This is a genomic window from Mycolicibacterium neoaurum ATCC 25795 (assembly GCF_000691525.1).
In the GTDB taxonomy this organism is placed as follows: Bacteria; Actinomycetota; Actinomycetes; order Mycobacteriales; family Mycobacteriaceae; genus Mycobacterium; species Mycobacterium neoaurum.
In genome coordinates this window covers 1-57,448 of record NZ_JMDW01000015.1, presented here as the reverse complement: position 1 = coordinate 57,448, position 57,448 = coordinate 1, and the positions used below count along the sequence as shown (strand labels likewise).

General features: G+C 65.9%; 53 protein-coding genes and 1 pseudogene. 8 read left to right on the top strand and 46 right to left on the bottom strand.

Annotation, left to right across the window (positions count from 1 at the left end; translation table 11 throughout):
• Positions 1-36: 36 nt before the first annotated feature.
• From IC40_RS0121065 to IC40_RS0121025, 9 genes are all read right to left on the bottom strand, one after another.
• Entirely contained in the window at positions 37-1,230 is a 1,194-nt protein-coding gene (locus tag IC40_RS0121065) for an acetyl-CoA hydrolase/transferase C-terminal domain-containing protein (protein WP_042509748.1), read from the bottom strand.
• A gap of 13 nt (positions 1,231-1,243) precedes the next feature.
• Positions 1,244-2,839: an FAD-dependent oxidoreductase gene (locus tag IC40_RS0121060; RefSeq protein WP_030136657.1), complete on the bottom strand. Its 1,596-nt coding sequence runs from the start codon at positions 2,837-2,839 to the stop codon at positions 1,244-1,246.
• 46 nt (positions 2,840-2,885) lie between these two features.
• On the bottom strand, positions 2,886-3,071 hold the full coding sequence (locus IC40_RS0121055) for a ferredoxin (protein ID WP_019509870.1): 186 nt from the start codon (positions 3,069-3,071) through the stop codon (positions 2,886-2,888).
• Positions 3,071-4,489 (bottom strand): aldehyde dehydrogenase family protein, encoded by a 1,419-nt coding sequence (locus tag IC40_RS0121050; protein ID WP_234411603.1) that lies wholly within the window; start codon positions 4,487-4,489, stop codon positions 3,071-3,073. The genes IC40_RS0121055 and IC40_RS0121050 overlap by 1 nt, the downstream gene beginning before the upstream one ends.
• 9 nt (positions 4,490-4,498) lie before the next feature.
• Positions 4,499-5,290 (bottom strand): coniferyl-alcohol dehydrogenase, encoded by a 792-nt coding sequence (locus IC40_RS0121045; protein WP_030136655.1) that lies wholly within the window; start codon positions 5,288-5,290, stop codon positions 4,499-4,501.
• A 12-nt stretch (positions 5,291-5,302) separates the two neighbouring features.
• Positions 5,303-6,559: a cytochrome P450 gene (locus tag IC40_RS0121040; RefSeq protein ID WP_030136654.1), complete on the bottom strand. Its 1,257-nt coding sequence runs from the start codon at positions 6,557-6,559 to the stop codon at positions 5,303-5,305.
• Positions 6,556-8,094 (bottom strand): acyl-CoA synthetase, encoded by a 1,539-nt coding sequence (locus IC40_RS0121035; protein ID WP_030136653.1) that lies wholly within the window; start codon positions 8,092-8,094, stop codon positions 6,556-6,558. Before IC40_RS0121035 ends, IC40_RS0121040 begins: the two co-directional genes overlap by 4 nt.
• A 3-nt stretch (positions 8,095-8,097) precedes the next feature.
• Positions 8,098-8,502, bottom strand: a complete 405-nt coding sequence (locus IC40_RS0121030) for an SCP2 sterol-binding domain-containing protein (RefSeq protein WP_019509865.1) — start codon at positions 8,500-8,502, stop codon at positions 8,098-8,100.
• Between the two features lie 249 nt (positions 8,503-8,751).
• Positions 8,752-9,534: a hypothetical protein gene (locus tag IC40_RS0121025; RefSeq protein WP_234411604.1), complete on the bottom strand. Its 783-nt coding sequence runs from the start codon at positions 9,532-9,534 to the stop codon at positions 8,752-8,754.
• A gap of 308 nt (positions 9,535-9,842) precedes the next feature.
• Between IC40_RS0121025 and IC40_RS0121020 the strand changes: the two genes are divergently transcribed.
• From IC40_RS0121020 to IC40_RS0121000, 5 genes and pseudogenes are all read left to right on the top strand, one after another.
• Positions 9,843-11,216 (top strand): flavin-containing monooxygenase, encoded by a 1,374-nt coding sequence (locus IC40_RS0121020; RefSeq protein ID WP_030136651.1) that lies wholly within the window; start codon positions 9,843-9,845, stop codon positions 11,214-11,216.
• A complete protein-coding gene (locus tag IC40_RS0121015) occupies positions 11,206-11,856 on the top strand; it encodes a TetR/AcrR family transcriptional regulator (protein ID WP_036470517.1) in 651 nt (216 codons plus the stop codon). Before IC40_RS0121020 ends, IC40_RS0121015 begins: the two co-directional genes overlap by 11 nt.
• On the top strand, positions 11,853-12,782 hold the full coding sequence (locus tag IC40_RS0121010) for an alpha/beta hydrolase (protein ID WP_030136649.1): 930 nt from the start codon (positions 11,853-11,855) through the stop codon (positions 12,780-12,782). Before IC40_RS0121015 ends, IC40_RS0121010 begins: the two co-directional genes overlap by 4 nt.
• Positions 12,783-12,819: 37 nt before the next feature.
• Positions 12,820-13,905: a phosphotransferase gene (locus tag IC40_RS0121005; protein ID WP_030136648.1), complete on the top strand. Its 1,086-nt coding sequence runs from the start codon at positions 12,820-12,822 to the stop codon at positions 13,903-13,905.
• A 108-nt stretch (positions 13,906-14,013) separates the two neighbouring features.
• Positions 14,014-15,334: pseudogene (locus IC40_RS0121000) on the top strand (FAD-dependent oxidoreductase).
• Between the two features lie 19 nt (positions 15,335-15,353).
• Here IC40_RS0121000 and IC40_RS0120995 read toward each other — a convergent pair.
• Genes IC40_RS0120995 through IC40_RS0120970 form a run of 6 tightly spaced genes read right to left on the bottom strand, consistent with a single transcriptional unit; the run spans position 15,354 to position 21,394 of the window.
• Complete coding sequence (locus IC40_RS0120995; protein ID WP_030136646.1) at positions 15,354-16,169, bottom strand: HpcH/HpaI aldolase/citrate lyase family protein; 816 nt, start codon at positions 16,167-16,169, stop codon at positions 15,354-15,356.
• The gene (locus IC40_RS0120990) at positions 16,166-17,488 is read right to left on the bottom strand and encodes a phytoene desaturase family protein (protein ID WP_030136645.1); all 1,323 of its coding nucleotides are present in this window, start codon (positions 17,486-17,488) and stop codon (positions 16,166-16,168) included. The genes IC40_RS0120995 and IC40_RS0120990 overlap by 4 nt, the downstream gene beginning before the upstream one ends.
• Before the next feature lie 46 nt (positions 17,489-17,534).
• Positions 17,535-18,695: an acyl-CoA dehydrogenase family protein gene (locus tag IC40_RS0120985; RefSeq protein WP_030136644.1), complete on the bottom strand. Its 1,161-nt coding sequence runs from the start codon at positions 18,693-18,695 to the stop codon at positions 17,535-17,537.
• Between the two features lies 1 nt (position 18,696).
• Positions 18,697-19,908: an enoyl-CoA hydratase-related protein gene (locus IC40_RS0120980; RefSeq protein ID WP_030136643.1), complete on the bottom strand. Its 1,212-nt coding sequence runs from the start codon at positions 19,906-19,908 to the stop codon at positions 18,697-18,699.
• A complete protein-coding gene (locus tag IC40_RS0120975) occupies positions 19,898-20,350 on the bottom strand; it encodes a MaoC family dehydratase (RefSeq protein ID WP_030136642.1) in 453 nt (150 codons plus the stop codon). Before IC40_RS0120975 ends, IC40_RS0120980 begins: the two co-directional genes overlap by 11 nt.
• Positions 20,351-20,368: 18 nt before the next feature.
• Positions 20,369-21,394 (bottom strand): DUF7064 domain-containing protein, encoded by a 1,026-nt coding sequence (locus IC40_RS0120970; RefSeq protein WP_234411605.1) that lies wholly within the window; start codon positions 21,392-21,394, stop codon positions 20,369-20,371.
• A gap of 140 nt (positions 21,395-21,534) precedes the next feature.
• Here IC40_RS0120970 and IC40_RS0120965 point away from each other — a divergent pair, with 140 nt between their 5' ends.
• Positions 21,535-22,572: an MBL fold metallo-hydrolase gene (locus IC40_RS0120965; RefSeq protein WP_042509831.1), complete on the top strand. Its 1,038-nt coding sequence runs from the start codon at positions 21,535-21,537 to the stop codon at positions 22,570-22,572.
• Here IC40_RS0120965 and IC40_RS0120960 read toward each other — a convergent pair.
• The 13 genes from IC40_RS0120960 to fabG all read right to left on the bottom strand — a co-directional run bounded on the left by IC40_RS0120960 (position 22,539) and on the right by fabG (position 35,853).
• Positions 22,539-24,293 (bottom strand): class I adenylate-forming enzyme family protein, encoded by a 1,755-nt coding sequence (locus tag IC40_RS0120960; RefSeq protein WP_036470514.1) that lies wholly within the window; start codon positions 24,291-24,293, stop codon positions 22,539-22,541. The genes IC40_RS0120965 and IC40_RS0120960 overlap by 34 nt on opposite strands.
• A complete protein-coding gene (locus IC40_RS0120955; RefSeq protein WP_030136638.1) occupies positions 24,290-25,930 on the bottom strand; it encodes a class I adenylate-forming enzyme family protein in 1,641 nt (546 codons plus the stop codon). The genes IC40_RS0120960 and IC40_RS0120955 overlap by 4 nt, the downstream gene beginning before the upstream one ends.
• Before the next feature lie 7 nt (positions 25,931-25,937).
• Positions 25,938-26,798, bottom strand: a complete 861-nt coding sequence (locus IC40_RS0120950; protein WP_030136637.1) for an SDR family NAD(P)-dependent oxidoreductase — start codon at positions 26,796-26,798, stop codon at positions 25,938-25,940.
• Positions 26,799-26,887: 89 nt separating this feature from the next.
• Positions 26,888-28,093 carry an acetyl-CoA acetyltransferase gene (locus tag IC40_RS0120945; RefSeq protein WP_030136636.1) on the bottom strand — a complete coding sequence of 402 codons (1,206 nt, stop codon included), beginning with the start codon at positions 28,091-28,093 and terminating at the stop codon, positions 26,888-26,890.
• Positions 28,083-29,438, bottom strand: a complete 1,356-nt coding sequence (locus tag IC40_RS0120940) for an OB-fold domain-containing protein (protein WP_030136635.1) — start codon at positions 29,436-29,438, stop codon at positions 28,083-28,085. Before IC40_RS0120940 ends, IC40_RS0120945 begins: the two co-directional genes overlap by 11 nt.
• Positions 29,435-30,643: an acetyl-CoA C-acetyltransferase gene (locus IC40_RS0120935; RefSeq protein WP_030136634.1), complete on the bottom strand. Its 1,209-nt coding sequence runs from the start codon at positions 30,641-30,643 to the stop codon at positions 29,435-29,437. The genes IC40_RS0120940 and IC40_RS0120935 overlap by 4 nt, the downstream gene beginning before the upstream one ends.
• Positions 30,640-30,894 (bottom strand): hypothetical protein, encoded by a 255-nt coding sequence (locus IC40_RS26650; RefSeq protein ID WP_036470512.1) that lies wholly within the window; start codon positions 30,892-30,894, stop codon positions 30,640-30,642. Before IC40_RS26650 ends, IC40_RS0120935 begins: the two co-directional genes overlap by 4 nt.
• Before the next feature lie 8 nt (positions 30,895-30,902).
• On the bottom strand, positions 30,903-31,424 hold the full coding sequence (locus IC40_RS0120925) for an aromatic-ring-hydroxylating dioxygenase subunit beta (RefSeq protein ID WP_030136632.1): 522 nt from the start codon (positions 31,422-31,424) through the stop codon (positions 30,903-30,905).
• A gap of 14 nt (positions 31,425-31,438) precedes the next feature.
• Entirely contained in the window at positions 31,439-32,719 is a 1,281-nt protein-coding gene (locus tag IC40_RS0120920; RefSeq protein ID WP_030136631.1) for an aromatic ring-hydroxylating oxygenase subunit alpha, read from the bottom strand.
• On the bottom strand, positions 32,716-33,501 hold the full coding sequence (locus IC40_RS0120915; RefSeq protein ID WP_030136630.1) for an enoyl-CoA hydratase/isomerase family protein: 786 nt from the start codon (positions 33,499-33,501) through the stop codon (positions 32,716-32,718). The genes IC40_RS0120920 and IC40_RS0120915 overlap by 4 nt, the downstream gene beginning before the upstream one ends.
• Positions 33,498-34,301, bottom strand: coding sequence for an enoyl-CoA hydratase/isomerase family protein (locus tag IC40_RS0120910; protein WP_030136629.1), 804 nt, complete (start codon positions 34,299-34,301; stop codon positions 33,498-33,500). The genes IC40_RS0120915 and IC40_RS0120910 overlap by 4 nt, the downstream gene beginning before the upstream one ends.
• Entirely contained in the window at positions 34,298-35,056 is a 759-nt protein-coding gene (locus IC40_RS0120905; RefSeq protein ID WP_030136628.1) for an enoyl-CoA hydratase/isomerase family protein, read from the bottom strand. Before IC40_RS0120905 ends, IC40_RS0120910 begins: the two co-directional genes overlap by 4 nt.
• Positions 35,057-35,106: 50 nt before the next feature.
• Positions 35,107-35,853 carry a 3-oxoacyl-ACP reductase FabG gene (gene fabG / locus IC40_RS0120900; RefSeq protein WP_030136627.1) on the bottom strand — a complete coding sequence of 249 codons (747 nt, stop codon included), beginning with the start codon at positions 35,851-35,853 and terminating at the stop codon, positions 35,107-35,109.
• Between the two features lie 111 nt (positions 35,854-35,964).
• On the opposite strand from fabG, the gene IC40_RS0120895 reads away from it, so the two are divergent.
• Positions 35,965-36,762, top strand: coding sequence for an SDR family NAD(P)-dependent oxidoreductase (locus IC40_RS0120895; protein WP_030136626.1), 798 nt, complete (start codon positions 35,965-35,967; stop codon positions 36,760-36,762).
• Positions 36,763-36,831: 69 nt separating this feature from the next.
• Here the strand turns inward: IC40_RS0120895 and IC40_RS0120890 are convergent, their stop codons facing one another.
• Genes IC40_RS0120890 through IC40_RS0120855 form a run of 8 tightly spaced genes read right to left on the bottom strand, consistent with a single transcriptional unit; the run spans position 36,832 to position 46,108 of the window.
• On the bottom strand, positions 36,832-38,292 hold the full coding sequence (locus IC40_RS0120890) for an MCE family protein (RefSeq protein ID WP_030136625.1): 1,461 nt from the start codon (positions 38,290-38,292) through the stop codon (positions 36,832-36,834).
• Entirely contained in the window at positions 38,293-39,432 is a 1,140-nt protein-coding gene (locus tag IC40_RS0120885) for an MCE family protein (RefSeq protein ID WP_030136624.1), read from the bottom strand.
• Positions 39,429-40,748, bottom strand: a complete 1,320-nt coding sequence (locus IC40_RS0120880; protein WP_030136623.1) for an MCE family protein — start codon at positions 40,746-40,748, stop codon at positions 39,429-39,431. Before IC40_RS0120880 ends, IC40_RS0120885 begins: the two co-directional genes overlap by 4 nt.
• Entirely contained in the window at positions 40,745-42,112 is a 1,368-nt protein-coding gene (locus tag IC40_RS0120875) for an MCE family protein (RefSeq protein ID WP_030136622.1), read from the bottom strand. The genes IC40_RS0120880 and IC40_RS0120875 overlap by 4 nt, the downstream gene beginning before the upstream one ends.
• The gene (locus tag IC40_RS0120870; RefSeq protein WP_030136621.1) at positions 42,109-43,137 is read right to left on the bottom strand and encodes an MCE family protein; all 1,029 of its coding nucleotides are present in this window, start codon (positions 43,135-43,137) and stop codon (positions 42,109-42,111) included. The genes IC40_RS0120875 and IC40_RS0120870 overlap by 4 nt, the downstream gene beginning before the upstream one ends.
• Before the next feature lie 44 nt (positions 43,138-43,181).
• Positions 43,182-44,546 carry an MCE family protein gene (locus IC40_RS0120865; RefSeq protein WP_030136620.1) on the bottom strand — a complete coding sequence of 455 codons (1,365 nt, stop codon included), beginning with the start codon at positions 44,544-44,546 and terminating at the stop codon, positions 43,182-43,184.
• A 3-nt stretch (positions 44,547-44,549) separates the two neighbouring features.
• Positions 44,550-45,407 (bottom strand): ABC transporter permease, encoded by an 858-nt coding sequence (locus IC40_RS0120860; RefSeq protein ID WP_030136619.1) that lies wholly within the window; start codon positions 45,405-45,407, stop codon positions 44,550-44,552.
• The gene (locus tag IC40_RS0120855) at positions 45,404-46,108 is read right to left on the bottom strand and encodes an MlaE family ABC transporter permease (RefSeq protein WP_019509829.1); all 705 of its coding nucleotides are present in this window, start codon (positions 46,106-46,108) and stop codon (positions 45,404-45,406) included. Before IC40_RS0120855 ends, IC40_RS0120860 begins: the two co-directional genes overlap by 4 nt.
• Before the next feature lie 1,007 nt (positions 46,109-47,115).
• Here IC40_RS0120855 and IC40_RS0120850 point away from each other — a divergent pair.
• Positions 47,116-47,574 (top strand): nuclear transport factor 2 family protein, encoded by a 459-nt coding sequence (locus IC40_RS0120850; RefSeq protein ID WP_030136618.1) that lies wholly within the window; start codon positions 47,116-47,118, stop codon positions 47,572-47,574.
• A 7-nt stretch (positions 47,575-47,581) separates the two neighbouring features.
• On the opposite strand, the gene IC40_RS0120845 is transcribed toward IC40_RS0120850, so the two are convergent.
• The 10 genes from IC40_RS0120845 to IC40_RS0120800 all read right to left on the bottom strand — a co-directional run bounded on the left by IC40_RS0120845 (position 47,582) and on the right by IC40_RS0120800 (position 57,122).
• Positions 47,582-48,577 (bottom strand): MaoC family dehydratase, encoded by a 996-nt coding sequence (locus IC40_RS0120845; RefSeq protein WP_030136617.1) that lies wholly within the window; start codon positions 48,575-48,577, stop codon positions 47,582-47,584.
• Positions 48,578-48,665: 88 nt separating this feature from the next.
• Entirely contained in the window at positions 48,666-49,307 is a 642-nt protein-coding gene (locus IC40_RS0120840; RefSeq protein WP_030136616.1) for a TetR/AcrR family transcriptional regulator, read from the bottom strand.
• A 24-nt stretch (positions 49,308-49,331) separates the two neighbouring features.
• Positions 49,332-49,766 (bottom strand): DUF5078 domain-containing protein, encoded by a 435-nt coding sequence (locus IC40_RS0120835; protein WP_234411626.1) that lies wholly within the window; start codon positions 49,764-49,766, stop codon positions 49,332-49,334.
• A 38-nt stretch (positions 49,767-49,804) separates the two neighbouring features.
• Positions 49,805-50,149 carry a DUF732 domain-containing protein gene (locus IC40_RS0120830; RefSeq protein WP_030136614.1) on the bottom strand — a complete coding sequence of 115 codons (345 nt, stop codon included), beginning with the start codon at positions 50,147-50,149 and terminating at the stop codon, positions 49,805-49,807.
• A gap of 8 nt (positions 50,150-50,157) precedes the next feature.
• A complete protein-coding gene (locus IC40_RS0120825) occupies positions 50,158-53,037 on the bottom strand; it encodes an MMPL/RND family transporter (RefSeq protein WP_042509750.1) in 2,880 nt (959 codons plus the stop codon).
• Complete coding sequence (locus IC40_RS0120820) at positions 53,034-53,465, bottom strand: MmpS family transport accessory protein (protein WP_030136612.1); 432 nt, start codon at positions 53,463-53,465, stop codon at positions 53,034-53,036. The genes IC40_RS0120825 and IC40_RS0120820 overlap by 4 nt, the downstream gene beginning before the upstream one ends.
• A gap of 230 nt (positions 53,466-53,695) precedes the next feature.
• Positions 53,696-54,466, bottom strand: coding sequence for an SDR family NAD(P)-dependent oxidoreductase (locus IC40_RS0120815; protein WP_030136611.1), 771 nt, complete (start codon positions 54,464-54,466; stop codon positions 53,696-53,698).
• Positions 54,467-54,663: 197 nt separating this feature from the next.
• Positions 54,664-55,623, bottom strand: coding sequence for a HigA family addiction module antitoxin (locus tag IC40_RS28510; protein ID WP_081843502.1), 960 nt, complete (start codon positions 55,621-55,623; stop codon positions 54,664-54,666).
• A gap of 65 nt (positions 55,624-55,688) precedes the next feature.
• Positions 55,689-56,657: a DUF6602 domain-containing protein gene (locus IC40_RS0120805; RefSeq protein ID WP_030136609.1), complete on the bottom strand. Its 969-nt coding sequence runs from the start codon at positions 56,655-56,657 to the stop codon at positions 55,689-55,691.
• 132 nt (positions 56,658-56,789) lie between these two features.
• Positions 56,790-57,122 (bottom strand): hypothetical protein, encoded by a 333-nt coding sequence (locus IC40_RS0120800; RefSeq protein ID WP_051644402.1) that lies wholly within the window; start codon positions 57,120-57,122, stop codon positions 56,790-56,792.
• Positions 57,123-57,448 lie beyond the last annotated feature (326 nt).

Sequence of the window (57,448 nt, the reverse complement as noted above, 5' to 3'; positions counted from 1 at the left end):
CGGGGGTGCCGTGGTCTGTGTGGGCGGCACCGACGGTCAGCGCGACCGGTCGAAGAGTTTCTCGATCAAGGCACGTCGCTGCCCCCAGTCCGCGGTACGCAGATCCACATGCCCGGCCTCGGTGACGATCACCTCGATGTCATGGGCCGGTGTCGACGCGGGCCTGCTCAGCGTGTCCACCAAGGTGCAGCGTCCGCCGAACCCGGAGCCGACCGCGATGATCGACAGCCCGTGCGGATGCAACCGCGCGGCTGCGCAGTAGTCGGGGTGTCCCCCGATGCCACCGACGATCTTGTCGCCGACACCCTCGACGTTGACCTGACCGAACGGATCGATCTCGATGGCGGTGTTGACCGCGAAAAAGGGTCGGCCACGGGACAATCTGGTGATGTCGTGGCTGTGCCCGATACCACGCAGGATGGGCCGTCCATCGGCCCAGTCATAGAGGGCTCGGTCACCGAACAGATACGTCGCCGACGGTTCGCCGATGAGCAGCCCACGGCGCTCCAGGTCGATCACCGCATCGGTCAACAGCCCGGTGTCGACCGCCATGGGCGTGCGACCGCGTTGCAGCAGTGCGGTGCCCAACTGTCCGGGACCGTACTGCACCCGGGCTCCCTCGGGGATCAGCGCCAGGACCCGGTCGGCCAGTTCCTCGTGTAACGGCTCGGGCGCCCGCGGGGTCACACATGCCGGCGTGTCACCGGCCCGGCCCACCACCGACACCGCATCCAGTGGCAGCCCGGATTCGGCGCTGGCCGCCGGTGCGGCATCGTCGAGCACCGCCCATACCGGCACACCGGCATCGACCAGCGCCTGCTGCCATGACACCTCGGTGCAGAAGTGCACGGCATCACCGCGGTGGGTCATTCGGGTGATCAGGACATCGGGACGTAGCGGCCCGGTCAACAGTCCCGGAATCGCGGCAAGACTGGTCGGGATGGCACAGGTGGCGGGGTGTGGCAGTAGACCGCGGACGCCCCAGCCCGGCATCAGCGTCACGATCCGCGCGAAGGCGCCTGCCGAAACATCCTGCGGAACAACAGGGCTCCACCCGAGGACGAGGGTCACACCGCCGGTGTTCGCCGCGTAGTCGCTCAGTACCGTACCGATCGTTTCGGTGTTCTCGGCAAGACAGCCGAGGGCGCCCACCCCGTCACCGAGCGCGATGACGGGCCCGCGGCCGGTCGGCAGGAGCGCGAGCAGGCCGGCAAGGTCAGACGTATGCACCGGTGGTGGCCGGCTAACCGGCCACGCCGGCCGCGGTGAGCAGCGCGGCGCGGTCGACGACCTTGACCCGTGGCCGATCGGCGACCGATCCCTGCGCCCGTTCGGCATCGTCGATCAGACGCCAACCCGACCAGTCGACGACCGGAACCCCCTGCTCGCCGAGGCGGGCGCGGATCGCCTCCGGCTGCGCCGTCGGCGTCGGCAGCCGTCCGGCGGCGGCATCGGCCAACAGGCTTTCCACCGTCTCCCGAGCGCACAGTCGATTGGTCCCGATGACACCACGCGGGCCGCGCTTGATCCAGCCGGTGACATACAGCCCCGGCACGGGCGCACCGTCGGAGGTCACCCGTCCCGCGTGGTTGGACACCACCCCGGTGTCCGGGTCGGACGGCAGGCCGGGCACCGGTGCCGATCGATACCCGATGGCACGCAACACCATCGACGTCTCGATCGTGCTGGTCTCATCGCCGTCCTCGATGACCAACGCCTCGACCCGCTCGGTTCCGCTCACCTGCAACGGTCGGGCCCCGAACCGGAGCACGATGCGGCGGCGACGACCGGCGACGGTCGGACGCGTGGCGTACTCGCCGACGATATCGAACTTCAGCGCCCCCTCGTGATCGTCCGGCCGCTCACCGAGGGCGCCCTCGACGACGATGTCGACATCGGGCAGGGAACCGAGCGCCATCAGCTCGCCGACCGAGAACGCGCCCGCCCCGGCACCACGGCGAGCCAGGATCACGACCTCGCGAACCGCGCTGCGGCGCAGCTCGTTCAGCGCATGCTCGGCAATATCGGTCGCGCGCAGCGTTGCCTCGTCCAGGACGAGGATCCGTGCGACGTCCAGCGCGACATTGCCGTTGCCGATGATCACCGCCCGCTCCGAGTCCAGCGGGAACGTCGCCTCGGCGTGATCGGGATGGCCGTTGTACCAGTTGACGAAATCGGCGGCGGCAACGCTGCCGGGTAGCCGCTCGCCGGGAATGCCGAGCTCGCGACTGCGGGTGGCGCCGGTCGCATAGATCACCGCGTCATAGGACGCCGTCAGCTGTTCGTGGGTGACATCGGTACCCACACCGACGTTGAAATAGCACTGCACGCTTGGCCCGGACAGCGCGGTGTCGAACACCGAGGTGATGTCCTTGGTGTGCTGGTGATCGGGGGCCACGCCGAAGCGGACCAGCCCATAGGGGGTGGGCAGACGATCGAAGACGTCGACGCGCACGCCGGGGCTGCGGGTCAGGTCGGCCACCGCGTAGCACGCCGCGGGACCGGCACCGACGACCGCCACCCGTAATGCATCGCGGCCGACCGGTGTCGGTGACCACCGTGCGGGTGTGGCCCGGATGTCCAGCGGCGTGCCGGCGAAGTAGTCGGCATTGATGGTCTTGAATCGCAGTTGGGACTCCGGCAGGTCATCTTCGTGATAGATCGCGCCGACCGGGCAGACCGCCACACACGCACCGCAATCCACGCAACTGGCGGGATCGATGTAGAGCATCGGCGCTGCGGTCCCGGCGGTGTCCGGTGCCGGGCGGATGCAGTCGGCCGGACAGACCGGAACACAGCTGGCATCGGTGCAGCAGTTCTGGGTGATGACGAAGGTCATCGATTCTCCTCGGGTACTCGATCGCTGAAGATGGTGCCGCGCCGGGCTAGTCGTCGAACGACAGCGCGCTGGTGGGGCAATTGGAGATGGCCTCTGCGGTCAGCTCCCGGTTCCCATCCGGATCCCCGATCACATGCGCCTGCCCGTCGTCGCCGATTTCGAAGACGTCCGGCGCGGTCATCTCACACATCCCGATGCCCGAACACCTGGAGCCGTCGACCCGTACTCCCATCAGAACAACCTCCTCATGATCTTGATCGCGCGATCGGTATAGGGCGGGTAGGTGAGCGCCAGGTCGGGTTTGGCGCTCTTGGCCAACACCGCCCTGCGATGACTGAGCGCCTCGAATCCCCAACGCCCGTGGTACTGGCCGATTCCGCTGGCCCCCACGCCGCCGAACGGCAGTTGCGGTACCAGGCAGTGCATGGCCACATGGTTGATCACCGCGCCACCCGAGGGAATCGCGTCGATCAGGTCCTCGCCGAGCCGGTTCGATCCGGTGAATACGTACAAGGCCAGCGGCTTTGGCCGCGCGTTGATGAATTCGATTGCTGCCGCGGTGTTCTCGATTCCCAGAACGGGCAGAATCGGACCGAAGATCTCGTCGGCCATCACCGCATCGTCCGGCGCGGGATCACGGATGACGGTGGGTTCGATACGCAGTTCGGCCTCGACGCACCCGCCACCGGTGACGATCGTGCCGGAGGTGGATTCGACCAGCCCACGCAACCGGTCGAACTGACGACGATTGACGATGCGCTGACCCGTCGAGGTCTCCTGCGCCCGGAACACCGCCATGTTCTCGACGATCTTGGCGGTCAGGGTGTCCACCACCGAACGCTCGGCAAGGACATAGTCCGGCGCGATACAGGTCTGCCCGGAGTTCATCAATTTCACCCACGCGATGCGCCGGGCGGTGACGTCGAGATCTGCATCCGAGGTGACGATCACCGGGCTCTTGCCGCCCAACTCCAGTGTCACCGGGGTCAGCGTCGGGGCGGCCGCGGCCATGATCTTGCGACCTATCTCGGTGCCGCCGGTGAACAGCACGTGGTCATAGCCCTGTGCGATAAGCCGCTGCGTGGTTGCACCGTCGCCCTCGACGACCCGCACCGCCTGGCTGTCGAGATACTTCGGCACCAGGTCGGCGAGCAGGGCAGACGTGGCCGGCGCCAGTTCGGAAGGCTTGAGAAGTGCGCAGTTGCCCGCGGCAACCGCGGCGACGAGCGGACCCATGCTCAGGTAGAACGGATAGTTCCACGGTCCGATCACCAGCACGCTGCCCAGCGGGTCGTACTGCACCCAGCCACGTCCGGGTCGTTGCGCCAACGGCAGCGGTTGGCGTTGCCGGCGCATCCACTTCTTGAGGTGCTTGCGGGCGTACACCGCCTCGCCCTTGGTCGAGGCGATATCGCCCAGCCAGGCTTCCACCGGCGGTCGTCCGAGATCCGCGGCGAGCGCCGCGGCGATCGCCGGCTCCTGCTCGTCACACAGCGTCTCGATCGCGGCCAACTGGTCCAGCCGCCACCCCAGCCCGCGGGTCCGTCCGGTGCGGAAGACCCGGTGCAACTGGGCGCGTTCACCGCCGCCGTTCTCGGATACCGGTTCCCCGATCGTCGTCGAGGGTGTCGTCGGAGACATCGATGTCATGGCGCAGACTCAGATCTCGGGCTTCGGGACGACACCGGTGGCCACCGCGCCGCTGATACCGCCGTCGGCTGCCAGGGCCTGGCCATTGACCCACCGTGCCGCGTCAGAGGCCAGGAAGCACACGACAGCGGCGACGTCGGCAGGCTGAGCGTGGCGCCCCAGCAGGTCCTTCACCCCGTCGAGGGTGTCCTTGCCCATCGACTCTTCGAAGTCGGCGAGGATGGGTGTTTCGACCGGGCCCGGCAACACCGCATTGATGCGCAATCCCATTTGCGCCAGCGCCAAACCCATCGACTGTGCGTAGACCGTGGTGACTTCTTTGGAGAAGTTGTAGGCGTTGCCCTGCTGCGGGTGAGCCTTGAACCACGCGGCTCCTTCTTCGAAGGTCTCGGTGGCCAACAGATCCCGGATGGCATCGAGGCGTTCGGGCCAGCCGAAGCCCGCCGTCGAGGACACCACGGTGACCGCACCACCGGGCACCAGTCGCTCGAAGAACGCCTCGGTCAGGTGGCGTACGGCAAGACTGTTGACCGCAAGCACGGTATCGGCCGGGGCGGTGCCGGGAATACCTGCCACATTCATCAGTCCGTCGTACGGTCCGTCCAGCGATTCGAGCGCCGCGTCGATACTGCGCGGGTTGGCCAGGTCGACCTCGATGTGGCGGGTGACGGCCGCGGTCGGCCGATTGCGGTCCAGGCTGGTCACCGAGGCGCCGGCCGCGAGCAGTTGCTCGGCGACCTCGTGGCCGATCCCCGACGCGGCGCCGGTCACGACGAAATGTTTACCGCTGAATTCGGACATGTGTTCCTCTGATCAATCCAGGCTGTAGGAAAGGGATTTGACGGCGTGTACAAAGTTGCCGGTGAGATACTCCGGTTGACCGACCCGCAGGTTCGGTGCACGGAAGATCAACTCCCGGAACAGCGATTCCAGCTGCATCTTGGCCAAGAACGCGCCCATGCAGAAGTGTGGGCCACCGCCACCGAATCCCACGTGTGCGTTGGGCTCACGGGTGATGTCGAAGCGGTGCGGATCCACGAATGCGCGGGGATCGCGGTTCCCCGACGAGTAGATCAACAGCACCCAGTCGCCCTGCTTGACCTCGTGCCCGCAGAGTTCGGTGTCCTGGGTCGCCGTCCGCCGAAAGGTCATCACCGGGGTCGCCCAGCGGACGAACTCTTCGATTCCACGGGCGATATGGGTGTCGAAATCGTTCTGCAACAAGGCACGTTGCTCGGGGAACTCCTGCAGCGCCATGGTGGCCAGGGTGACCGTGTTGCGGGTGGTGTCGTTCCCGGCGACCGAGAGCAGGACGAAGAAGGCTCCGAGTTCCTCGTCGGTGAGCCTGCGACCATCGACCTCGGCCTGCACCAGTAGCGACATCAGATCCGAGGTCGGCTCGATTCGCCTGCGCTCGGCAAGTTCCAGCCCCATGGACAACAGCCCCACCAGCGACTCGTTGAGCACCTCACCGGGCTCTCGGCCGGCGGCGACATCGGGGTCTGCCCACGACACCATGCCATCGGCGTGGTGGGCGGCCTCGTCGCGGAACTCCTCGGGCAAACCCACCATCTCGTAGATGGTCCACATCGGTAGGCGTTTGGAGACCTGCTCCACGAAGTCACCGCTGTCGGTGGCCAACAGATCGGTGACGATCGTGGCGGCTTGCAGGCGCACCTGATCCCGAATCTTGGCCACTTGCCGCGGCGTGAACACCGAACTGATCAAGCGACGCAACGTGGAGTGCGCAGCACCGTCCATTGCCAGAAAGGACTGAGCTGCGTCCAGGAGGTCTTCGGGGACGGCTTCGATCATCACGCCCTGACCGGAACAGAACAGTGCCGGATTCTTGCTGACATAGGCGATGTCCTCGTTGCGGGTCACCGCCCACAGCCCGTCGATCTCGGCCTCCATCAGGCCGCCCTCGATCGGGCGGTGCCAGCTCAGCGGCCGTTCGTCGCGCAGGATCTGGAACGACTTCTCCCGTTCCTGCGCCGTGGTCGCCCAGAAATCCAGCGACGAGATGCTCACCGGGTCGAAGTCACGCGCGGTCGCAGTGGGCGCACTCATTGCCGGACCTCCAGGTACTGGTCGAGAAGTTTGCGCTTGGCCAGCTTGCCGGTTGCCAGCCGGGGCAGCTCATCGACGAAGTCGACGGTCTTGGGGGCCTTGTAATGTGCGATCCGATCGCGGACATAGTCGATCAGCTCGGCCGCAAGGTCGTCACCCGCTTGGTCCGGATCGCGCAGCTGGACAACGGCCTTGACCTGTTCACCCATCTCGGTATCCGGGACGCCGATCACGGCGACATCGCCCACCTTGGGATGCAGCGCCAACACGTTCTCGATCTCCTGGGGATAGATGTTCACCCCACCGGAGATGATCATGAAAGCCTTGCGGTCGGTCAGGAACAGAAAGCCGTCCTCGTCGACGTAGCCCATATCGCCCACGGTGGACCAGTTGTGGTGCTGCGGGTGTCGCGCTGCAGCCGTCTTCTCCGGGTCGTTGTGGTACTCGAAGGGCGCCAGCTCGCGTTCGAAATACACGGTGCCGATCTGTCCAGGCGCCAACTCGGTGCCTTCGTCGTCACAGATGTGCAGGGTGCCCAGCGCTGCGCGACCCACCGTGCCGTGCTTGTCGACCCATTGCTGGGACGTCGCCACCGTCACCCCATGCCCCTCGGTGGCGCCGTAGTACTCCACTAGTTTCGGCCCCCACCATTCGATCATGGCCTGCTTGACGTCCGGCGGGCATGGCGCGGCGGCGTGGACCGCCACCCGCAGCGACGACACATCGAAACGGTCGCGCTCCTCGGATGGCAGTTGGAGCATCCGGATGAACATCGTCGGCACCATCTGGGTGGCGGTGATGCGGTACTGCTCGACGGCCGCCAGCGCCTTGACGGCGTCGAACCTCTCCATGAGCACCACCGTGCCGCCGAGCGCATGGATCCCGCCACACCATTTCAACGGTGCGGCATGGTAAATGGGCGCGGGAGACAGATAGCGGTCGTCGGCAGTCAAGCCGAAGCCGTGGGCGAGCATACCCACGAGCGGTTCTCCCGGCTGGTCGACCTGCAGATCCAGCAGCACCGGCTTCACACCTTTCGGGCGGCCGGTCGTGCCGGAGGAGTACAGCATCTCCGCCCCGCGAGGCTGATCGGCCAGCCCGTTCCGGCCGGGCTCGATCAGTTCGATGTAGTTGCGGTGTCCGTCGATATCGCCGCCGAAGCCGAATCGGTGATCGACCCCGGGGGTGGCCGAGACGATCTCGCGAGCCAGCTCACCGACACCGGCCGAGGCGAACAACACCCGCGCACCGCAGTCGTTGACTATGTAGGCGGCCTCGTCGGCGGCCAGATGCCAGTTGACCGCGGTGATGTACAGACCTGATCGTATTGCCGCCCAGTAGATCTCAAATGCCTCCAGGACATTGTCGGACAGCAGCGCGATCACATCTCCGCGCCGCAGTCCGAGGTCGCGAAGGGCTGCGGCGATCGCTGCGGAGCGCTGATCCAGCTCGTGATAGGTGAGCGTCTGGCCGGTCTCGGCCATGATCACCGCTGGCTTGTCGGGATCGGTCCTGGCGTGAACTCCGGGGAACATCGGTCAGGCCAGCAGGTCTTCGCGGCCGTCGGCCTTGAGCCGTTCGACATACGGGCCGTAGAGCTTCTTACCCAACGGCGCCAGTTTGAGGAGGCTGGCGACATTGCCCTCGACCTTGATCTTCTTCTTCGCCATGGCCAACGGCAGGTTCACCTTCCCCTGCCAGTAGGCATTGCCGGTTTCGGCTGTCATCGACATGGTCGCCATGGGCTCGGCTCCCCCGTCGACACCCGAACGCACCGCCTTGTTGGCCATGTCGATCACGACGACCGCGTCGGGATCGGTGAAGTCGAAAGCCACGACGAGCCCGGTGTCGACCAGTTTCGGACCGATCTCCGGGTCGGCGAAGGCCTCGTCGAAGATCCCGCCGATGTACTTGACAACTTCGTCAGAGCTGGCGAACCCCATCGTTCTCCTTAATTTATGTTTGATTCAAAACGTTGTCCGGACCGGACCTGAAGGTGAGGCCATCGTCACACTTGGGTCACCATAAGTCAACCTATGGTTTCGCCAAACCGCAGCCGCAGTGCGGCATTTACCCTGTACAGACCGGTAGACGTGCCGGGCCGTCGATAGCGGGCGCTCGAGTGTCGGCCGCAGATAGACCAGTTCGATTTTTCGATGAAAACTTCAATTCTTCTTCGACCATGTCCGATATCAGCTCGGGATCGCCTCCCCCGGAGCGGACTCGACCGGAGCTTCTCCGGCGGCGTCCTCGCGCAACGCCGCGGCGCGCAAGACGACGCCCATCACGATCAAGAAGATGCTGTACGACGTCAACGCAAGCCAGAAGATGAAGATGCCGCGCCAGGAGAACGGCCCGCCGTGGAAGAAAAATGCCAGGGGGTCCGGCAGGAATGATGCGGCGATCCAGAAGTTCGTGTATCCGACCCAACGCGGCAGGGTGCGGTTCCGATCCCGGAGAATCGCGGTGCCGATGGCGATGTTCTGGATGATGAACGGAGCAATCGGGGTGATGAACAACAACCAGCAGATGTCGTTGAGCGTCACGGTGATCTCCGGATTACGGTCGGGCCGGAAGGCGATGACCGCCATCAACAGCATCGGCAGCAAGAGTAGAACCCCGGTGGCCGCCCCGGTCACCAATTGGATCAGCGCCAGGATCGGATGGCGCCCCTCCATGCGCAACATCCGATAGCCGATCAGCGCGATCAGCGGAAAGACCAGACATACGCCCAGCTGCGCGATCACCAGACCGAACAACACCCGGGTGTCATTGGCATAGAAGCTCACCACTTCCTCGGTGGTGCTCGACGATCCCAACGGAATCGGTAGTACGCCGGCGATCAGCCAGCCGATGAAGGCGACGATCACCGTGGCCGGACCGCACCATGCACAGATCACTTGAATTCGACGCGACAAAGCACACCACCTTGCAGAAGTTTTAATGTGGATTAAAAGATAGTCCGCCGCGGTCATCCACGACAAGGTTATGCCCGAAGTGCCGGTCGAGCGGATCGGATCACCGCTGCCGCGTGCGCCAAACCTACTCAAGGAAAAAACTATTCGGCGCCATCGTCGACCCGGGCCCGGCTGCTGCGCACCCGACCGATCGGCCGGGTGCGCAGCGGATGGCCTCGACACGGGGTCGAACGCGCCGGCTCCGCACCCTCCCGCAATTTTCGACTTTTCGCTAGATTTCGCGCACCAAATGTTGACTCTTGTCAGTTTTTGAAGCTAGCGTCGGTGACCGAGCGTGAGCCAAGCCACATCGGATCAGGAGTGCAATGCAGAACACACCCCGTACGGCCATCATCGGCGCCGGCATCAGCGGTCTGACCACCGCGAAGAACCTCGCTGACGCCGGTGTCGGCTACGACTGCTTCGAATCCTCTGACCGAGTGGGGGGAAACTGGGCGTTTCGCAACCCCAACGGGCACTCCAGCGCGTACCGCTCCCTGCACATCGACACCTCTCGGGATCTACTGTGCTTCAAGGATTTTCCGATGGACCCGAGCCTGCCCGACTATCCGCACCACTCCCAGATCAAGGACTATCTCGACGACTACACCGATGCATTCGGTCTGCGCGAGCACATCCAGTTCAACACCTCGGTCACCCGGGCCCACCGCTTTCCCGGCGGCGGGTGGCGCATCGACACCAGCGACGGGAGAAGCGGCACCTACGACGCGCTCGTGGTCGCCAACGGTCATCACTGGGACCCGCGTTTCCCGGATTTCCCCGGGGAGTTCACCGGCGAGATCATCCACTCCCACGCCTATATCGACCCCACCGAGCCGCTCGACCTGAAGGGCAAGCGCATCGTGGTCGTGGGGATCGGCAACTCGGCGGCCGATCTGGTCTCCGAGCTTTCCCAGAAGTCGTGGCAGAACACGGTGTACCTGTCGACGCGATCGGGCGCCTGGGTGGTACCGAAGTACATCTTCGGCATGACCGCCGACAAGATCGCACGCACGCTGCCGGTGATTCCGCTGTCCTGGCAACGTCGCGCCATGCGTCCGGTGGCCCGCTGGTTGTTCGGCAATCCCGAAAACTACGGCTTGCCCACGCCGAATCATCACTTCCTGGAGGCCCACCCGACGCAGTCCGCCGAGTTGCTCATGCGGCTGGGCGCCGGTGACGCGACCGCCAAGGTCAACATCGAACGACTCGACGGTGACACGGTGCACTTCGTCGATGGGACGTCGGTGCAGGCCGACGTGCTGATCTACGCCACCGGGTACAACATCACCTTCCCGTTCTTCGACCCGGACTTCCTCAGCGCTCCGAACAACCATCTGCCCCTGTACAAGCGCATGCTCAAGCCGGGCCTCGATGATCTGATCTTCGTCGGCTTCGCCCAGGCACTGCCCACGTTGTTCCCCTTCGTCGAATGCCAGGCCCGGCTCGCGTCGGCCTATCTGGCCGGGACGTATCGGCCGCCGTCCATCGCCGAGATGCACAAGACCATCGCCGCCGACGAGCGCAAGTACATCGGCCACTTCTCCGACAAGCCCCGGCACACCCAGCAGGTGGACTACTTCGACTACGAACGCAATATGCGCACCCGGGAGCTGCCCGCCGGGGCGCGGCGGGCAGCCAAATACGGACCGGTGATACTCACCGGTCGGGCACCCGCGGCCTCCCCCCGTGCCAGCTGACGCGGCCAAGGCCACCCGCCGGCGCAATCCCGGCAGGCCTCAACCACGTGGCGAGCATCGGCGCCATCGACTGTTGGCGGTGCTGGCCGAGCACTTGGAACACCAATCGTTGGCCGATATCTCGGTCGCCGCGGTGGCCGAGGAGGCCGGTTTGGCGCGTTCTGCGTTCTACTTCTATTTCAGCAGTAAGAACGAAGCGGTGACCCATCTACTGGGCGAGATCTTCGATACCCAGATCGACGAGGCCAGCAGGGTCATCAGCAGGCCTGGAGACCCACGGGTCAATCTGTCGGAATCACTGCACCTGGCTGTGCAATCGTGGGTGACCCAGCGCCGGCAATTCCTCGCGATGCTCGACGCCCGCGATGCCGATCCGGAGACGCGCGAGATCTGGGAAGCATGGCTACGGCGCTACGAAGATTTCGTCGCCGGCTATATCGACGAGCACCGATCCACGGCACCGATCCCGTCGCGCGAACTGGCCCACTCACTGATATCGCTGAATGCGCTGACGCTGGAACGCCATCTGCGCGGCACCGGGCTGGCGAGCGCCGAGTCGGTCCACGCGGCCCTGGAGCACATCTGGGTCAACGCGATATACGGCGAACCGACCTCGACGATCGATCGGAGTTCCCGATGAGCACCGCACGGCAGATCCGCATCGACACACCCGACGGCGGACACCTGGCGGCCGAGCACCACCGCGCCGACAGCGATGACCTGACCGATACCCACGGGCGTCCGTGCGTCGTGATGGCGCACGGCGTCGGCGCCACCCGGGACTGCGGTCTCGACGGCTTCGCGGCGGCCCTGGTGGCCGCGGGCGCCGACGTGATCGCCTTCGACTATCGCCACTTCGCCGGATCCTCCGGTGAGCCAAGGCAACTCGTGCACCTGCAACGGCAGATCCAGGACTACCATCTTGCCGTCGGCCACGCCAGGTCACTGTCCGGGGTGGACCCGGACCGGATCGTGGTGTGGGGTGTCTCGCTGTCCGGCGGACACGTGTTGCGGGTCGCGGCCGAGGATCACCGGATCGCCGGCGTCATCAGCCTGACACCCGCAGTGGACGGTGCTGCGGCGGTGCGGACGATGCTCGGGGCGCACGGACCCGGCCACGTCATGCGGCTGTTACGGATCGGGCTCGCCGACCAACTGGCCGCACTACGCCACCGACCAGCAGTACTCGCGCCGATCGTCGGACACCCCGGTGAGCCCGCCGCACTGTGCGCCCCCGGCGCGGTGGACGGTATGCAGGCGATCGCCGGGCCCACCTGGCGCAATGCCATCTCGGCGCGGGTGCTCCTGCGGATCGGGATGTATCGGCCGGGTGCCGGCGCCGTCCGCATCGCGTGTCCGGTATTGATGCAGATCGCCGATGGTGACCGTAGCGCGCCCCCGGGAGCCGCGACGTCGGCCGCCACCCGGGCCCGCGCCACCGTGCATCACTACCCGTGTGACCACTTCGACGTCTACCCCGGTGCGGCACACCATGATCGCGTCACCGAACACCAGAAGGTGTTCCTGCGCCGGGTGCTGGCTCCGCGAGCCGTCATGGTTCCGTGACCCGACCCGCTCACCCACCGTCACAGAAGGAGACGATATGACCGTCATCCCCCACACCGTCGACCATTTCAGCCCAACGGTGGTATCGGCGCTGCTCGCCGATGTGCCCGGATGGGACACCGTCGAGGTCACCACGCTGGACGCCACACCGGTCGGGACCGGCCAGATGGCCAGCAGTTATCGCTTGACACTCGACTACGCGGTGCGCCCGGTAGGCGCACCGGACACCGTGATCGCCAAGGTGTCCAGCACCGACCCCGCCAGCCACCAGATGGCGATCGGTACCGGCGCCTACCAGCGCGAGGTGTTGTTCTACCGACACCTGCTCGATGTGACCACCGTGCGCGCACCACGATGCTTCGCCGCCCACATCGCCGACGACCTCGGTACCTTCGTGCTGCTTCTCGAAGACATGGGCCCGGCACGGACCGTCGAGCAGATCGGTGGTTGCACCGCCGATGAGGCGGATCTCGCGCTGGCTCAGGCTGCCGCACTGCACGCAGGCTCGTGGGGGCACGCCAGGCTGGCCGAGCACCCCTGGCTCGGCGCCGGCGGAGTGTGGAATGCCTTGGCCGGCACGCTCCCTCAGATCATCGACCCATGGCTGGAGCGTTTCGGTTCCCACCTGGGATCCGAACACGTCGAGGCGGCCCGGCAGCTGGCCCGGGACGTGCCGGCATGGTTGGCAACGCTGGCCGAGACCCGGTGCCTCTGGCACGGGGACTTCCGCCTGGACAATCTCCTGTTCGATGCGCAGGGCGGGCACACGCCGATCGCCGTCGTCGATTGGCAGAGCGTGGCGGCCGCACCCGGCGTGATCGACGTGTCGTATCTCCTGGGCACCTCGCTGGCAGAGGCCGCGCGGGCCGAGCACGAGCGCGCGCTGGTCACCGAGTATCACCGGCGGTTGGTTGCCCTTGGCGTCACTGACTACGACTTCGCACGGTGCTGGCTGGAGTATCGCGCACACGCTCTGTACGGCCTGGTGCTGTGCATTCCGGTCTCGCTGGGGGTGCAGAACTCCGAACGCGGGGACCGGATGTTCGCCGCGATGGCGGCCAGGGCAGCCCAACAGATCGTCGACAACGACAGCTTCACGGCGTTGCGCGCGCTGGCCGGCTGACGCAGACCCCTCGTCGGTTCGGCACATTTTCGAATTGCTGTTAAATTCTATGTGCTCGTGGCGATCTGACCGTCGAGCCCGAATCCCCCAGCTGATCGAGGTAGCGCCATGCCGACTCCCCAGCCTTCGACCGATACCGAGGTCATCGTCATCGGCGCGGGACCGGCAGGCGCCGCCGCCGCACGCGTGCTCACCGCCGCCGGCGTACACACCGTGCTGCTGGATGGCGAGCATGCCGTCGGCGGCAGGACGCGCACCGACCGCAAACACGGATTCGCCATCGACTCCGTGGCCATCTTCGTGATGGGTACCTACCGACGCACCCGCAGCGCCATCGCCGGGGCCGGACGGGAACACCACATGCGACGCTGGGTGGCGCGCACCGAATTGCGCGAGGCACGCGGACGCTACCCGGTGCGTTTCGACGCGCCGCACACATTCCTGCGCGTACCCCAGCTTCGGTGGACGGATCGTGTTCGCCTCGTCGCGGGCATCGCCATGCTCATGCTGCGCCGCGGGCCCGAGCCGTTCGATCTGCGATCGCTGGCCGATGACGACAACGGCGAGACCATGGAGGCATGGTCGCGCCGGATGTTCGGCGACCGTGTCCACGAGTATGTGGTCCGCCCCCTGATGGAACCGTTGACCGGTGCCGATCTGTCCACGATCTCGCGCTCGTTCCTGGTCGCGCTGCTGCGCAACGCACACCGCACCCGGCTGACGGTGCCCGAGGACGGATTGGATCGGGTCACCAGCTGGCAACTCGACGATGTCGACGTCCGGTTGAACGTTCATGTCGAGAGCGTGCGCCGTGAGTCTGCCGGCTTGGCGGTGCACGCGGCGGACGGAGTTCTCACTGCCCGCGCGGTGATCGTCGCCACCGACGCGCATACTGCCGCCGAGCTGTGCACCGATGTGCTCGGAGCGGCAGAGCTCGATGCCCTCCGACGGGTGCAGGCAATTCCTTTGCACCACGTGGCATTCGGCTTTCGCACCGATCCCTGGCCGGATGCCGGCCCCGACCTGGTCGTGCCGGTCGGTCCCGGCCCACACTCCGATATCGGGGTGCTGCTGGGCCAGCGACGCCGACCGGGCTCGGCGCCCGAGGGGGGGCCAAGTGGTCAGCGTCTACTTCGACGGCCCGCGCTCAGCAGAGCTCGGCGACCGGGAACTGCTCACCGAGGCACGACGCATCGTGACCGAGGTCCACGGTCCCGCCGAACCCGATATCACCGAGATCTACCGCCGCGCATACGGTTTGTCGACCGCGGCTCCGGGTCACTACCAGCGGATGCTGGCCGTGCTGGCCCGGCTACCGCACGATGTCCAGATCGCCGGGGACTACCTGACGCAGTCCGGGATCGAGGGAGCCTATATTGCCGGTGAACGCGCCGCCCGCGAGATCCTGGGTTCGCTCGGAGCAGGCTGAGCCATACCCCACACCGATGTCAGCGAGCGCGGGCCAGCAGACCGCGCGCGCGGTCCACTACCGGCTTGTCGACCATCTTTCCGTCCACCGCGCACGCGCCACCGCCCGCCGCAGCAGCAACCACCCGTTCGGCCCAGCGCAGCTCGGAATCAGTCGGCGTGAAGCGCCGATTGACGGCGTGGACCTGCGCCGGGTGAATACACATCTTTCCGGTGAAACCCAAGGTGGCCGCGTGTGCCAGATCGGCGGCCAGCCTGTCCCCTTCGGTCAGATCGGTGGTCACCCCGTCCAGCGGCGCCGCGCATCCGGCGACAGCCGACGCGAGCACCACCGCGCTGCGTGCATACTGCAATGCCGTGTGGCTGTCTGGATCGACCCCGAGTTCGGCCCCGAGGTCGACACTGCCGAAGGCGGCACGAACCACCGAATCGGCACCGCACAGGGCCGCCGCTCCGGCCACTCCCCGCGCGGTCTCGATCAACGGGATCAGCGCGGTGCCGGCAGGCAACACGGCGGACACCCTGTTCAGCTGGTCGACGCTGTGCGCCTTGGGAACCATGACCGCGCAGCGCCGCTGTGCGAGCACCGCCAGATCGTCTGCGCACCACTGCGTCTCGGTGCCGTTGACCCGGACCACCACCTCGGCGCCACTGTCCAGGAAGGCCGACACGGCCACCCGCGCCGATACCTTGGCCTCGACGGCGACGGCGTCCTCGAGATCGAGTATCACCAGGTCAGCGCCGCTGTCGAGTGCCTTGGCGAATCTCGCGGGGCGGTCGCCGGGAACGAACAGCGCACTGCGCGCGTGACCGATCCGCGCGGCGAGATCGCTCAGCTCAGCACCGCCGGTCGGTGTGCGGCCACGATCTTGTCCACGACGATCTTTGCCGTCTCGGCACATGCCGTGGTGCCGCCGTTGGCGTACTCCTTGACGCCGTCGCCGACATTCCACAGTCCGGTCAACGGGGTCTCATGGGTCAGGTCGTAACCGGCAACGGCACGCTGCGGCGGCCAGTCGTCGCGGGTGACGGCGATGTTGAGGATGCGGGCCCGGTTGTCGAAATCCTCGATGTTGTCCCGCAAGTCCTGCAGTAGGAGCTCGGTTTCGGCGGCCTCGTCGAAGTCGCCGGTCGGATTCTTGGGCACCGCGGTCCCGGCGTACAGATTCCACCCGGGCGGCGCCATCTCGGGGCAGACATCGGTGAAGTTGGAGACGTAGGCCAACCTGCGCGATTTGGCGAAGCTCAGCATGCCGGGGACATCGACCAGACGTTCCTGACTGGCGAAGTTGACCGTGATCATCGACGTGGGCCGGTCGGCCTTCTTCACCAGATCCTGGTAGTCCGGCGGCACGTTCTCCTCGCCCAACAGGGCGACGGTGCCCGCGGGCCCGATATCGCTGACCACGATCGGCGCATCGATGCGCACCGACTGCCCGTCACGAGTCACCTCGATCCCGGTGACGGTGCCGCCATCGGCGGTGTGGATCTTCGTCACCGGTGTCGACAGCCAGATCTGCCCGCCGTTGGCGACCACGGCATCGGCCAGCGCGCGCCAGATGCCGATGGTGCCCTCGGGATGGAAACCGAAGCGCTTGAAGGCGCTCTTGCGGGTGAAGTAGGTCAGGAACACCCGGGCGGGCAGATCCTCGGAGCCGACGGCGAAGACCGAGGCACACATGTTGCGGAAGATGCCATGCACGCCTTCGTTCTTGGTGTACTTGGCCACCCAGTCCGCGGTCGACAGTTCATCTTCGGGCAGACCGGAATCATTGCGCGCGGCACCGATTCCCTTGACCAGTTTGGCACCTTGGCGGGTGAGCTTGCCCAGCAGGAAACCCCAGCCTCCGCCGGTGACATCGACGTCCTTGCCAGCGATGCGGTACAGGATCGGCGGCGAAGGCTCCCGGATGTCGAACCGGGCCCCTACCTCTCGGCAGGTTTCCTCGGTGATGCCGCCCACCTCGATCACGATGGCCCCGTTGTTCACCTTGAAGCCGTCGATATCGTCGGTGGAGGCCCGGCCACCCACCTTGTCGAGCCGTTCGACGACCAGCGTGCGGTAGCCGAGTTTGGTCAGGCGCGCGGCGGTGAACAGGCCGCCTGCGCCGGCGCCGATCACCACGGCATCGTATGTCTCGCCCGAAGTCGTCATTGTCCTGCTCCTTGAAAGTCGTTGTGTTGCTGCGATGGTGGCCGGGTCAGTACGAACGCGGCAGCCCCAGCGAGGTCTGGGCAACGAAGTTGAGCACCATCTCGCGACTGACCGGTGCGGTGCGCATCAGCCGGGTGACGAACCACAGCTCCGAGAGGCCGTACTCGTGGGACAGCCCGTTACCGCCGTGCGTTTGGATCGCCTGGTCCAGTGCCTTCAGGGCGGCCTCGGATGCCGAGTACTTCGCGATGTTGGATGCCTCGCCGGCCGGCAAGCCGGCATCGAACTGGTGTGCGCTCAGCGCCGTGGCCAGCCGGCTCAGCTCGACGGCGATGTGGCTGTCGGCCAACGGATGGGCCACGCCCTGGTGGGCGCCGATCGGTGTCGACCACACGTTGCGTTCCTTCGCGTAGGCCACCGCCTTGTCGATCGCGTACCGACCGACGCCGCCACAGATCGCGCCGACCAGGATCCGCTCGGGATTGAGGCCGTCGAACACCTGCCGCAGACCGTTGCCGGCCTGACCGATCAGTGCGTCCTCGCCCACCTCCACCTCGTCGAGGAAGACGGTGAACTGCTTGTCCGGGGAGACGATCGAGGTGTCGATCTGCTGGATGCTGAAGCCCTTGGCGTCGGTGGGCACGACGAACAGCGACAGCTTGGACTTCTCCGGTGTCGAGTGATCGGCATCGCGCGCCACCAGCAGAACCGCCTCGCACTGGTCGACCGCGGAGATGTAGTACTTCGCACCGGAGATCACCCAACCGTCGGCCGTCTTGCGGGCCGTGGTCTTGACGTTGTGGCTGTTGGAGCCGGCATCGGGTTCGGTCAAGCCGAAGGCCATCTTCTGGCTGCCGTCGGCGATGCCGGGCAACCAGCGCCGCTTCATCTCATCAGATCCGTGGTGGGCCAGGATGGACCCACAGATCGCGGGCGAGATGACCCAGATCAGCATCGGCATACCGTGCGCGGCCAGTTCCTCGACCACCACCACGGCCTCGGCCATACCACCCCCGCCGCCGCCGTACTCCTCGGGCAGGTGCACGCCGAGCAGACCAGCCGCGCCGAGATCCTTCCACAGTTCGCCGATGTCCTCGCCCTTGCGGCCGCGCTCCAAGAAGTATTGCGAGCCATAGCGTTCGGCGATGCCCGCGACGGTCTCCCGGATGGCGCGGTGCTCTTCGGTGTCGGTGATCAAACCACTCATGTCATCGTCCTTGGAAAGTCGGTGTCGTCTTGGCCGCGAACGCGGCGATGGCCGCCGCCGCGTCATCACTACGACCGGTGTCCTTGGTGCCCTGCAGTTCTGCGGTCAGCTGCGTCCGTAGGTCGTTGTGCCAGCTGTCACGGAGCAACGCACGCATCGTCGCGAAGGCCACGGTCGGTCCCGCTGCCAGTTCCGTGGCGACCTGGGTTGCCCGCGAACGCAGTTCGGCGGCGGGGACGATCTCGTTGACCAGACCCCACTGCAATGCCTCCGCGGCGCTGATGGGTGTGTTGCGCAGATAGGCCTGTGCAGCGCGGCGGGGGCCGATCAGCCGGGGCAGGTGATAGGTGCCGCCGCCGTCACCGGAGAGTCCGATGCCCGCGAAGGCGACCACGAACCTGCTGTCATCGGCGGCCAGCACGATATCGGCGGCGTAGACGAAGCCCAGACCGCCGCCCGCCACCGGACCGTGCGCGGCGGCCACGATCGGCGCCTCGACCCGGCTGAGGATGTCGAAGCCCTCGTGATACGGCCGGATCATCTTCTCGAACAACGTGTCGTACCCGGCACCGTTGCTCTCCAGGAAGTACGAGATGTCGCCACCGACCGTCAGCGCGGGCCCGTTGCCACAGATCAGGACCGCACGCACCGAGCGATCCGACTGGATGCGGCGCGCGACCTCAAGGGTTTCCTGCCCCATCCGCAAGTTGATGGCGTTGCGCTGATCGGGCCGGTTCAGGCACACGGTGGCCAGCCCGTTCTCGACGCGGTAGTCGATGGTCTGCAGCGCGCCGTTGCCCTCGAGCGCGGCACGCCAGGCGGCCGTATCGGTGAGTTGACGCAGCTCGGTGATCCGGCCGTCGTTGTCGAACGAGAGCACGTGGACGAAGGCCGCGTCCAGCTCGGCCCCGGAACGACGACCGCTGCCGCGGTAGGTGCCGATGACCGTCAGCCCACCGTCCTTGTCGAGCCGGTGATCCTCGGCAACGGCCCGAGCCCGGAAGTGCGCACCGATGCGCCACCAGACCTGTCCACGCATGGCCTCGGCACCGTGATGGGTGCCGCCCATCTCCAGCGGCATCCCTTCGGTGACGTGCCCGACGAACTCCGGCGACAGCAGTCGGTCGACGCTCTCGGCGTCGCCCCGGGCGAGCGCATCGTAGAGCGCCTCGGCAGCGGCGATACGGGAATCCTGTGCGGTATCAACCGACATAGCGCACGATCGATTCGATCACTGCGGCCGGCTTGGCCGCTCCGTCCACCTCGACGGTGGTGACCAGGGTGGCCTGCACCGCGCCGTCGAGCTTGTCCACGCCCGTGATCACCGAGGAAGCCCGCACTTTGGCGCCGACCGGCACCGGCGTGATGAACCGCACCTTGTTGAAGCCGTAGTTGATGGCCATCGTGATGTTGTCGACCCGGTAGAGCTCGTGCATGAACTTGGGCAGCAGCGACAGGGTCAGCAACCCGTGCGCGATGGTGCCACCGAACGGACCGGAGGCCGCCCGCTCCGGGTCGACGTGGATCCACTGGTGATCGTCGGTGGCCTGGGCGAAGTTGTTCACCCGATCCTGGTCGACGACCAGCCACTCGGTGGGACCCAACTCGGTGCCCGCCGCGTTTTCGAACTCCCCGAGGTTGTCAAAAGTCTTCATCGTGAACGCATTCCTCCTCTAAACCCGGATTCCCACCGGTTGACCCGCTTTGATCTGATCGAGGTACTCGGCCATCCCATGGATGGGCGAGGCCGGTGCGTCGCCATCGGTGACCGACCATCGGATGGCCGCCTCCACGATGCGGGTACTGACCTCGCCGTCGGCGCTGCGATGCCGCAACGGCACGCAGGACAGTGCGTCGCCCTCGAAACGCCAGCGCCGCCCACCCGCGGCGATGATCAGCTGGATGTGTTCCTGAAAGCCGTTGTCGTCGCGCTGCGTGGTGATCTCCACCTCATCGCAGGAGTGCACCTCGGCACCGTCGAAGACGAAGCCGCCGACACGTGACGAGCCGTCCGGGTCGCCGAAATATGCTGCCATGAAGCCGAATCGGTCCGTACTCCCGTGCAGCCAGCGATAGAACCATGGCGCCTGCCAAGACCGCGGTCCCCAGGAATGATCCCGCAGGCCGTGCCCGCGGACCGGCCAACGCTGGGTCCCGATCACCACCTCTCCGGTGACCACGGCGAGCTGTTCGTAGTGATGGGGTGCAAACGACTGCCCCTGCGCCTCGAACGTCTGCTCGTGGGCCGGCGCCAGAGCCAGGAACTGCAGGGTGATTCGGCAGTCAGCCTGCGGGCTGGAGTTCAATGCCGCCGACGGGTCGCTCATCGTTGCCGGATCCATCACCAGCCGGATGTCACCGTCGAAGCGCACACGCACGTCCTGCAGCGGTGTGACCACCTCGACGGCCAGTCCCCCGGCGTTCATCGCCTCGTTCGAGGTGACCCGCGGGCGCGCGTAACCGAACGCGAGCCGGTCGTCGGGTAGGTACAGGCAGATCGTCCGTTCACCGCGGCCCTCGTTGGGCCGGTTGGCCAGCCGCAGGAAGCCGGCGATGCCGGATTCAGGGTCGTGGAATTCGAAGTACATCGACTCGTTGAAGTTCGAGTCGGAAGTGACTACGTGGGTGTAGTCGTCGTCCAAGGTCAGCATGGCTTCGGCCGCGGCAGCCGAGTTGGCGCCGCTCGCCCCCCTTCGCATGGCGGGTGAAACTTTTTCGAATCGGCATCGCGGGCCTGAAAAGGCCCACGAACACCTCTGTTCACGACGCTAACACATTTTTCTAGTTTCTGTTAGATTTTTTTGTGACGACGGGAGTTCCAGAAATGAGCAGCATGCCGATGTCCGACACCGCACCATCCGCGGTGGCGCCCCCTGCGGTCGGGGTGCCGCTGCACATCACGCCGACTGTCGTATGCATCGCCTTACCGCTGCCCCTGCCCGATCTCCAGGTGGTCAACAGCTACGTCGTGCTCGGTGGTGACGGACTCACCCTCGTCGACCCCGGCTGGGCCTACCCACCGGCCGAGGCCGCGCTCACCGAAGCCATGCACCAGCTCGGATTCGCCGTGACCGATGTCCGCCGGATCGTCGTCACCCATCAGCACTGGGACCACTATTCGCTGGGGGTCCGCTGGCGTAACCGGTATGGCATCGAACTGCTGCTCGGTTCCGGTGAGCGGCACAGCCTGCACGCCTTCGCACAGCAGCCCGACAGCGTGCATCCCGCCCAGGTCGGCATGCTTGCTCGGGCCGGGGCGCCGGACCTGGCCCGCCAGATCGCCGGGCTCACGTGGGAGCCCTACGAGCTCGGTGTCGCCTTCGACGCGCCGGATCGCTGGCTGCACGATGGCGATGTCCTCGCCCGTGGCGACGGCACGCTGGTGGTCCGGGAAACTCCCGGCCACACACGTGGGCATGTGGTGTTCGAGGATGCCGAACAACAGCTGGTGTTCTCCGGCGATCACCTCCTGCCACGAATCACCCCCTCGATCGCTTTCGAGCGCGATCCCGAACCACTTCCGCTGGCGTCCTACCTCGACTCGCTGACCTTGATGCTGAACCTGCCCGACGCGCGCATGCTGCCCGCCCACGGGCACACCGCCGGCCGGACCTGGGCGCGCGCCCAGGAGCTGATCGACCACCATCGGCGACGCCTGGACCAGGTGTCCGAACTCGTCTGTGCTGGCTACTGCACGGGTTTGGAGGTCGCCGAGCAGATGCGCTGGACCCGGCACGAACGGCGGCTGGAAGAGTTGGACATCGTGCACCGGATGACTGCGGTGCTGGAAGTCGCGGCGCACCTCGACCTGCTGGCCTTCCGGGGCGAGTTGAACGTGCGCGATCAGGACGGAGTTCGATATTTCTCGCTGCCGTGATCTTCGGCGCCGTTGCGCGCCATGATCTCTCGCACCAGGCGGAACTTCTGGATCTTGCCCGTCGGCGTCGTCGGTAGCTCGTCGGCCGAATAGAACAGGACGCGCTTGGGCACCTTGAAGCGTGCCAGCGAGGTCCGGCACAACTGGAGGACGTCCTGCTCGGTGAGCTCGTGACCGGGTGCGGTGACGACAACGGCGCAACCGATCTCACCCCACCGATCGTCGTTGAGACCGATGGCGAAGGCCTGGCTGATTCCGGGATGGGCGGCCAGCACATCCTCGATCTCCCTGGGCATCACCAATTCCCCACCGCTCTTGTACAGCTCCTTGCTACGACCGGTGACCCGCAGGTAGCCGTCGGGTCGAATATGGCCCAAATCGCCGGAATGCAGCCAGCCCGAGCGTAGTGTCGCGGCCGTCTCCGCCGGACGATTCCAGTACTCGAGCATCACCGTCGGTCCCGCCGAGAGCAGCTCTCCGTCGACGCCGGCCGGTACATCGCGCCCGGTATCCGGATCGACGACCCGGTACTCGACCAGTTCGGCGGACCCGGAAAGCCCAGCGGCTCCGGCCATCTTCGGCCTGCCGACGGTTTCCGAGGTCAGCACCAGATCGTCCTCGGGCCGGGTGAGCGTCATAGCGCCGCCGCATTCGGTCATCCCGTAACCGGTGACGATCTCGTCGATACCGAACAGTTCGCGGACCTGGTGCCACAGCCAGATCGGCGCCGGGGCGGATCCACACAGCAGCGCGCGCAGCGACGACAGGTCGAAGCGTTGGCGCACAGGGCTTTCCACCATCGCCACCGCCATGGTGGGAACGCACAGCATGTCGGTGGCCCGGTGCCGCTCGATCCCGGCGAAGTAGCCTTCGGCGGTGAACGACGGCAGCAGGATGACCGCCCCGCCCACGAACATGGCCGACAACAGGCCCTCGACGTAACCGAACATGTGATAGCAGGGCAGCGAATAGAGAATCCGACGGCCGTCCTCATAAGCGCGGGTCAGCGCCGACGCGTACGCGGTGCGCAGCACGGCGTCATGGGATACCACCACTCCCTTGGGGGATCCTGTGGTGCCCGACGTATAGAGCATGTCGCCGGGATCGCCAGGTGCCGCCTCCGGCGTCGACGCCGACTGCGCCGCCCGGGCGCATGCGGCCAGATCCGCGACCGTCATTGCCGTGCGACGAACGAGACCACCGGTGTCGAGCACCACCACCTGGCGCAGCGCCGGTACCGTGTCGCGGCGGTCTTCGCGCGCGGCGAAGCCGGGCTCATCCCATCCCGGGACGATGCCGTCGAGCATCTCCTGGTAGTCCAACGCACCGAACTGCGTCATGGTGACCAGCACCCGACAGCCGGAATCGGCAAGGACGAAACCGAGCTCGGATTGCCGGTAGAGATAGTTGAACGGCACCGCGACGGCGCCGGCTCGCGCGATCGCGAATTTCACCGTGACGAATTCCGGGAAGTTGGCCATCACCATCCCGACCCGATCGCCGAGGCCCACACCAAGGGCCATCAGCCCCGCCGCCAGCGCACGGGACTGTTCGGCGACATCGCGATAGGTCAGCGTGACCGAATCGGTGAGGACGAACGGCCGATCCGGATACCGGTCGGCGCAGCGATCCAGCCATTGGGCCAGCGTCACGGGTTGCCACACCGGGAACCGCTCGGCCAGTGCGGTGCGACGCCGGCCTACCGCGACGGTAGCGCTCACAGCTCGGCCAGTTCGTCGGCGAGCATGGCCTCACGCAGCGCGAACCGCTGCACCTTGCCCGTCGGCGTGATGGGAAACTCGCCGGTCACAAACCAGCGGGCGGGAAGCTTGTAGGCGGGCATACGAGCCCGTGCGTGGGCAATCAGCGCCTCGCGCAGACCTTCCGGCTCGGCGGTGCCGATGCGGCAGGCCACCGCCACGATCTCACCGAGCCGTTCGTCGGGAAGCGCCACCGCCACGACATCGAGCACGTCGTCGTGCTCGGCGATGACCGTTTCGACCTCAGCGGGTGAGATGTTCTCGCCGCCGCGGATGATCAGTTCCTTGAGCCGGCCCGTGACGCGCAGGTAGCCACGGTCGTCCATCCAGCCCAGATCACCGGTGCGCACGAACCCCTCCGGGTCCAATGCACGCGCCGTCGCCGCCGGATCGTGTAGGTACTCGATGAACTGCTGGTAACCGCGCGCGCAGATCTCGCCGACCTCGCCGGTGTTCAGCGTGGCACCGGTGTCGGGATCGATCACCTTGCAGTCCACATGCGGTAGTTGCCGGCCTACGGTGGTCAACTTGTCCTCGCGGGTGTCTCCCGGGCGCGTCAACGACAGCACCGGCGCGAGTTCGGTCTGACCGTAGAGGTTGTAGACCTCGGCACCGAACACCGCGGCGGCACCGTCGATCAGCTCGCCGGATACCACCGCCGCTCCCCCCATGATGATCCGAAGCGCCGGTGCCGGTGCGCTGCCCGCGCGCTGCGCGGCCAGCAATGCCAGCAGCACCGCCGGCACGTAGAAGAGCACCGTCACGTTCTCGCGGGCCAACGCTGCCAGCGCGTCGGCCGGGTCGAAGCGTTCGCACAGCACCGCGGTGCCGCCCAGCCAGGCCGGCCCCAGGGTGGCGATCACACACCCGGCCGTATGGAACAGCGGTAACGGGTTGAAACACACCGAACCCGCCTCGACACCGCAGGCCTGCATGGTCAGCCGGGCGACGTTGACCAGTGCCCGGTGGGTCAGCAGCACCCCCTTGGGACGACCGGTGGTGCCCGATGTGTACTGCAGCATCACCGCGGAGTCCGCACGAGCGGTACTGACCGCCAGTTCGCCGACCGGTGCCGACAACCACTGCGCCCATTGCGACAACGAGATACGGCGGATCCCGGGAATGTCGGCGCATACGCGCTGCGCCACCGTGGCCAGGTCGTAGTCCCGGCTGCGATCGGCATGGATCAGCACCCGCGCGCGGCTGTGTCGCAGCACATAGTCCAGATCAGCGTCGCGCAGTACCGGGTTGACCGCCACCAGGATCACGTCGGCGAGCGCGGCGCCGTACTGAACGATGGTCCATTCCACCGTGTTCGGCGCCCAGAGCGCGACGTAGTCCCCCGGGTCGACGAGCGCGCGTAGCGCCGCCGCCACCTGGCGCGCCTCTCGCAGCAGATCGCCATAGCTGAGCCGGACCGTGTCATCGCGGCCGTGCCGGGTGCCCACCAGGGCCTCGGTGTGGGGGTACTCACCGGCGCGCACGGTCAACAACTCGCCCACCGTCAGGTCGACCAACGGAGCGTCACGGTCACCGGCCCGAAAGGCCGGTGACCGACCGCTCAGGGCGCCGGCGGTGACACCTGATGACTCGGCCATATGTCGATCAGACGGGGTTGCTACCGAGCGTGGCCTGGGACATATCGCTGATCTGCGACCACTGTGCGGCGATCTCGGCCAGGCTGGGCGGTGTGGAGAAGGTGACTCCGGGATTCTGGAACTGCGCCACCCGCTGCACCAGGCCGCCGCCGACCACGAACACCGAACCGGTATCGGTGTTCTCCTGCGAAACCAGGTAGCCGACCGCGGGAGCCACCAACTCGGGATTCAGCTTGTCCAGAAGCTCCTGTGGCGCAATGTCCTCGGTCATCCGGGTGGCGGCCAACGGTCCGATCGCGTTGGCCGTGATCGAGTATTTGGCGCCCTCGATGGCCAGCGTGTTGATGAGTCCGACCAGGCCGGCCTTGGCAGCACCGTAGTTGGCCTGACCGAAGTTCCCGTACAGGCCACTGGTCGAGGTCGCCACCACGATGCGGCCGAACTGTTGCTCGCGGAAATGCGGCCAGGCGGCCCGGATGACGTTGAATCCACCGTAGAGATGCACCTTTTGGACCGCATCCCAGCTTTCACCGGACATCTTGTGGAACGCGCCGTCACGCAGGATGCCTGCGTTGCTGATCACGCCGTGCACGGCTCCGAACTCGTTCAACGCCGTCTCGATGATGGCCGCGGCACCCTGCTCGTCGGCGACCGAGTCGTAGTTGGCCACCGCACGACCACCGGCGTCGCGAATCTCGGAGACCACGCTGTCGGCGGCCGCGGTGCCGGCGCCGGAGCCGTCGCGGGCGCCGCCGAGGTCGTTGACCACCACCAGCGCGCCGTTGGCGGCCAGGAATCGGGCATAGGAACGCCCCAATCCGCCACCGGCACCCGTGACGACGACAACCTTGTCTTCAACACCCGACACGTGAACTCCTCCAGTATGTTTGATTTTCTCGAATCTACGTTAAAAATTGACCGAGGGTCAAGGTGCCACAGGCACCGAGGTCGCCGCGATCAGCTCCGGTGGCGCCCGGGCTGGTCCGACACGATGGACACGAACGACACACAACCGCCGGGTCGGCCCCCCAGATTATGGGTCAGGGCGGTGTGCGGATCGTCGAGTTGGCGCCGGCCCGCCTCACCGCGGAACTGCAGCCACGCCTCGTAGAGCATGCGTAGTCCACTGGCGCCCACCGGATGCCCGAACGACTTCAGCCCACCATCGGGGTTGACCGGCAATCGGCCGTCGGCGTCGAAATCACCACCCAGCGCGTCCTTCCACGCGTGACCGGTCTCCGAGAAGCCGAGATCCTCCATCAACACCAGCTCGGTCGGGGTGAAGCAGTCGTGCACCTCGGCCAGCGACAACTGCTGCGCAGGTCGGTCGATACCGGCTTGCGCATAGGCGTCCTTGGCCGCCTTCACCACCTCGGGAAATGTGGTGTAGTCATAGGCCGGATCCACATAGCCCCGCACCGATCCCGCCACCAGGGACAACCCCTCGATGTACATCGGCCGGTCGGTGAATTCGTGCGCGCGATCCGCAGGCACCAACAGCGCACACGCGGCACCATCGGATACGCCCGAGCAATCGAACACGCCGAGCCGGCCCGCCACCTTCGGCGCATTCTCGATGGTCTCGCGCGCAACCGGAGACCGGAACTGTGCCTTGGGATTACGCGTACCGTTGTCGTGGTTCTTCCAGGCTACGTGGGTCATCGCGGCACGCATCTCGTCGGGATGCACACCGTAGCGATCGCAATAGGCGGGATCGAGCAACGAAAAGGCCGCCGGGGCCGTCATCGAGATCTCCGGCGCCGTGCCGTCACCGGGGGGATCTTGGCGCAGGAGCCCGGAATATCCCGAATCCTTGAGCTTTTCGACGCCCACCGCCATCACGATGTCGTAGGCACCCGCGGCGACGGCGTAGGCGGCGTTGCGAAAGGCCTCCGAGCCGGTGGCACAGAAGTTCTCCACCCTGGTCACGGGCTTGTCGTCACTGCCGATCGCCCGACTCAGCGTCAGCCCTCCGAGGCCGGAACTCAACGTGCCGAGCCAGTAGGCGTCCACATCCTCGCGCGCCACGCCGGGCAGACCCGCCAGGCATTCCTGGTAGGCCTCCAGGATCAGATCCTCGGTGGAACAGTCCCAGCGCTCACCGAAGCTGCTGCAGCCCATGGCCACCACCGCAACCTTGCCGGAGATCCCGTTACTGGGCATCGACCTGCACCGCCTTCCAGAAGTAATCGTGTACTCCACCGGCGGTGAACAGCCTGCGGAAGGTGAACCGCACCCGCGTGCCGACGGCCAACTCATCGGGACGCGCATCGGCGACCTCCAGCGTGCAGCGTCCGCCGCCGTCGATGTCGATGACGGCCTGCACCATCGGAGGCGACGGCGAGAACGCCAGCCGGTCCACCGTGTAGGTCACCACGGTCCCGGCCAGATCACGGACGGCCACCTCGGCCATCTCGTCGGTGGCCTGACACTGCCGGCACACCCGCTGCGGCGGAAGGTGAACGAAACCGCATTCTTTGCAGCATGATCCGACGAGTCCGAACTTCCATTGCCGAGCCCGCCCGGCGGGCGGTGCCGCCGGGCGATCCGGTTCCGGCCGACGCGGCGCCTCCCGTTCGACCAGACCGCGCCACGACAGGTAGGTCAGGTACTCGACGGCCGAACCGGCCGCGCGCTGCGCACTCAGCGGTCGCGACTGGCGGTGCCGGCCGAGTGCGGCGGTGGCCGCGAACACCACGACATCACAGCCGTCGGCGGCGGAGACGACCATGATGGTGTCCCCCGCCTCCGCGATGTCGAGTATCCCGGCCAGGGCGATGAACGGGTCGGCGGCACCACTGTGACCGATCGGCGAACTCGACACCGACTTCTGGCCCTTGACCAGCGTGGCTGCCCGCTTGAGGACCGCGGTGTTCGGGCAGGTGAGGACCACGTGGTCGACATCGGCACATCCCGAGGCTGCCAGGGCCGCACCCGCGGTATCGCGGATCAACTCGGCGTAGAACTCGGCGCCGAACCGCTCCTCCCAAAGCTGACCGGTGGCCTCGTCGGGGCTGCGCCACCGATCCAGGAACTCCGCCGTGCTCGAACGGATCGCCAACACCTCGGCAATCGGGTCGTCCGCACCGAACCACAGGGCCGCGGCACCGTCTCCGCCGGACTTCTCGTCGGCCGAGCCCGGCCTGCCCACCCGGACGTCGGCGGCGACCACCAGGCCGCCCTCACGGGCTGCCGCGCGCAGACCGGCCATCGCGCTGCGCGCGGTCCCGCACATGTCGGCGGTGAACACCTCGACGGGAAGGCCCAGTGCCGCATGGACGGCGGTGGCGTTGGTCTTGTCGGCGTAGGCGGGGGTGCTGGTGGCCAGGTACAGCGCGTCCGGCACGACGTCGGAGGGCAACGCCCGAGCGGCCGCGGCGACGGCCATGGTCGTCGAATCCTCGTCGTAGGACGCCACGACGCGGTCACCACGGCGCAGTCCGATGGCCGAACCCGCCAGCCGATGGTGCGGAAGATAGCTCGCGTACCCGCACAGCCCGATCGTCACGAGACACCCTCGAACACCGCTGCCAGGCCCTGGCCGCCACCGATACACATCGTCTCCAACCCGAGCCCTCCCCCGCGCCTGCCCAGTTCATGCAGCATCGTGGTCATGATCCGGACCCCGGTGGCTCCGATCGGATGACCGAGCGATATCCCGGAACCGTTGACGTTCAAGCGATCCTCGACATCGGCCGGGCTCACGCCCCACCCGGCCAGCACCGCGAGCACCTGCACGGCGAAGGCCTCGTTGATCTCGATCAAGGCCAGATCGTCGAATGACAGACCCGTCCTGGCGAACAGCTTCTCGGTGGCGCCTACCGGCCCGATCCCCATCCGGGAGGGCTCACACCCCACGGCGGCCCAGCCACGCAGATATCCCAGCGGCTGCAGCCCGAGTTCGTCGAGCCGGTCCTCGGCGACGACCAGACAGGCCGCGGCGGCATCGTTCTGCTGACTGGAATTGCCTGCGGTGACGGTGCCACCGGGGGTGATGGTGCGCAGCCGGGCGAGGGTTTCGACCGTGGTATCGGATCGGATGCCCTCGTCCGCGGCGAACAGCTGCGGTTCACCGCGGCGGGCAGGCACCTCGATCGCGACCGTCTCCGCGTCGAACAACCCGTCCTTGTGGGCCGCGGCGGCGCGCTGATGGCTGCGGGCGGCAAACGCGTCGGCCTGCTCGCGGGTGATCCGGTAATCCGTGGCGAGGTTCTCCGCGGTCTCGATCATCCCGCTGATGGCGCCGAATCGCCATTCCGGCTGCGAACGTTCACGACCGCGGTCGAGACGGTCGTAGAGCATCTGGTTGCCTGCGCGCGATCCCCAGCGTGCCGACGTGGTGTAGTGCTCGATATTGCTCATCGATTCGACCCCACCGGCGAGCACCACGTCCGCGGCACCGGTCTGCACCGTCATCGCGGCGGTGATGACAGCCTGCAGCCCACCGCCACAGCGCCGGTCGATCTGCAGGCCGGACACCCCGATCGGAAGGCCGGCGTGCAACGCCGCCCACCGGCCGATACACGGCGCCTCGGAGTTGGCATAGGACTGCGCGAACACGACATCCTCGATGCGTTCGGGATCGATCGCACTGCGTTCCACGACGGCCTTGATCACCTGTGCAGCAAGGTCTTCGGCTCGCATCGGGCGCAGACTCCCCCCGAAGGTGCCGACCGGGGTCCGCACCGGGGCGACGATGGCGGCGCGCCTCACTGGTCACCGCGCCAACGGTCGGCGGACGGATCCAGCAGGCTGTTGAGCCGCTCGTCGGGCAACCAGACGATGGTCTCCAGTTCCAGGGCATCCAGGAAACGCACCCGGCCGGTGCGCAGGTCCTGCACCCGCAGCCGCGGCGAGTTGGCGGTGCCGTCGATACTGACCGCGACCTGTGCGAACTCGCTTCCGACCACCGCACCGGCACCCTCGACGTGCACGGGTGCCGTCGGATCGAACTCAATACTCATGCTGTTCCTCAGATCAGAAAGCTCAGGGTGGGGATCGGCTTGTCGGCGTCGACGAGCTGGACCAGCTTGTAGGACAACTTCAGTTCCGCGCCGTCACGGCGCAGCCGATAGGTGGTCCGGCCGCCCCAGATGTGATTACCGCGCGGCCGGGACTCCACGACCAGGAAGTTGGCACCGACCTCGAGATCGACACCGCCGTGCGCATTGGCCCGGCCACCGAGCAGTTCGATGTTGGAGATCAGGCGACGCAGATGCGACGGTGGCGCCTGGGCATAGCGGCGCCCGGTGCGAACCTGCTTGAGCCGGGTCGAGATCCGGCTGCGATTGTCGAAAATGATCGACATCTGCCGGGACGGGTCGCTGGCCACGGTATCGGCGGGCACCCAGTACAGCGCGTCGTCGGTCCACAGGGCTTCCCACGCGTCGTAGTCGTTTTCGTCGGCGTGCCGGGCCTCGCGGTAGATGAACTGCTCGACCTCGACACGGTCGAAGCCGTCGGGCACCGCCAGCAGGTCCTTGCCCGGATTCACGGACGTCGTCACGGCTAGTTCCTCTCCATCAACGTCTTGTAATGCGACCAGAAACCGCGCATACCGGTTTCGTCGGTGTTGGTGCCGATGGTGAAGCCGTTCTCGTCGACCCGCTCCCGGTTCATTCCCCGCCGGACGTCGAGCCACTCCGGACTCAGCGCCGCGATGCCCTCCTGATTGCGTTCGTACATCTCGGTATCGTCGGCCAGCAGCATGCCTGCCGGTCCGACAGATCCGATGCACTGGGACACCATGCGCCGGTTCAGTTCCGGTGCGCCGGCCAACTGGACCGCGGTGGCGTACTGGACACATTCGTCGACGGAGACGGGCTGGATGTTGAACACCTGGATCTCGGCGATGAACAGGTTCGGAAAGATCATCACGTGCGGCGCACCCTCGATCAGGATCCGTTCGGCATCCGCACCGTGGGTGGCCCGCATCGCCGCGACGTAGTCGGGCACCCGTGCCTCGGTGGTGCCGAACCACCGCATGGGCTGGGCATACTTGCGGAACTCCGGACGCAGGTCGTTCTCACTGTGCCCGTTGCCCAGATCGCGGGTCACCGCGGTCGACGAATCGCTGTAGAGCGGACCGATGGTGCTGCCGGTCACCCCGAAGATGGACCCGTGCACGAACTGCGGGTGATAGCCGTCGGTTTCGTTCTCGGCGAGCAACTTCCAATTGGCACGCGCCTTGTGCTGCAGCCAGCCGGCGGTCAGCTCGACGCGGCCCTGTGGAGACAACCGGGTCAGCCGGTCGATCTCACCCGCGGCGGCTCCGAGGTGTTCGGCCAGGGACGGGCCGTCGGGCGCGAAGCTGCCGAAGACGAAGCCACCATAGGAGTCCACCCGGGGGACCCGCCCCATGGCCAGGTCGAGCTTGCGGCCACCGTAGCCCTTGAAGAACGGAAATCCGATCAGATCGCCGTCATTGCGGAAGGTCCAGCCGTGGTACGGGCACCGGAAGGTGCTCGAGTTGCCCTTGGCATCGTCACACACCTGGTTTCCACGGTGCGCACACCGGTTGAGCAGCAGATGGATCTGGCCATCACGGTCTCGGGTCATGATGACATCCTGCGGACCGAGCTTCTTGCGCACATAGTCGTTGGGCTGTGCCACTTCGCTCTCATGACCGATGAAAACCCATGTCCGATACCAGATCTTCTCCAACTCCTCGGCGAAGATCGACGGATCGGTGTAGAGGCTGCCGTGCACCTTCTCCGGCCGGATCAGGCGCTCGTACCGGCTGGCTGTCCCCGCGCCGGCGTCGACGACAGATGTCGTGGGAGGTGTCATTGGTGGGCTCCTTGCCGAGATCCGAACGATGGGCGTCGCTTCTGTGCGAACGCGGCGATACCTTCTGCGAAATCCGCACTGCCGAAAAGCCTTGCCTGGTGTGCGGCCTCATGGTCGAGGACCTCGACAGGCGGCAGCGTGGGCGCGACGGCCAGCAGTTCCTTGATCACGCCGTAGGCCTGCGCGGGACCGGCGGCCAACCGTTGCGCGTCTGCGCGCGCTACGGCCAGCGTCGCGCCGGGATCGGTGAGGGCATCGACCAAACCCCAGAGCTGGGCGGTCTCCGCGGTCACCGGCTCCGGCATCAGCAGCATCTGGCGGGTGCGGGCGACACCGACCCGGCGCGGTAGCGAGGCATAGGCGCCCATGTCACCGGCCAACCCGACATTGGTGAAGGTGGTGGCAAATCGCGCATCGCGGGCGGCGATCACCCGGTCGCAGGCGGCCGCCAGCGCCGCACCGGCACCGAAGGCGGCACCCTCCACCGCGGCGATGACGGGTTTGGGGGTGTTCCAGATCGCCCGGATGACACGCTGGGCCATCTGAGCCCGCTCCATGGCCTCGGTCTCGGACATGAGCTTCATCGTGGAGATATCACCGCCGGAGCAGAACGTGCTGCCCGCACCGGTCAACACGATCACCCGCACCTGCGGGTCGGCATCGGCGGCCTCCAGCGCGTCGGCGAGCTCCAGGCGCAACGGAATGTCGATGGCGTTGCGCACCTCGGGCCTGTTGAGGGTCAGGACGCGCACGGCGCCGTCGTCTTCGACGAGGACGTTCATCGTCCGACGAACTTCGGTGTGCGGCGCTCGATCACGGCGCGTAGCCCCTCGAGAGCGTCCGCGGTCCCTGACAACTCGGACACGGTGCGTGATTCCTCGGGCAGACGCTCCTCGATGGAGGCGCCCACCCCCGACCACACGAGGCGCTTGGTGGCAGAGAGCGCGAGGGTGGGCATCGCGGCCAGCTCGGCGGCGATCGCATCGGTGCGGGCGACCAACTCGTCGTCGGCAACCACCTCGGTGATCAGACCGATATCGGCGGCTTCCTGGGCGCTCAGCGTCGGATTGGTCAACAGGATGCGCAGGGCCTGGCGCAACCCGACCAGTTGGGCCAGCGTCACCGACGAACCGCCGTCGGGGGCCATACCGACCCGCACCGCACCGGAGAAGAACTTCGCCGAGCGAGCGGCGACGACGATATCGGATGCGCACACCAGCCCGAGGCCGCCGCCTCCGGCGGCGAATCCCTGTACCGCGGTGACCACCGGTACCCGGAGTTGGAACAGGGCGGCGGTGGCCAGCTGCAACCAGGCCGTCGCCTCGCGCAGGTAATCCGGCAGCGCCTCCCCCTTGGACTCGAAGGTGTGCACGTCACCACCGGCGCAGAAGTTGCGTCCCGCACCCGAGAGCAGCACCACCTTGACGGCCGGATCGGCATGGCAGGCCAGCACCTCGGCGTGCAGTGCCTTGAGTGTGTCGACGTTCAGGCCATTGGCGATGTGCGGGCTGTTGAGTTGTAGCCGGGCGACACCGTCGGCGCCCACCTCCCGCAACACCGGGGCAGTATTGGTCTCGCTCATGTGGTCTCCCTGTTCTTGAACGCCGACACACCGGCCTGTCCGGCCGATCCGCTCAGTCGTGCGACGACGGCATCGGTTTCGTGGCGATTGGCGGTGGCGAGATCGGTGTCCAACCCCGCCACGACGAGTTCCTTGATGGCGGTCAGGGCCGAGCGGTCCCGGCCCGCGAGCCGGGCGGCGAAGGCCTGCACCGAATCGTGGAACACCTCGGGTGCGAATGCCCGGTAGGCGAGCCCGATCCGCACCGCTTCGATCCCGCTGAACTTGTCACCGGAGAGCAGCAATCCCAGGGCCTGCTGGCGACCGAGGATGCGCGGCAGCCGTGCGGTGCTGCCCCCGCCGGGGATCATGCCGAAGTTGACGTGGTTGTCCGCAATCCGCGCCTGCTCGCAGACCAGCACGATATCGGCGGCCTGCATCAGTTCGAATCCGCCGGCCATCGCGACACCGTCCACCGCGGCCACCACCGGGACCGGCAGTCCGGCGATGACATCGCAGGCCTCCTTGAACGTGGTGAACAGCGTGCGCAACGCTTCGGGCCCGTCTGCCCGAAGCCGCTGCACCTCGTCGAAATCGCCTCCGGCGCAGAAATTTCCACCCGAGCCACGAATGATCACGGCATGCACGTCCGTGCGCTGCCCCAGACCGGTCAATGCGGCGCCCAGCGCCCGCGCCAAGGCCACGTTGACGGCGTTCATCCGGTCGGGGCGGTTCAGCGTGATCCAGCCGATGTGCTCGCGGACCTCGACGAGCACCTCGGCATCGTTGACTCCGGGATCGTCTACTTCGGCAGCACCGTATGCGTTCACATGTATCTCCCGCCGCCGACCTCGATGACCGTGCCGGTGATGTAGCTGGACAGGCCCGAGCCGAGGAAGACCACCGCCCCGGCCACCTCACCGGGTTCACCAGCCCGCTTCATCGGGACGTCGGCCTCGCGCTGGGCGAACACCTCCGGCGGCATGGCCGCGGTCATGGGCGTACGGATGAGCCCGGGTTGGATGGCGTTGACCCGCACGTTGTGGTGGGCAACCTCCTTCGCCGCGGCTTTGGTCAGACCGACGATGCCCGCCTTCGCGGCGCTGTAGTTGGTCTGTCCGGGATTTCCCGATTTCCCGGACAGCGAGGAGATGTTGACGATGCTGCCGGACTTCTGTTCGCGCATCACCGCCGAGGCTTCCCGGATACCGAGCCAGGTTCCGCGCAGGTGCACGGTGATGACGGCGTCGAAGTCGGACACCTGCATCTTCTTCAGCGAGGCATCACGGGTTATCCCGGCGTTGTTGACGAAGATGTCGAGTCGGCCATAGTGGTCGACCGTGCCGGACACCAGGTCGCGCACGGCATCCTCGGAGGTGACATCGCAGGCGAGGCCGCGGCAGTCGCCGGCAGGTCCCGCCACCTCGGCGGCCGCCCGCGCGGCCGCGGTCTCGTCGAGGTCGGCGAACACCACCCGGGCACCGTGCTCGTACAACGTTCGCCCGATCTCCAACCCGATACCCTGCGCGGCACCGGTCACCACGGCGACCTTGTCCTGGAGCAGTCTTTCCACCCGGAATCTCCCATCGCACGAGGCATAGACAAATCTAACCAAAATTTCTAATCTAGGTTAAATCAATTGGTCGGACGGTTTCAACCATGGGGCCACCGAGAAGGGATCGACATGGATCTGGGACTGTCGGGGGCTCGCGTCGTCATCACCGGAGGCGCGTCCAACATCGGGCGCGGCATCGTGCATGAATTCGCCGCCGAAGGTGCACGCATCGTGCTCAACGACATCGACGCCCCGCAGGCCGACAAGGTCCGGGCCGAAGCGCTGGAACGCGGTGCCGCCGAAGTAGAACTCGCCATCGAAGACCTGACAGTCGACGGTGCCGCCGAACGCACCGTCGAAGCGGCGATCTCGCAATGGGGCGGCGTCGACGTCCTGGTCAACAATGCCGGGTGGAGTGTGCCCGGCTTCGTCGCCAGCGATACCGACCGGCAAAAATGGCAGCGCACCATCGAGATCAACTTCTTCAGCGCCGTGGCCGCCACCCAGGCCGCCATCGCGGCCATGAAGGATGCCGGAGGCGGTTCGATCGTCTTCATCTCCAGCGACGCCGCCTTCGGCCAGATCCGCCAAGGCATCTACGGCGCGTCGAAAGCGGCCATGGTCGCCTTCGCGCGCACCACGGCGCGTGAACACGGCCGCCACGGAATCAGGTCGAACATCGTCTGTCCGGGCCTGGTGATGCCGCAGGGCCCCGAGGCGGTCGGGGCCGCCAGCCTCTGGGCGGTCGGCCAGGACGAGGTGTTCAACCCCAAGCAGATCGACTTCATGCTCAAGGACACCCCGATGCGCCAACTCACCACAGCCGAAGACGTCGCGCGCGCGGTGCTGTGGTTCGCCTCCCCGACCGCCGCCCGCCAGGTCACGGGCCAGATGATCTCCGTCAGCGGCGGATACACCATGCCGTGACCACCGGCAGGCGAGCGGCCGGGCGCCGCTGATCTCAGCGGCGCCCGGCATCGCCCTCGCCGGTACGGATCACCGTGTCGGTGGCACCAACATCGACTGCCACGACTCCGGTTTCCCGGCGCCCGCCAGATTCGATTGGGTATAGCGTTTCCCATCGGGCCCGAGATAGCTGCCCGTCGCCGGGTCGTACTCGGCTACCGCGATGGGCGGCGCCACCGTCGGCGCCGCGGCCGCGGGAGCAGCCGGCGGCGCGCTCTCACCGGGCCGAATCTGCGGAATCGGCTGGCCGGACAACGTGGCGTTGGGATCGCCCTTCCAGTTGAACCCGTCGTTGAGAGGAACGTAGTTCTCGTCGCTCTCGCACATCTTGACCGTCGGCGCCCGCTTGCCCGGCCGTGTCGCACACGGCAGGTTGCGCGCACCGCGCACGTTGAACATGGAGTCCTGCGGGATGCGGCAGTACAGGTCGCCCGCGGGGCGGTCCGGGTAGTCGGTCAGGCTTGTCGGCCGTGCCTGATTGGGCGGTAGGTAACCGGTCAGGCATGGTGGTGGGAGGTTGAGGTTGAGGTTGAAGCTCAGAAACGCGCCCTTGTAATCGGGTTTGGTATCGCGATTGGTGACACCCGCGCCCTGCACCACTTCCACCGCCGACGGTGCCAGCACCAGCAGCTGCTCGAGATGCGGCTGATAAGTGACCGCCACATCACCGAGGGTGACCAGGTTTGCCAACACCACCGGCAGGGTCGGCTGGACCCGGTCGAACAGCTGACGGACCTCGTCGGCGGCACGCGGACCCACGTCGAGGATGCCGGTGACCGACTTGTCCTCACGCTTGAGCTGTTCGGTCACCGAGGCCATGTTGGAGGCCCACGCCTCGATCGAATCAGCGGTGGCCGACTGGGAGTCCAGGATCGGTTTGGAGTTGTCGATCAGGTTGGTCAGCGCGTCGAGATTCTTACGGGCGTCGATGGCCAGCGTGGTCGAGCCCTTGACCAAACGGGCCAGATCTGGGCCCAAACCTCCGACTGCCGTAGCCGATTCGTCGACCACCGTCTGAAGGTTGTCACCGGGGATGACCTCCAACCCCTTGTTCGTCGCCGCCAGCAGATCACTGATGTCCGGGGGCACCGAGGTTCGGTCCTGCGGTATCACCGCACCCTCGGCGAGGCGACCGTTGTCGCTGGCGGGAATCAATGAGACGTACTGCTCGCCGATGGACGACGCGCTGTGCACCTCCGCGGTGACGTCGCCGGGAATGTCGACATCGGATTTGAGCGACAGTTCTGCCACCACACCGGACCGGGTGAGGTCCACCCGTGCCACCCGGCCCACGTTGGTTCCGCGGTAGGTGACGTTGGCGTTCTCGTAGAGTCCCGCGGCGACCGGCAACTGAACGGTCACCTTGTAGTGGTTGTACCCGAACAGCAGGTTCGGCAGGCCCATGTAGTTGAAGATCATCACGGCACCACCGACGAGGGTGATCACCGCGAAGAACGCGAGCTGGGTGATGACTCTTCTGCTGAGTACCATCTAGGGCCCCTGATTCAGGTGGTACGGGATGACCAACGGATTGACCGCGGTGTACGGGCTGGGCAGCTGACCGATCGTGCGCCCCCACTGCATCTCCAGCTCGGTGAGCTCACCCTCGAATCGGGTGCCGGTGAAGAACGACGAGTCGATACGACTCAGCGTCAGATCGATGACCGCGGTCAGGTTCGCGTAGTCGCCGCGGAACCATTTGTCCAGCGTCTCCTGGGCGAACGGATACACCGAGAAGAAGCTCAACGACCGGGTGAGCGCGGGTCCGGAATCGGCCAGTGATTTCACCACCGGGGCAAGATCTTTGAGCTCCGCCACCAGCGCCTCTTTGGTCTGGTTGCTGGAATCGGCGGCAAGGGCGCTGAACTTGCCGAGCTGATCGAGTGCCTCGGTGAGGGTCTCCCGCTCATCCCGAAGAACGCTGAGCGCCTCGGGGATGGTGTCCAGCGCCCGGTCGACCACCGGGTCCTGTGCGGCGAAGTCGCCGACAAGGTTGTTGAGACTGTCGGTGGCGCTGATGATCTCGTCTGTTTGGCGGTCGGTGTTGGCGATGAACCTGTCCACCTCGGTGATGAGGCTACGGAGGTCGTTCTCGCGCCCGGCGAAGGCAGTGCTCAACGCCGTGGTGATGTCCTGAATCTGACCGACGCCGCCACCGTTGAGCAACAGCGACACCGCCGCCAGCGTCTGCTCGGTCGACGGATACGCGCCACCGGAGGCCAATTGGATCACCGAGCCATCGTGCAGTCGGCCCTCGGGGGCCTCGTTGACCGGTGGAGCGAGCTCGATGTGCAGTGACCCCAACAGGCTGGTCTGCCCGATGGTTGCCGTCGCATTGGCCGGCAGCACGACATTGCCGTCGAGCGTCATGGTGAGCACCGCGTGCCAGTCCTGGCGCTCGATCTTGGTCACCGTGCCGACGTTGACGTCACCGACGCGCACCCGCGAGTTCTGCTGGACGTTGTTCACATCCGGCAGCTCCGCACGGATGGTGAACGATCCCGGACCGTCACCCGCGGTGCCGGGCATCGGCAATGAGTTCAGACCGCGCCAGTCGCTGCAACCGGTCAGCAATGCCATGGCAGTCACCGCGCAACCGACCAACACCAGCGCACGTCGGCGGCCGGTCATGAACCCGCTCCCGGCGGCAACATCATCCCGGTGAGGCCGGCCGCAGGATCGGTCTGCTGGGCCTCGGCGGGCAGCGGCGGTGTCGCACTCGCGGCCGGGGCGGGCGCACCTGCGGCCGGCGCCGGAGCCGGAGCGGGAGCCGGTGGCACGTAATCGGGTCGCATCCAATCCTCGCTGTAGGTCACCTCGTTCGGGCGCGCGACAGCGCCGACCAAGGGGTTGCCGCCGATCGGGAAGAAGTTCATCTGGCGGTTCTTCACAATCGGTGCCAGGTACTGCACGCACAGCTTCGAGGACTGCTCGGCGCCCAACCGGGAGGCCGCCTGGATGGCTCCGCACAGGAAGCTGATCGGATCGCTGAAGTTGTTGGTCGACAGGGCGCCGCTGAGCGTGCCCTGAGCCGGTTGGTAGATGTTGATGAAGTTCTGCAGCACCGTCGGCGACATGTGCAGCAGTTGCTTGATGTCGTCGACGCTGTCGGTCAGCGCCTGCGATACCGAGGCCAGCTTGTCCGAGGTGGTGCCCAGGGTCTCCTTGTTGGCAGCCACGAATGTCGCCACCGTCTTGGACACCTCGCTGACACTGGCTGCGGCAGAGCTGATCTCATCCGGATCATCGGCCAGCGCCCATGTCACCGAAGCGAGATTGCGGTTGAGCTGCGACATGACATCTGAGCTGTCCTGCAGAGCCGACACCAGCAGCGACAGATTGCGCAGGGTGCTGAACAGGTCGGTGCTGTGATCACCCAATGCCGAAGTCGCCTTGGACAGCTTGATCAACGTGTCACGGATGTTCTTGCCCTGTCCGCGGAGATTGTCGGCGGCCGTGTTGACCAGCGAACCGAGCGTGCTCACTCCCCCGGGTTCGGTGGGCTGCAACATCTCGGTGAACCGCTGCAACTGGACCCGCACCTCGTCCCACTCGACCGGCACGGCGGTGCGCTCCATCGGGATCGCGGCGTCCGCGGGCAGGGTGGGACCGCCGGTGTAGGCAGGCGTCAGCTGGATGGCGCGAGCGGTCACCAGCGACGGCGCCAGGATGACCGCCTTGGCATCGGCGGGCACCGAGTAATGGTCGTCGATCCAGAAGCTCACCTTGGCGCGGTCGGGCTCGGCATCGATGCGCTCGATCTCGCCGACCGGCACGCCGAGGATGCGGATCTCGTCACCGACGAACAAACCGTTGGTGTTGTCGAAATATGCGGTGAATGCGGTCCTGGCGATGTTGGTGGTCGTCCGCACGATCGCGACGACCCCGACCGTCAATACCACGGCCAGCAGCAACGCCAACCAGATTCGTATACGCGGCCGCGTCACTGTCCGTTACCTCCTGGCTCGGCCGGGGAACCGTCGGGTGCGACCTCGCCGGGTGCGCGCTCCAAAACGGGCGATGGGGTCGGTTCGGGAACGGACTGTTGGGCCGCCGGACCCGGCGCCGGCGGGCCGGGCGGCGGCCCACCGGGCGCCGGTTGCGGTCCGGGATCCCGGTAGGGATAGCAGCCCGGCCCGGGTAGTGGGATACCCGGTGGTCCGCACTGGCTGTCGCCGGGATTACCGGTGGTGGCATCGGGAATCGTCAGGCGCGGCTCGCCACCCTGACCGGTGCGCGGGAACGGCACGGGCAGTGCGGGCAGGCCGGGCTGGCCGACCTGTGGATCCGTGCGCTGCGACGGTGCGAGCACGTTCGGATCCAGACCGAGGTCGGAGAAAGCGGCGTTGATGAACGGCTGAAGATACTGACCGGGAAGAAGATTGGACAAGTAGGCCTTGAAGAAGGGCCCCGAGGACACCGACTCACCCAGCGAGAAGACGTAGGTGGTCAGCCCTTTGATGGATTGCTGGACTTCCGACTTCCGGTTCTCCACGATCGCCAGCGCACCATTGAGCTTGTCCAGCGCCGGCTTGAGCGTGTCGGTGTTGTCGGCGACGAAACCGTTTATCTGCGCCGACAAAGCGGTGATGTTGTTCGAGATCTGGTCCAGCGCGGCACTCTGTTCGCCGAGCGCAACCAGCAACTCGTTCGAGTCGCGGACGAGCTGGACGATCTTGTCGCTGCGCTCACCGAGAACGGTGGTGGCCTTGTTCGCGTTGGCCAGCAACCGGCGAAGTTGTTCGTCGCGACGGTTGAGGGTGTCGGAGAACCGCGCGACACCGTCGACGGCTACTCGCAGATCATCCGGGGTGTCCCGGAAGGTCTCGGCCAGGGTCGACAACGAGGTCGACAGCTGATCGGTGTTCAGGCCGCTGATCTGAGCGGTGATGTCCCCGATCGCGTCGGGCAGCTGATAGGCCGATGTGGTGCGCTCCAACGGGATGACACCGTCCTGGTCACCGTCCCCGCGCGGGGTGATGTCGAGGATCTTGGACCCCAGCAGGCTCTTGGTCTTGACCGCGGCTTCGGTGCGATCACCGAGCTGCACGTCGTCGTCCACGCTGAACCGCACGAGCACGCGAGGCCCGTCCAGCGAGATGCTCTGCACCTTGCCGACCTGATAGCCCGAAACCTGCACCGCAGCACCACTTGTCAAGCCGCCGGCCTCGGCGAAGTACGCCCCGTAGGTCTTCTGCGAGGACACCAGCGGCAACTTGTCGTAGTTGAGCACGCCCAGACTGATCGCGCCGACGGTCACGACGCCGATCAACCCGATGACCGCGGGGTTGCGCTCTTGGAAGGGTTTCATTTCGGCGTGCACCTGCCGGTGTCTTGGCCTGCCAGTTTCACATACACCGGTTGACCGCCCTTACCGTTGAGTTTCAGTACGAGATCGCAGATGTAGAAGGAGAAGTAATCGCCGTTGAGCCCCTGCCGACCCAGGATCCGGTAGGACTGCGGCAGCGTGGCGAGCAGATTGTCCACGTAGTCGTGGTCGGCGACCACGATGCCCGCGGCGCGGTCGGTCTGCGCGACCGTCTCCTTCAGCGGCGGCCGGGCCTGTGCCAGCAGATCGGCGATACTCGCCGCGGACTCGTTGGTATAGGCCACCGCAGCACTCAGGTCGCCCTTGCGTTCTTTGAGGGTGTGCACGATCTCCGACAGTGAGTCGACGGCGGTACCGAACTTGTCCTTCTGGTCGCCGAGCGAACCGAGCACGGTGTTGAGATTGGTGATGACCTGGCCGACGAGCTCGTCACGGTCGGCGAGGGTATTGGTCAACGCAGCGGTGTTGGAGAGGAACGAGGCGACGGTCGCGCCCTGGCCCTGCAGCGCCGAGAGCAGCTGACCGCTCAGCGCGTTCACCTGGTCGGGGTCCAAAGCCCGGAACAGCGGCCGGAATCCACCGATGAGGGCGTCCAGGTCCAGAGCCGGGGTGGTGCGCGACACCGGGATGGTGGCACCGGGCGCCAGCCGCTGCACCGCGCCGGCTCCCTCCTCCAGCGCGAGATACCGGCCGCCGATGACATTGTCGTAGCGGATGGCCGCCCGGCTGCCTTCGGTCAGCACCACCGAATCGTCGGCGCTGAACTCCACCGTGACGGTGCTGTCGCCGTTGAGCCGGATGTCACCGACCTTGCCCACTTCGACACCGGCGATCCGGACGAAGTTGCCGGTCTCCAAACCCGTCACGTTGGTGAACACCGCACGGAAGGAACGGGCGTCACCGAACCGAAACTGGGCAAAAACGGTCAGCAGCGCGAACATTCCGAACAGCGCGACCACGATGAACACGGCAAGCCGCCAGGCGGCGCCTGACAAGTTGTCCTTCATCTCGTCTGCCTCTCGATACTAGGTCGTGTCAAGGTCGGGCTGGTTCACGGCACCGGCGGCGGCCCGGCGATCCCAGGCGGGATGGGTGCGGGCGGCACGCCGGGATACAGCGGCGTACCGCCGGGGCCGTATTGCGGTGCCCCGTAGGGCGGAGCCCCGGGATACGGAATCGGTCCCGGCGCCGGGCCACCCGGGTAGCGGATGCTGGGCGGTTCCGGCACGGCGCGGGTCACCGGGAAGTAGTTGGCCCAGCCGGGGAATCCGATGCCCGGGTTGGGCCGGTTGTCCAGACCGGTGCCCCAGCCGGTGTTGGCGATCAGGGTGCGCACGGGCCAGTTCTTGGCCACATCGGGCAGCGAGCCGCAGCCCGGCTTACCGCCAGGCCCACCCTTGGCACCATTGATCGGCAGATTCTGCGGATACCGATAGGGATCGTCACCCAGCAGCAGCGCCGCGTCCACGATCAGCGATTTGCCGTTCGCTCCACCGGTGTAATCGGCCTGGCCGAAATCGATGGCCTTCTTGCCACCGACGAGAAGGCAGGTCAGCGACGGGTTGTACTTGTTGAACAGCGCCGCCGTCGGCCGCAGCGTGTTGATGGCCCGCACCAGATTCTCCTTGTTCGGACCCAACACCGCGGTTCCGCTCTGCGAGAGCCCGATCACGTTGAGCAACAACGAATCCAGCTCGCGAGCGCGGTCGACCACGGTATCGCTCGTCGTGCTGGCGGCATCGAGTACACGCAAGATGTCCGGTGCCGCCGCGGCGTAGGCGTCGTTGAAGTTCTTGAACGCCCGCCAGTCCTCGGCGATGGTGTCGGTGCGTTGGTTGAGCGCAATCAGCACCTCGTTCGCTGCCGTCGTCGCCTCCCCCATCCGGGGCCCTTGGCCGCGCACGCCCTCGGCGATCGCCGAGAAGACCGTGTTCAGCTTGGCGGGATCGATCTTGTGGATGACACCGACGAGGTTCTGGAAGACGGTGTTCACCTCGGTGCTTACGTTCTGTGACTGCAGGACGGCGCCCGCGGCGAGTACCTGTTCGGACGGGTCCTGCGGGTAGATCAGGTCGACGTACTTGGCGCCGAACACCGTCGTCGAGGCGATCCGGGCCTCCACGTTGGACGGCAGGTAGGCGATCTTGTCGGGATCGAGCTCGAGTTTGAGACTGACCGGATCGCTGCCGCCGGTGACCGCACCCACGTGGCCGACCTGCACCCCACGCAGCTTGACCTTGGCGCCGACCTCCATGACCAGACCGGCTCGATCCGAGCTGAGCGTCACCGGCACATAACTCTTGAACGAACCGGTGAACAGGAAGCCGGTGAGGGCCACCGCCGCGATGACGAACACGATGAGAATCGCTGTCCACCAATCCGGATGGATGAGAGGTTCGCCCGCCTTACGCGCCATCGCTCAGCCCGCCAGGTTGAAGTTGCCGGACTGTCCGTAGATGGACAGCGTGACCAAGAGCGTGACGCACACTGCGACGACCAGTGAGGTGCGTGTTGCGCGTCCGACCGCTTCACCCACTCCGGCGGGTCCGCCGCCCGCGGTGAATCCGTAGTACGTGTGCACCAACATGATGACCACCGCGGTCACCACCGCCTGTACGAATGACCAGATGAGGTCGGTGGGGATCAGGAATGTCCGGAAGTAGTGGTCGTACACACCCGTGGACTGCCCATAGATGACCGTCGTTCCGAATCGTGCTGCCAGGAAAGACATGATGACCGCGACACAGTACAGCGGGATGACGACGATGACGCCGGCCAGCACGCGGCTGGATGCCAGGTAGGCCAGCGAGCGGACACCCATCACCTCCAGGGCGTCGATCTCTTCGTTGATACGCATCGCACCGAGCTGGGCGGTGGCGCCGGCACCGATGGTGGCCGCCATGGCGATCGCCGCGGTGAGCGGCGCGATGAGCCGCACGTTGAAGTAGGCGGAGGCGAACCCGGTGAGTGCCTCGACTCCGACCTGGGCGAACTGGTTGTAACCCTGCACGGCGACCAGCGCACCGGTGGAGATGGTCAGGAATCCGACGATGACGACCGTGCCGCCGATCACCGCGAGGGCTCCGGCGCCCAGACTCATCGCGGCAATCAACCGCACCAGCTCGGTCTTGTAATGGACGAGGACATCGACCGCGGAGGCCAGCGTCCGACCGTAGAACTGCGTCTGCTCACCGATGCGGGTCCACCCGGCATGCCAGTTCTTCGTTGACCGAGTGAGTCGCGGAAACTGCTGGCTCACCGATACTTTGATGCTCATAGATTCACCTTGATTCCCACTGCGGTCATGAAGATGTTGATCAGGAAGAGCGCGAGAAACGAGAACACCACGGTCTCGTTGACGGCGTTGCCGACACCGGCTGGGCCGCCGCTGACGGTCGTGCCCATGTAGCAGGCGATCAAGCCCGCCGTCATCCCGAACAGGGTTGCCTTGATCAGCGACACCACCACGTCGCCCACGCCGGTGACCAGAGTCAGGCCCGCGACAAAGGCTCCCGGCGTGACGTTTTGGAAGAACACCGAGAAAACGAAGCCACCCGCCAGGCCGACCAGGATCACCAACGAGGCCAGCAGCAGCGCTACCACCGTCGCAGCCAGAACCCGTGGGACCACGAGTGCCTGAATGGGGTTGATGCCCATGACGCGCTGTGCGTCGAGTTCCTCTCTGATGGTGCGCGCTCCCAGATCTGCGCACATTGCGGTCGCGCCCGCACCCGCGACAACCAGCACGGTGACGATCGGACCGATCTGGGTGACCGCTCCCAACGCGGCACCGGTCCCGGAGAAGTCCGCGGCACCGAACTCGGCTAGCAGCACGTTGAAGGTGAACACCGTCAACACCGTGAAGGGAATCGACAGCATCAGCGTGGGCAACAACGACACCCGCGCCACGAACCAGGTCTGCAGCACGAACTCACGCCAGGCGAACGGTGGACTGAAGACGGCCAGCGCCGTGTCCATCGAGAAGGCGAAGAAACCACCGATTCCGCGCAGGGGTCTAGACGATGCCAGCGTCTTGAGGATCAAGATCGCGCCCCGATTCGCGCAATAGGCAGCAGGTGGGCTGCCGATTGCATACCGGCCACCCACGCACCACCGATGGCGCATGCGCAGTTCGAGTCAAGGTGTCGCCACATAGCTGTCGTCCTCTGTTGTGGCAGGCAATACCGCCGGCACTCCGATATGAGCAGGGTCACAGACGCGCTAGACACTACGTCTATACGTTCCGCCTAGTCAATATGTCGAACGAGGCGATCGCGAATTTGCCAGCAGCCCCAGACTTTGAAGCTGCAACCACGTCGCTGAACGCGCACTCATTCGCCGCGAAGTGACGCGGCCCACAAATTTAATCATGATTAAGCACGCCGATCAACACCTTATGCGGATGCGATGACACGATGCGACCCATACCTGCGCGCCATCGGTGACGTGGCGAATTTTGACGCGGTCGTCAGACCGAGGAGGCCGCGCCCGCTCTCGAATACTCAGTAAAATTTCGGTACGAGCTCGCTTTGACTGGACCGAACCCATCCCCCGGCCATGCGCCATGAGCCCGGGACCGAGCTCCCCGCTCGGAATTGCTAGGCGGACTCCACATGGAGAAGAGCGGCTCCGATGACGCGGCAGGTTCGATCGAGGCCGATGAGCAGGCCCGGACAATGGCGCTGCGAACGCGGGGCCGGTCCGGAGAAGTCAGTTGCCGGCCCGCGACCGCGCCCCTTCTGGATCGACAAGCCGACACGCGGCATACCTGCAGCCAGGATCCACTTTCCCGACCGTCGAACTCTCCCCGGCAACGCTCGCGGCAATCAGATTTTTTGAATGTGTGATAAATTCGGGATGCGTTCAGGTACTGTCGATTCCGCCCATGCGACGGCAGATGACCGGACGAACCTGACCGCCCGGACGATGCCCAGGGGCTCCCGGACCACAGCACACCCCGTCGATTTTCGAATTGGTGATAAGTAATGACAGCAGCACTGCCACACCCCACCGACGCCGACTACGCCGACGCGTATGGCCGCGCCTGGACCCACGATCCCGAGTTGCTGTGCACCTTCTTCACCGCAGATGGCACGTACACCGATGTCGCGATGCGCGGGACCTATCAGGGGCGCGCCGGCATCCAACGCTTCCATCGATGGATGCTGACATTCTCGCCCGATTCGTTGATCGTCTTCACCGAGCCCGCCGTGGCCGACGGTCGCGCCTACTTCGAGTGGACCTGGAGCGGGTCCATCACCGGGCCTCTTCGCCTGCCGAACGGCAGCTCGATTGATGCGGCAGGAAAGCAGTTTTCGGCGACCGGCATTGCCGCGTGCCGCTATGACGATCAGGGCTTGCTGACCAGCCACCGCGACTTCTGGGATGTCGGCTTGCTCGTCGACCAACTCGGCGACACCCTCGTTCCCCGCGGCGCCCAATAGGCGCCGGTCAGAACATCAGAGCGCTGAATCGCCAGTCCAACACCTGGCGATCATCGTCGCCCTCGGCTCCCACCGCGAACACCAGCGACCGCATATCGAGCACGCCACCGCCCGCCGGCAGCGGCGATACCCGTTCGATGCGCAGGTCGCTGTACACGGTATCGCCCTCGTACACCGGACCGGTGTGGTCGCAGGACTGCCAGCTGGTGACGGTTGCCAGGTTCGGCAGTACCCGGGTGGCTTGGGCCAGGGCGAGCCCGATGGTGTGCCCGCCGTACACCAGGCGCCGACCACCAACTCGCCAATCATGATGCGTGGCAGCGATGTTGAGGCTCAGGCGGGCGAGTTCGGGGGCCGAGCTCACGACATCGGCCGAACTGCGGTAGCTGCGGCCGGCCAGCTCCGAGACGAAGTGCGGGCCGGGCACGCGCGCACGGAAGGCCGCACCGTCCCATGATCCGGCCGGATCGGTGGCCACCTCGTCGGCGCCGATCGTGGTCAGGTCGTCATGGTGTCCGGTGTCGACAACCCCGGGTGCCATCGGGAGCATCGCGCAGCGATGGAAATCGAGAACAAGCCGCCCGTGCTGGTCGGTCGTCGTCATCCGCAATGCGGCAAGGCCGGTGGGCGCCCGGCCTTCACGGATGGCATTCTGACGAAGGCCGACGACCCGGGTCGTGGTGGACAACGTATCTCCCAGCTTGGGATAGCTGTGAAATACCAAGCCGCGATAGAAAAGATTGGCCTTGACGCGACCGGTCACCAGCGTGCTCTGGCCTATCGCGACATCGGTGACCAATCCGGGATGCGCCAGCAGACCGCGTGTTCCCGTCACTGCTTCGGTCAGCTCGATGTCGAGCGCCAGACGCAGCCGGTCCCCCAGGATCGCCTGATGCAATGCGGCCGCACCTTCGGTCAGAGTCATCCTGGGTGCACTGTCGAAGACCTGCCCGACGGTGAGCTCGTCGAAGTACGGCCCCACACTTGAATTCGGTGTCGGCATCACATCCCTTTCAGATCCAGGTCGATACGGGGCCGGCATTCGTGACCGTGGCCGCACTTTTTGAAATTAGACTAAAATATAGCGGCTATCAATTCGCGGCATCGTCGCCATCGGTGCCATCGGGATCGACGCCACGGACCGCCGGCAGGACCAAGCTGTCGATGACCTGGCGCACGAAACCGGAATCGACACCCTGACCGCCGACGACCCGCAGTAGCCCCATCGCCACCAGCACGTCGGCCACCAGCGACCAGTCCCGATCCGCGATATCACCGCGTTCGACGGCGTGTTGCAGAATCGCGGCCACCACGCGTCGTCCCCGACGCAGCATCAGGTCGTCCAGTGCGGCCGCCAACTCTGGGTCACGGCTGGACTCCAGCGCCACCCGCAGCACCAGATCGTTGGAGATCAGTTCGTCGTCGTTGCGGGCAACCCGATCGACGATCACGTCGAAGTCGCCCTCCAAGCTGCCGGTATCGGGGATATCGTCGGCAAGCAGGTCGGGCCGCCAGTAGACAAGCGCATCGGTGATCAGCGCCGCTTTCGACGCCCACCGCCGATAGATCGCAGCCTTACCGACGCCCGCACGGGCGGCGATGTCGTTCATGTTGGTGTCGTTGTAGCCGTTCTCGGTCAGCGCGGCCAACGCGGCATTGAGGATCGCGGGGTCGCGGGACCGGTCGAGTCGACCGGTGGTGCGCTGGCGAAGCTTGGGCTCCATGCCTGCCATTGTCACCGATTCCCCGACCGGCACCTACCGCGGCACCGACCAGTTCCACACCGACATGTCCGCGGCCGGGTAGCCCGCACACACGTCGGTGGCCTTGGCGACCACGCCCTTGTTGTTGAAGAAGATCTTGGCCCAGTTACCCCACCGGGTGGCGACCTGCTCGTAGTAGATGTTGGTGGCGGTGTCTTCGGAGTATTGCCGCCGCGCGGGCGCATCCAGGGAGTAGAACCAGTGGATCCGGTCCACGGCCATCTGCTGAATCTCCGGCGGTCGGTTCGCCTTGTCGATCATGTAACGCTCGAAGTAGATCGGGGAGGTATCGCGCGCGGCCGCCAGATACTGCTCGGCGTCGCAGTGCGTTTCGATCTGCCGATGTGGGATCGGGTAGTCGTCGGTCGCGTCGGCGGACGCCTGCGGTGGGGCGAGCATGCCTGCGGTGCAGGCCGCCGCGGTGATCATCACACCGGCACGCACCATCAGTCGATATGTGGGGATGTTCATCTGTGATCACCGCTCATTTCTGCCAGTGCGGCCTTGTGCTGCGGACAATAAAGGGATACGGCCGTGCCGAGGAACTGCCATACCTGGCCGGTGTTCACGGTGCGCGCGAGGTTGCGGGACAGGAACTCCGCGGACTCCGAGGCATCTGCGTCCACGCCGGTGCTCAGGCGTCGGCAGGCGATCTTGGCCAGCCATGCGTTGTAGTCACGCTGTCCATAGATGCCGAACCCGTGCAGGGTGTTCGCGAAGTCGGTGTCGACATCGGCATGAGCCGGCGTTGCCCAGCCGATGCTCACCACGGTGAGCACCGCTGAAACCGCTGCCCCACATCGATTCTTCATGGTCCGCCTCATGGGCCGACCTGCGGGATGGGTGCGGTGTGCGGCTCCTCGGGTTGGGGTCCGGCCACGGGTTTGGGTGGATGCGTGATCTTGTAGGTGTTCAACGGCCACCAGAACCAGCGCCCGAGCGCGGAGGCGATGGACGGCGTCATGAAGGCACGCACGATCAGGGTGTCGACGATGAGTCCGATCCCGATGGTCATGCCGAGTTGCCCGACCACCCGCAGATCACTGACGATCATCGAGGCCATCGTGAAGGCGAAGACCAGCCCGGCGGCGGTGACGACCCGACCGGTCGCCCCCATGCCGCGGATCATCCCGGTGTGCAGACCGGCATGGATCTCCTCCTTGAGCCGCGACACCACCAGAAGGTTGTAGTCCGAGCCCACCGCCAACAGGATGACCATGGACAGCGGGATCACGATCCATTGCACGCCGAGGCCGAGGACCTCCTGCCACAGCAGCACCGAGAGCCCGCACGCCGTTCCGAGCGAGGCGGCAACCGTCCCCACGATCACCAGGGCCGCGACCACGCTGCGGGTGATGATCAGCATGATCGCGAAAATCAGGATCATCGAGGCGATGATCGCGATCATCACGTCGGTCTTCACACCGCTTTGCATGTCGTTGTACAGCGATGCGGTGCCTGCCAAAGACACCTTCGCGTTGGCCAGCGGGGTGCCCTTCACCGCGTCGGCAACCACATCCTTCATGTCTCGGACGTGCTCGATGCCCTCGACGGATGCCGGATCGCCCTGGTGGGTGATGATGAACCGGACCGCTTTACCGTCCGGAGAGACGAACATGTCCAGGCCACGCTTGAAGTCCGGATTCTGGAAGACGTCCGGCGGCAGGTAGAAGAAGTCGTCGTTCTTCGCCTGATCGAAGAACAGACCGATTTCCGTCGCGCCGCGGGCGAGTTCCTGTTGTTGGGCCTGAGTTCCGGCCATCACGCTGTGGGTGGCGAGCATGAAGTCCCGCATGGTGCGCATCGAATCGATGGTGGGCAGCAAGGTTGCCTGCATCTGCGGCATCAGCGTGTCCAGCTTGTCCAGATCTGTACTCAGACTGCCGATCTGGTCCGCGAGCTTGTCGATACCGTCCAACGAATCGAAGATCGACCGCAACGCATGGCAGATCGGGATGTCGTAGCAGTGCGGTTCCCAGTAGAAGTAGTTGCGCAACGGACGGAAGAAGTCGTCGAAATCGGCGATATGATCCCGCAATTCATTGGTGGTGGCCACCATGTCGTGGGTCTTTTCCACCATGCTGTGAGTGGTGTCGGTGAGCTCGGTCATGATGGAGTACATGCGCTCCATGTTGGCGATCGTCGAGCTCAGCTCGTCCGCTTGCTGCAACATCTGAGCCGAGTTGTCGTTGTTGAACTTCGCGGCCTGCAATGTCCCGGCGTTCTGGGCGCCCAGCATGAACGGGATGGAGCTGTGCTCGATCGGCGCGCCGAGCGGGCGGGTGATGGTCTGTACCCGTTCGATACCGCGCATGTGCACGACGTTCTTGGCGACCCGGTCGATCACCAGCATGTCCGCTGGGTTGCGCAGGTCGTGATCGGCTTCCAGCATGAGCAGTTCGGGGTTCATCCGAGCCTGGGAGAAGTGCCGGTCGGCGACCGCCATGGCCAGGTTGGCCGGCATGTCTTCCGGGGTGAATTTCTGGTCGTTGTACTGCGGGACATAGGTCGTCAGGCTGACGAAACCCAGGACGGCGATCAGCGTGGTGACCACGATGATCGGTCCGGGCCAACGCACGACCGCCGTGCCGACCTTGCGCCACCCCTTGGCGGACAGTTGCCGTTTGGGTTCCAGCAGACCGAATTTGGAGGCGACGGTCAGTACCGCGGGGGCGAGCGTGAGGGCTGCGAAGATGATCACCAGGATCGACAGTGCGCAGGGAATGGCCATCGTCCGGAAGTACGGCAGGGTGGTCATGGTGAGGCAGAGGCAGGCACCGGCGATGGTGAGCCCAGAACCCAGGATCACATGCGAGACGCCGTGGTAGGAGACGTAGTAGGCGTCCTCGGGACTGCGGCCTTTGGATCGTTCCTCGTGGTAGCGACCCCATAGGAAGATCACGTAGTCGGTACCGGCCGCCAGGGCCAGCATGGTCACCATACTGACCGCATACGGTGTCAGGCCGATCAGGTTCAGGTATCCGGCCGCCGCGGTAACCCCCTGTGCGGCAGAGAGTTCGAGTCCGATGATGACCATCGAGATCAGCATCGTCACGATCGAGCGGTAGATGACGAGCAACATGGCGATGATCACGCCGACCGAGACCAGTTCCATGACGGCCATGCTCTGGTGACCGGCAATGCTGGTGTCGGCGTTGAGCACCGTGTTACCGGCGACGTGGGCTTTGATGCCCGGCGGAGCGGGGACCGAATCCACGATCTGGCGTACCGCTGCGACTGATTCGTGACTGAGGCTGGTGCCTTGGGAGCCGTTGAGGAAGATCTGAACATAGGCGGACTTTCCGTCCACACTTTGCGATCCGGCGGCGGTCAGCGGGTCGCTCCAGAAGTCCTGCACGTTCTGGACATGCTCGTGGTCGGCCTTGAGCTTGGTGATGATGTCGTTGTAGTACGTGTGGGCGCTGTCCCCCAGTTTGTCGTCGCCCTCCAAGACGACCATTGCCGTGGAGTCCGAGTCGTACTGTTGGAACACCTTGCCGATGTTGAGCATCGCTTGATACGACGGTGCGTTGGTCGGGCTCAGCGGTACCGATCGGGTTGCCGACACGTCGTCGAGCGAGGGCACGAATATGCCGAGGAGCACCGCGATCGCCACCCAGCCCAGGATGATCGGTAGTGCCAGCACCCGAATCAGACGGGCGATGACGGGACGGTGCGGTGCTGAATGCGTTGTGCTCATACGGATTTCACCAAGCAGTAGATGAACGGTTTGATGGAGTCCGAGCTGGCGCGGTCATCACGTACGTCGCCGTCGACGGTGACGCGGCAGGCCAGATCGCTGACCGCGGTGTCCCCCTGGGCCATGATGTTGGCCGACATCGAGGGCAGCGTCGTGATGATCGTGTGCGACCAGGGCAATGGCGCGTTCTCGACCAGGTTGGGTTGTCCGTTCTCGTCGAGATAGTTCACGGTCACCGAACCCCCCGAACCGGTGACCTCGTAGGTGATGTGCTTCGGGTTGAAGTTCGCGGTGATGCCGGAGCCTTCGGCGGCGACCGGAGCGGGTGCGATGGCCGAATCACGGATGCGCCCGATGATGAAAACGCCCAATGCGACGACGACCACCAGCAGCAGAGGTATCCACGACCTCTTGAGCAACCGGACCACCGAATCTCCCTATGCCGAGCACCAATTGGCGGGCAGCGCTGCCCGGTTCCTTCAGCGGAACTCGAGTTCCGTGTGATGGACGAGGGAACTGTAGCGCATATTTAGTTACTTCGCCTAACAAGCTTCAGCGGAGGGGCGCGCCGGCGTTTCCTGCGGCGACGCGGTGAGCGATCTACTCTGCCGACCGAGCTGCGGCCGCGACTGCCGTCGCCACCGCACGACCCACGACGCTAGTGCGGGCCACGTTCCTCGGCGACGGAGTTGGCGCCATCGACGACGACGACCTGACCGCTGACATACGAGGCGCCCGGGGAAGCAAGAAAAGCCACGACCGACGCGACCTCCTCGGGCCGCCCGGAACGACGCAATGGCGTGGCCGCTCCCATCTCGCGCTCGTGCTGAGTGGCCGAGCTGGTGTCGATCCATCCCGGTGCCACGACATTGGCGGTGATGCCGAGGTGCCCGTAGTCGAGAGCCACCGATCGGGTCAATCCGACGATCGCGGCCTTGGCCGCGTGGTAGGAGGCATCGCCGCGGTAGGCCATCACCGGCCCGGACACCGAGCCGACGCTCACGATGCGGCCGTAACGGCGATCGGTCATGCTTTTCAGGGCGGCACGGGTGACGAAGAAGTTGGTATCCAGGTTGCGCGCCAACGACGCTCGCCACTGGTCGTCCGGCGTGGCGTCGGCGGGTAGTTGCTCCTCGGCGCCGGTGGTCGCGACCATGCCGGCGTTGTTGACCAGAACGTCGACCCGGCCCCACCGGTCACGTGCCGAGGCCACCAGATCGTTGGCGACAGCCGAGTCACTGAGGTCGCCGACGAACCCGGCGGCGTCGATCCCGACATCCTGTAACTGCGCCACGCGGTCGTGGATGCGGTCGGAGGTGGCGGCGATCAGCACGTGGTGGGATTCACCGAGCAGGCGCGCCGACGCGAACCCGATGCCCTCAGCGCTGCCGGCACCCGTGATGACCGCAACCGGATCGTCGGTCGGCATAGAGATCCTCGATTCAGGACAGTTGGCGGTTGTGGCCCCTGACGCTCAGCACGGTTGCTCTCACGCCGCAGTTCCGATGATGCGGAACGCTTTTGGGGTTACGACCGAAACGTGCTCGAGGTGTGATGCTACGGCTGCACCGCGCAGCGTGGTCCATCTTCATTGAACGCCACGGAGGGCTCCGTCGAGTGGTGTCCTCAGCCTGCCGCGGCAAGCGGGCGGATGCGGTCCAGCTCGTCCCCCCGCTCGGCGCGAGCCACGTCGGCGTCATAGCGCGCCTGCAAGTTGATCCAGAACATGTCCGACAGCCCCAGCGCGCGCGAGAGCCGCAGGCCGGTGTCGGCGGTGATGGCTCGCCGCCCCCGGATGATCTCGCTCAACCGGGTCTGCGGTACGTGTATTTCCTGAGCCAGCCGGTAGGCGCTGATACCCATCGGTACAAGGAACTCTTCGGCGAGAATCTCGCCGGGGTGGGTTGGGGCGAAGTCGGGCTGCTCCATGACACTGGCCCAGAGGTCGGGGTGCGCATACGGCAACACCAACGAGTGCAGGTCTTGCGCACTGTCTTCCCCGAGCGCAGTACCCAGCGCCTGCATGCGGCTGTTGTCTGCAATCAAGGCCATTTCCGCGAGCTGGGCGACCCGTTCCAGTTCTGCGGTGACAGGTTCGGCGTCGACATCCAGCGGCGACTCGAATCGGCCACCGGTCGACGGCGAAGCGGCGACGTAGAACCCTGCCTGTTTCTCACGGTCAACGGCAACGGGATCGCGGCTCACCGGGCCGGACGCTGAATCTGCCCAATCGCTGTAATCGCCCCAGAACGGCTTCAGTTCGTGTCCGAAGGACTCAGCCTGGGTGATCTTGTCGTGGTGATTCTTCGAGACAACAAGGTGCGGCTTCGTTTTCCCCGGTCGCGTCGGATCGAGCTGGGGCGGCAGCTCTACGGTGTCAGCCCTGCCCTCCCACGTAGGCACGGAGGTGTCGTACAGCACCGTTGCTCGGGCCAATTCTTCCTGGGCAAGGACCAGCAACGACCTCGCCCGCCCTGGGGAGTTGTTGAGCAGCAGCACGTGCGCGTCATCAATCAGCGCCACCACATTGGCCATCAGCGCGCGCCAGTAGGCTCGGGAGCTTTTGGCGGTCAGTCGCAGAGTCATAGCGACATGATCCGGCACAGGTCCGACAGCGGACGGCGCAACCAGGGCAACACACCGGACGTGAGCTACGTCGAGGCGGCTGCCTCGTCCTCGGTCGGCTCGTCCTCGCCAGTGGCCGCGCCGGTTGTTTGGGTGTCCCGGCTCCGCATGTACGCGAGGTGCCGCTGATTCGGGATGAGGTAGGGCGAAAACACTGAGCGGCCTCGGAATACTCGCGGCATCGCGGCGTGCAGCCAGACCATTGTCAGGACCAGCGGTGAGCCCGTGGGAACGTATGCCCAGCCCGACAGGTCGTTGCGGATGGATTTTGAGCCGTCCTCACTGGTGAAGCCGAACTGGAAACCCATCGGATTGTCAGGCCGTAGAAAGAGCCAGACACCCTTGCCGAGGATGCAGATTGCGTCGAGCGGCGGTTGCGGCGTATCCGCCCAGTCATGTTCGCCCAACGACTTCCCTGCCGGGGGTTCGATCAACCCCGCGTTGCGCAGGTGCTCGGCCATCGTGCCTTCGGCCACCTTGTTATCGAACGCAATGACAAAATAGGGCGGCACCATGCCGATTTGCTTCATGTACGCCTGGTCCTTCGGCGTCATCACGCTGTCGGATTCGCCGCCGGTCATTCGCAGCTGTTTGAAGATGGTGCCCTTGGCGATGCTGTCCTTGAGCTTGGCGATGTCCAGGCACGATTTGACCTCCCCGGCTGCTGCCACACCGTCCACCACGTACGTTCCGGACTTGCCTGCTGGGAATGACAACGGGTGGTCGGGGTTCGCGATCACAACGTCGGTTTGTCGGGAACCGTCGCCGTACGCGTCGTAGACGATCCCCTTGCCGACGCTATATCCCGACGGCAGGTAATCCCGCAGCGTGCTGCGCACCGCGTCCTCGGCCCCGTCTCCAACGGTAGTGCCGTGGTCCGACTCGAGCCGTGCCTTCGCCAGGGCTGTCTGCAATTCTTGCTCGACGGCGGCGAGGATTTTGTGGAACCTGAGGTCAAGGGTGTAGTTGGCCTCGGTGGCCTGCTCGTCACTCATTGCCTGAGTATGCGCGGGAGCACCGACAACACCGCTCGGTTGTCCTTACCCTCACCCGAACATATGACGCGGGCACTCGCCTGCGTTCACCGCGATCTGCACAGCGTCGATCACCACGCACCAGGCCGGTTGCTACTGCTCGCGGCTGGGGCACTCGGTGTACCCGTCGAGGGTGACCAGCCCGAGGCCGAACAGCACGGCCTGGCGGTCGGTGAGGTGGCGCAGTACGTGGGCGACCTCGATATCGGTCATCGGTGCCATGCGGGCTGTGCAGCTCGCACAGTCGCAGCCCGGCACGTCGCCACATTGGCCGGGTGTGGTCAGCAGCTCGCGCAGCTGTGCCCGGCCCGCGCGTGCGCGTCTGCCGTCGGGGTCGTGGAAGTCGCAGCCCGGTGCGGTGCAGGTCGCCCGGTCGAACGGTGGACGGCACCGCCGCGCCCCGGCGCGGGTCATGTTGGTCGTCATCGGCGCTCAGCGAGGTCGAGCAGCCCGGTGTCGTCGAACCCCACGGGTAGCAATTCTTGGCGGCGGCCAACCGAAATGGATTCCCAGACCGCGATACAAGCAGTAGAGCGCGACGCCACCGGCAGCGACGGTGGAACCGATCAGAACCCGTGTCGGCAGTCGCATGCCGATGTCATACCAGCCGGCCACCGGCCTTACCGCGGGCAACCGGGAGACGCGCCGACTGGCCTTGGCAACTTGTTGGCAACTTGGCCCCTGCGTGGCCCCACCTACCGAACGACAAAACCCGCTCCGACCGAGGTCAGAGCGGGTTTTCTTGGTCGGGC

Excerpts from the sequence above, each read along its gene's own strand:
- IC40_RS0121055 (WP_019509870.1), bottom strand. The coding sequence starts at position 3,071 with ATGGGAGTACGGGTCGACGGCTCCAGGTGTTCGGGCATCGGGATGTGT.
- IC40_RS0120875 (WP_030136622.1), bottom strand. The coding sequence starts at position 42,112 with ATGAAACCCTTCCAAGAGCGCAACCCCGCGGTCATCGGGTTGATCGGC.
- IC40_RS0120860 (WP_030136619.1), bottom strand. The coding sequence starts at position 45,407 with ATGAGCATCAAAGTATCGGTGAGCCAGCAGTTTCCGCGACTCACTCGG.
- IC40_RS0120850 (WP_030136618.1), top strand. The coding sequence starts at position 47,116 with ATGACAGCAGCACTGCCACACCCCACCGACGCCGACTACGCCGACGCG.
- IC40_RS0120835 (WP_234411626.1), bottom strand. The coding sequence starts at position 49,766 with ATGATCACCGCGGCGGCCTGCACCGCAGGCATGCTCGCCCCACCGCAG.
- IC40_RS0121040 (WP_030136654.1), bottom strand. The coding sequence starts at position 6,559 with ATGAGTGCGCCCACTGCGACCGCGCGTGACTTCGACCCGGTGAGCATC.
- IC40_RS0120970 (WP_234411605.1), bottom strand. The coding sequence starts at position 21,394 with ATGCGAAGGGGGGCGAGCGGCGCCAACTCGGCTGCCGCGGCCGAAGCC.
- IC40_RS0120800 (WP_051644402.1), bottom strand. The coding sequence starts at position 57,122 with ATGACGACCAACATGACCCGCGCCGGGGCGCGGCGGTGCCGTCCACCG.
- IC40_RS0121035 (WP_030136653.1), bottom strand. The coding sequence starts at position 8,094 with ATGTTCCCCGGAGTTCACGCCAGGACCGATCCCGACAAGCCAGCGGTG.
- IC40_RS26650 (WP_036470512.1), bottom strand. The coding sequence starts at position 30,894 with ATGAGTATTGAGTTCGATCCGACGGCACCCGTGCACGTCGAGGGTGCC.
- IC40_RS0120870 (WP_030136621.1), bottom strand. The coding sequence starts at position 43,137 with ATGAAGGACAACTTGTCAGGCGCCGCCTGGCGGCTTGCCGTGTTCATC.
- IC40_RS0120825 (WP_042509750.1), bottom strand. The coding sequence starts at position 53,037 with ATGAGCACAACGCATTCAGCACCGCACCGTCCCGTCATCGCCCGTCTG.
- IC40_RS0120945 (WP_030136636.1), bottom strand. The coding sequence starts at position 28,093 with ATGCCCAGTAACGGGATCTCCGGCAAGGTTGCGGTGGTGGCCATGGGC.
- IC40_RS0120885 (WP_030136624.1), bottom strand. The coding sequence starts at position 39,432 with ATGACCGGCCGCCGACGTGCGCTGGTGTTGGTCGGTTGCGCGGTGACT.
- IC40_RS0121005 (WP_030136648.1), top strand. The coding sequence starts at position 12,820 with ATGACCGTCATCCCCCACACCGTCGACCATTTCAGCCCAACGGTGGTA.
- IC40_RS0121010 (WP_030136649.1), top strand. The coding sequence starts at position 11,853 with ATGAGCACCGCACGGCAGATCCGCATCGACACACCCGACGGCGGACAC.
- IC40_RS0121030 (WP_019509865.1), bottom strand. The coding sequence starts at position 8,502 with ATGGGGTTCGCCAGCTCTGACGAAGTTGTCAAGTACATCGGCGGGATC.
- IC40_RS0120955 (WP_030136638.1), bottom strand. The coding sequence starts at position 25,930 with ATGGCCGAGTCATCAGGTGTCACCGCCGGCGCCCTGAGCGGTCGGTCA.
- IC40_RS0120920 (WP_030136631.1), bottom strand. The coding sequence starts at position 32,719 with ATGACACCTCCCACGACATCTGTCGTCGACGCCGGCGCGGGGACAGCC.
- IC40_RS0121025 (WP_234411604.1), bottom strand. The coding sequence starts at position 9,534 with ATGACCGCGGCGGACTATCTTTTAATCCACATTAAAACTTCTGCAAGG.
- IC40_RS28510 (WP_081843502.1), bottom strand. The coding sequence starts at position 55,623 with ATGACTCTGCGACTGACCGCCAAAAGCTCCCGAGCCTACTGGCGCGCG.
- IC40_RS0120845 (WP_030136617.1), bottom strand. The coding sequence starts at position 48,577 with ATGCCGACACCGAATTCAAGTGTGGGGCCGTACTTCGACGAGCTCACC.
- IC40_RS0120890 (WP_030136625.1), bottom strand. The coding sequence starts at position 38,292 with ATGGTACTCAGCAGAAGAGTCATCACCCAGCTCGCGTTCTTCGCGGTG.
- IC40_RS0120805 (WP_030136609.1), bottom strand. The coding sequence starts at position 56,657 with ATGAGTGACGAGCAGGCCACCGAGGCCAACTACACCCTTGACCTCAGG.
- IC40_RS0121050 (WP_234411603.1), bottom strand. The coding sequence starts at position 4,489 with ATGACATCGATGTCTCCGACGACACCCTCGACGACGATCGGGGAACCG.
- IC40_RS0120980 (WP_030136643.1), bottom strand. The coding sequence starts at position 19,908 with ATGTCGGTTGATACCGCACAGGATTCCCGTATCGCCGCTGCCGAGGCG.
- IC40_RS0120855 (WP_019509829.1), bottom strand. The coding sequence starts at position 46,108 with ATGGACACGGCGCTGGCCGTCTTCAGTCCACCGTTCGCCTGGCGTGAG.
- IC40_RS0120840 (WP_030136616.1), bottom strand. The coding sequence starts at position 49,307 with ATGGCAGGCATGGAGCCCAAGCTTCGCCAGCGCACCACCGGTCGACTC.
- IC40_RS0120965 (WP_042509831.1), top strand. The coding sequence starts at position 21,535 with ATGTCCGACACCGCACCATCCGCGGTGGCGCCCCCTGCGGTCGGGGTG.
- IC40_RS0120815 (WP_030136611.1), bottom strand. The coding sequence starts at position 54,466 with ATGCCGACCGACGATCCGGTTGCGGTCATCACGGGTGCCGGCAGCGCT.
- IC40_RS0120985 (WP_030136644.1), bottom strand. The coding sequence starts at position 18,695 with ATGAGTGGTTTGATCACCGACACCGAAGAGCACCGCGCCATCCGGGAG.
- IC40_RS0120915 (WP_030136630.1), bottom strand. The coding sequence starts at position 33,501 with ATGAACGTCCTCGTCGAAGACGACGGCGCCGTGCGCGTCCTGACCCTC.
- IC40_RS0120830 (WP_030136614.1), bottom strand. The coding sequence starts at position 50,149 with ATGAAGAATCGATGTGGGGCAGCGGTTTCAGCGGTGCTCACCGTGGTG.
- IC40_RS0121045 (WP_030136655.1), bottom strand. The coding sequence starts at position 5,290 with ATGTCCGAATTCAGCGGTAAACATTTCGTCGTGACCGGCGCCGCGTCG.
- IC40_RS0120910 (WP_030136629.1), bottom strand. The coding sequence starts at position 34,301 with ATGAGCGAGACCAATACTGCCCCGGTGTTGCGGGAGGTGGGCGCCGAC.
- IC40_RS0121060 (WP_030136657.1), bottom strand. The coding sequence starts at position 2,839 with ATGACCTTCGTCATCACCCAGAACTGCTGCACCGATGCCAGCTGTGTT.
- IC40_RS0120990 (WP_030136645.1), bottom strand. The coding sequence starts at position 17,488 with ATGACGACTTCGGGCGAGACATACGATGCCGTGGTGATCGGCGCCGGC.
- IC40_RS0120975 (WP_030136642.1), bottom strand. The coding sequence starts at position 20,350 with ATGAAGACTTTTGACAACCTCGGGGAGTTCGAAAACGCGGCGGGCACC.
- IC40_RS0120865 (WP_030136620.1), bottom strand. The coding sequence starts at position 44,546 with ATGGCGCGTAAGGCGGGCGAACCTCTCATCCATCCGGATTGGTGGACA.
- IC40_RS0121020 (WP_030136651.1), top strand. The coding sequence starts at position 9,843 with ATGCAGAACACACCCCGTACGGCCATCATCGGCGCCGGCATCAGCGGT.
- IC40_RS0120895 (WP_030136626.1), top strand. The coding sequence starts at position 35,965 with ATGGATCTGGGACTGTCGGGGGCTCGCGTCGTCATCACCGGAGGCGCG.